The sequence below is a fragment of the Litoribacter populi genome (genome assembly GCF_007483685.1).
Taxonomy (GTDB): domain Bacteria; phylum Bacteroidota; class Bacteroidia; order Cytophagales; family Cyclobacteriaceae; genus Litoribacter; species Litoribacter populi.
Genome location: NZ_VMKN01000001.1, coordinates 1,707,079 through 1,764,749, shown reverse-complemented (window position 1 = coordinate 1,764,749; position 57,671 = coordinate 1,707,079). Strand labels below are relative to the sequence as shown.

Below are 57,671 nucleotides of genomic sequence, written 5' to 3'. Positions count from 1 at the left end.
CGGCAGCGCAAAATGGAGAATTGCTGTTTTGTAAAAAAATAGAAAGCGATAAAGAAAGTCCAGAAGAGAAACGGGAGGATTATGCAGCTATTTTGATAAAAAAGTTTGCTGAATATTTAAAGCAAAAAGAAGAGACCGGATAAATACGGTCTCTTCTTTATTATTTCTGGTCGGGAAATTCTATGAAAAAAGTAGTTCCCTTTTCAAGCTGACTTTCAACCCAAATTGTGCCGCCAATTGCGTCTACTTGGGTTTTGGTTAGAAACAGGCCAAAGCCTTTTGATTTCGGATGCTTTATATTTTGTTTTATTTCAAATATTGAATCCCCAGATTCCTCCACATCCATTCCAACACCATTATCAGTAATAGTGAGTAGCGTACTGCTATTCACATACTCAGCACCAATTTTAATTTGAAGTTCCCTTTCGGGTGAATGATACTTGAAAGCGTTGCTTGTTATATTTTCTATAATACTACAAAAATATTTAGGTGGGCATTTTATGAATTTGATATTCTTAAGGTCTAGCTCGACCTTTGGTTTATATAGAGCAAGCTCACTTTCAAATTTTTCAAAAATTCTTTCAATACAAGCTTCCAGATTATTTTCCTTGGCCTCCATTTCAAGGTTTTGGCTTACCCTCAACCCTTCAATTAAATACTCAAAAGTCTCTTGAAGATGAGTGATTTCAGGCCGAAGTTTTGGGATTAGGCTTTTTCTTATGTTTTCTCCTGAAGCTTTTTCAAGATCTTCAGTTAGTGCATCAAGGTTATGAAGTGGCTCTTTTAAATTTTTCAAGACCAAATCGCAAAAACTTAATAGTTGCTTATTTTGATCCTTAAGTGTTTTATTACTTTGTTGGATTTTCTCTTCCGCCTTTTTTCTCTGGGTTATATCCAAGACAATGGCTAAAAACGCCTTATTATCTCCATGTCCCATGAGTTGTAAGTGAATCTCTACAGGATAAAGGCTGCCATCTTTTCTTAAATGAACTGTTTCAAACAAAACCTTTTCTTGCGTGCCATCTAGCAATGGTTTCACCAACGCCTGGAATTGCTCTTCTGTAAATTCAGGTTTTATATCCAGTGGAGTCATTTGCTTAACTTCACTTACTTGATAACCGCTATTATTAAGGGCGCCGTCGTTAATATAAAGAAACTTTAAAGTTTCTGCATCAAACAAGTAAATTTCATTCACACTATGCTGAATGACATTCAACAACTTCACCTCTTGGCTTTGAACATGCTTGGTATCAGTTACATCGTTAAGAACACCGAATACAATTAAAGGCTTTCCAACATTGTCATAAGCAATTTTGATTTCCAAGAAAAGGGTTTTGATGCTTCCATTTTTCAGTTTAACCTTATGCATCAAAGCATCATCTTTTCCTTCTTGCGAAGCAAAATTGAGAGCATTTCTGACTCTTTCCCTATCTTCCTCTACCACTAAATTTAAATAGGGTTCAAAGCCCTGCCCTTTTTTTCCTTCTACTTTAAAAATATCATTAAGTTCTTCTGACCAACTGAGCTTTTTGAAAATTAAATCGTAATGCCAGGTCCCCCACTCCTTAGCCAAGGGATCCTGAGTAAGTGCAGATAAAGCCTGGTTTCGGGTGTGTTCCTTGGCTCTTAGCGATAAGTTCTCAAACATTGACTGTGACATACTCTTGGGATTTTGGATCTTCAAGAAAAATCAAAATTTCTCTGCATCCTTAAAATAATATAATCTGACCAATAAAATAACAAGTATTTAGTATAACGCACATAACGCTGAAAAGATTTTCAAAAACCAAATTGACTAAAATAATGCCAAAATGTTTAACCAAAACTAAACTTCATTAATCAAAACAGCATAAACTCATGTAATTTATACCAAATTTACCCCTTGAGTAAAATTAGAGTTCTTCAGACAAAGGCCTTTAAGAAACTCTCTTACTTGAAAGTGATTTTGAAGATTATATTTGGCTCGGGTATATGTATAGCCAACACGTACTGTCACCGCATTAGGGGAAAGTTTTCGGAAAGTCTCCTCATCTGTCCAATTGTCCCCTATTACCAAAACAAAATCATAGGGTTGGTTTTCAAGAAATTCTAAGCATGCTTTACTTTTACTGATGTCTGGTTTTTTAATTTCCAGTGCCCTGTTTCCCTCCAGAACCTGAAGTTGGTGTCCTCTGGCTACATATTTCAAATGACTGAATAGTTCTCTTTTCCTCAGATTCCCCAAACCACTTTCAACTTTCCGATAATGCCAAACCAAGGAATGCTCCTTTTCCTCAACAAATGTTCCTGGTGTGCGTTCAACAAACTCATCCATTTCCTTTCGAAAAGCCGCCTTCCAGTCATTGACAAGCTCTACTTTGGTGACCCAATTTTTAGTGTCACGGTATCTCCAATACACCCCATGTTCAGCCATAATATGCACGGGGGTACCGTCCAGCCATTTTTCCAACGTAGATTTATCTCTTCCACTGACGATAACTATTTCTGCATTTTTCCCCAACTCTTTCAATATATTGATTACCTGCTTATCCGGCAAAGCCTCTTCAGGTTGGTCTTTATAGTCAATCAAAGCTCCATCATAATCAAGGAAAATTACGGGCTTCTCAGCACCCTCAAAATCTTGCTTTAATTGGCTGATTTCTTTACTTCCTAGAGCCCTTGATTTTAATTTTTGCTGTTTATGAACTACCTTATCCAGCGACGATAAAAAAATCTTACTCCAATGGAAGACATCATATTTCTTAACCGTCCTCTGCATAATTTTCATTTTTTTCTGCTGTAATTGGAGGGGACAATTAAGTGCAGAGTAAATGGCTTTTTCCATCATTTTAATATTGTTGGGATTTACTATAATGGCTTCCTGTAATTCCTTGCTTGCCCCAGCCATTTCTGAAAGAACCAACACCCCATCTCCAGAAATGCGGGAGGCAATGAATTCCTTGCAGACCAAATTCATCCCATCCCGTAAAGGTGTCACTAATGCCACCGAGGAAACCCTATAATAGGCAACCAATTCAGTAAAAGACAACCTTCGATAAAAATAATGGATGGGCATCCAATCCAAGGAGGAATACTTGCTATTTATTCTCCCTACGAGAGTATCTATCTTCTCCTTGAGTTCCTGATACTCGGGCACAGCTGTCCTTGAAGGCATTACGATCATGACCATGGATACCTTTTCGAGATATTCCGGATGATTGTCAATCAAAAGATCGAAGGCCTTTAGCCGTTGTAGGAGCCCTTTGCTATAATCCAACCGGTCGCTGGTCAGGACAAGCTTTTGACTTCCCAATTCCTTTTTATATTGATCGACCAACTCGCAAACTTCACTACTATTGGCTGCTTCTTGGAATTTATCATAATTGACTCCTAATGGAAATGAGTCTACATTGACTAAGTGGTTGGGGGTATGAATAAAGCCCGCTTCGTGGCTATAGCCTAGAATTCTGCCTACCGAACTTAGAAAATGTCTCATGTCATCGTAAGTGTTAAAGCCAACAAGGTCAGCCCCACACATACCCTTTAAAATCTCATCTCTCCAAGGCAACACTCTAAATATTTCGTAGGAAGGGAAAGGTATGTGTTGGAAAAAACCAATTTTTAAGTCAGGAAGTTGGTCTTTAAGCATTTGAGGCAGCAATAATAAATGGTAGTCATGGATCCATACCGTATCCCCAGGTTGAGCCTTTTTGAGGATAGCTTGGCAATATCTATCGTTTACCATCTTATATACTTCCCAAAGTTCATCATCGAAAGCTATATATTGAGTAAAATAATGATAGGTAGGCCACAAAGTCTCATTGCAAAAGCCATTATAAAACTGTTCGGCTTCGTTCTGGTCTAAAAAGACCGGCACCATCCCCTTTTCCTTAAGAGACACTATCATTTCCGCCCTTCCCTCAGCTTCTGGCACGGAAAAACCCGGCCAACCAAACCAAAGAAATTCCTCTTTATTAAAATCAAATTGATTTAAAAGTCCGGAGGCATATTCCCCTGCCGAAATCTGCAATAGACCCTTGTCTCCTCTTCCAGTTGAGTTAATTGGCAACCTATTAGAAACAATTATCATTTTACCCATTTCATTTTTTTCTTTAGGCCAATAAAAATAATTGGCTATCAAAACTACTTCTGTTTAGCCAATGGTCATTATATGGCAGTATTCGAGCCAATCTGAGGGATTTACTAAAAAGATCCAGTTAAAGCTAAACTGATAAATACACCCTTACTCATAAGAAAACCAATCAAATGATAGCGTGGTTTAATCGACTCGATATGTAAACAAATTGCAACAATAAAATAGAGGCAACATTCTGAATATTGCTCCGAATGCTACCCCTATTTGCAGTTTACTCTATTTTGGTGTTAGTTATTGGTGGAATGGGCTGTACTTCTACTTTCACTGATGGGAGTGGATTCATCGATGGACCAGCCACTACCTCTCCTTTGGCATTAAACCTACTTCCATGACAGCCGCAATCCCATGTTTGCCCTTGGTCATTCCATTTCACCAGGCATTTCATATGTGGACATATCGGTACCACACCGTGGAGATCTCCGTTGTCATCTAAGCTTACCCCTACCGTCTGCTCATCCATTTTTACTATAATTCCCTTTCCTTTCTGAAGGGTTTTGATCTTCTCCTTCTTGAGTTTGATCCTATCTCCAATGAGATGTTTCATATTATTTAGGTTTTCCCTCAATATGAATGGTATGGCATTGAATTCTACACGAGACGGGCTGAAGACTTTTTCTAAAGGATGTCTACCCTCAGAGATCAGAGAGGAAATCATCATAGCGGAAATGGTACCGAACGTAAGCCCATCACCTGAAAATCCACAGGCTATAAAGTTGTTTTTCCCGAATGGGGTTTTACCAATAAATGGAAGTTCATTGGAGGGTTCAAAAAACATTGACGTCCATTCATGATGGATTTTTTCAATTCCAAACTTCTCCTCAGCATAGGCCCGAAGTTTAAGCATTTTTTGTTGCTGCTGATTTTTCTTCCCAGATTTATTATCCGCTCCTCCAAGCATATAGCAATCTTCTCCATTAACCTCACATGGTCTGATGTAATGATAAGGTGAGTCAAAATCGTAAAACATTCCTTTCTGCACCGGAAGCTTAGGCTTAAAAACCATAACATATGAATTATGGGGGACCATCTCCATTTGAACAGGATTTAGGCCCAAGGGGGTGTGGGTAGCCTGAACTAGATGATCTGCTACTACAAAATGGCCATTAACCTTAACATGCCACTTGTCCTTCACATGAGTAAAATCAGTCACCGGTGAATATTCACAGATTCTCCCACCGGCCTCAGTCAGCGCTTTAGACAGCCCGTGCAGGTAACCCAAAGCATCCATCATCCCTTGGTTGTGTATACTAAAACTGGTTAGTTCACCTTCAATCTTCCATTCGTGCTCATGAGATATTCCCACTCCGAGCTTTTCGAAAGCATCACGCTCTTTAAAAAATTCATCCATTTGCTTTGCCTTATCTGCAAAATAGGTAACCGGCAAGTTTTTATATTTAGCCTCCTCAATTTGATAACTATTAATCAGGTTTTCGATCAACTTACGAGCCTTTACCGTAGCCATGAATATTTCTTTGGAGGTTTCCTCCCCATAAAATCGAATAAGACGGTGATAATAAAAGTCAATCGCTGAAGTAATGTGCCCCGTAGTATGGCCGGTGGTGCCTGAACCGATTTTGCCACGCTCAAGCAAGATCACATCAAAGCCTTTCTGCTTTAAAAGCAATGCAGTAGTCAAACCCGTTATCCCCCCTCCTATCACACAGACTTGGGTTTCCACACCATTATCTAAAATTGAATAACTCGGGTATTCATTTTCCTCCCACAATGACTTATTTATATCTTTCATTTGATTGCTTTTTAGTTCTATCCATTTCTGGGTTACCATTATAATAGCCAAAGTCTATACCCTAAGCGTGATTGAGCAAAAAATACCAGAAATAAAAGCCGAAGTTGCCCTTGCATTTACAGAATTGTAGGGAGAAAGACACAATTGTCAAGAAAATATTTCGACAGGTGTCCCAATTTGTTTACCGATCACCCCAAAATGTCAATAAAAATTTAGGCTTTGCCTACGCTCCATATTCCTTAATCCTCACACGAATTTGAGGCTATGCTGTAACAAGATGTTACTTTTCAGTATCTACTTTAAAAGAACAAAATTAAATGTGAAGATTTTGAATGTAAATGTTCCTGAAGGTAAATTAATGGTACCTTTTTAGGGGGATAACTAACTGAACCAACGTAGCTATCATGATTTTCTCTGACCACCCTTCCCCTAAAAAACTCCAAGATCACCAAAATCAAGCACTCGCCAAACTCTTCTTAGATGATCTAAAGAGCATTTACGGCACTGAAAAAGAAATGATAGACATTTTAGGGCTGTTTCTTAGAAAAGAGTATTCCAAAGAGTTTGCTAAAACTATCAGCTTCTATGCTTCCATCAGCAACAACCATCTTGAAAATCTGGAGACCTTGTTTTTACTTGTCGATAATCCCATCCAGTCTCTTCACGGACCATTGTTGATGGGCATTACTAAGGAAGCCAAGGAAATATCCGACAACCAGCAGCCTTCCTCACTTATTCTGGATTTAAAGATTTATAAATTATTAAGCCATTATAATCACTATAAAATAGCCTGCTACAGCCAACTTTTGACCGTAGGGAGTAAAATGGGGCTTACTGATGTCATAGCTATATTGAATGAAAACTTGGACTCTGAGCGCAAAATGTCCCAAAAAATTCAAACAAGTGAAAGCCTTCTGACCTTTTAATCTCAGAACCTAACATTTTTTTTAAATGGAACATGTTGATGTTGAAATGTGGGACTGGCACCGCATATGGATAGGTGATGTGCCTACTTTATTTCTGGTAGAAGTACTGATTCGCTCTATCATCATCTTTGCCATCCTCCTTTTCACCCTTCGGCTGATGGGTAAGAGAATGGGAGGTCAATTAAGCTTATCCGAAATGGCTGTAATGGTCACGCTAGGAGCTTTAGTTGCTGTACCTATGCAAATATATGACAGGGGGCTTCTTATGGGCTTGACCGCCTTGATCATAGCATACCTATTTCAAAGGGGCTTCAATTATCTGGGAGTAAAATACAGCTGGTTTGAAGACTTGACACAAGGAAAATTGTCCATTTTGGTGAAGGACGGACAAATTGTGGAAAATGAATTGTTTAAGGCTAGAATAAGCAAAAACCAACTCTTCGCCATGTTGAGAAACGAGCAAATTACTCACCTTTCGGAAGTCAAACGTCTGTATTTGGAAGCAAGTGGAGTAATATCCATCTATATAACTGAAAGTGCAGCTAAGGAAAATAACATACTTCCAATGAAAGATAAAAAAATTCAAAGGGAAGTAAAATTTGACACGCTATGATATTATTGGAGATCGGCCTTTCTGATTATCATCGCTTTATTTTTGGTGAGGTGCCAGAAGCATTCCTTTTGGAAGTGGTGCTGAGGACTGTTTTTGTATATGCCTTATTAATGGTTTCTATGAGGCTAATGGGAAAAAGAATGACTTCTCAAATCAGTCGATTAGAAATGGCTTCCATGGTAGCATTGGCCGCGGCTATCGGGGTGCCCGTTTTGGCACCAGAACAGGGGCTTTTGGATGCACTGATTATAGCTACTATCGTTGTGTTTTCCCAACGGGTAGTTTCTTGGGTAAATGCAAAAAATGAAAACTTTGAAAGGAAAGTCCAAGGAGATGTAGCTACCATTATTGAAGACGGAATCCTTGACATCAAAACAATGGAAAAAACATTAATTTCCACTGAAAGACTTAAAGCCCAGCTGAGATCAGAAAAACTGGTTCACAGTGGCCAGGTCAAAAGATTATATTTTGAAAGTAATGGATCCTTTTCATTAGTGGAAGAAAAAGACCCAAAGCCTGGTCTGCTTATATTGCCAGCCATTGATCAGGATTTCATCGAGGAGGTTTCGGAAGAAGTTCAAACAGTTATTTGTGCCAAGTGTGCAAAAGAAGCAAACACACGGCATGATTTTGTGTGTGATAACTGTGGTAACAAGAGCACCGCCAGAGCGGTAAAAACCAAATCTTCATAATCTTCACCTATAACTCAAACCAACCTAATCATGGATAAAATACTTTTAGCAGGTGCATCAGGTACTCTCGGAATGGAAGTTCTGAAAATACTTTCTCAAAATGGACATCAAGTAAGAGCAATGATTCATGAGGATAAGCATATCGAGGAAATCAGACGCTTTACCGATGATATTGTGGTTTTTGATGTCCAAAATCCTATCCATGAAATTGGAGTTTTCGAAAATATTAACATCTTAATTTCCTCTATAGGAAAAAGTGTTAGCATTTTTAGAAGTACCGACGGCACCTATGATAGCATAGATTTTCATGGAAACAAAAACTTATTTGAGCAGGCAAGCAATGCTGGAGTGAAAAGAGGAATTTTTGTATCTATTATGGGAGCCTCTGAAGAAAATTCTCTTGAGTTGGCGCAAGTACATTACAAAGCTGAAAAAGCATTGGCTGATAATTTCAAAAACTATACAATCATCCGGCCCGCAGGTTTTTTTGGAGGCTTACATGATCTAATTAAAATGGGTAAAGCCGGCGTGATCCCAGTCATAGGAGATGGAATGCCCAAAACCAACTCTATTTACCAAGGAGACTTAGCCAAACTTATATTCGAAAATCTTAACTCTGGCCCTGAAATCATGGAAGTGGGCGGGCCCAAAATCCATACTCGATTGGAAATGGCTGAGATGATACAACGAAAAACAGGCGGTGAAATACTTAAAGTTCCAAATGCGGCAGCGAAAGGTTCCATCCTTCCCCTGTCAGTATTCAAACCCGAATTGTTTCATAATATGGATTACTTCCGGTTTGTTTCTTCCAAAGACATGATCGGTGAAAAGCATGGCACATTGAGTTTTGAAGAATATCTCGACCAACTTGATCTATCCCAAATCTAAACCCTTTCTACCACTCAGGGTTAGAATAAAAAGATTTTTCGTGCTTTTCACTTAGTATTAGGATATGGATAAAAATTGGTATAAAGAAGCCATCATTTATGGAGTAGATGTCAAGCTTTTTCAAGATTCAAACAATGACGGTTTCGGAGATTTCCAAGGTCTTACCCAACGACTAGATTATTTAGTCGATTTAGGTATCAATTGTCTTTGGGTGATGCCATTCTATCCTTCCCCATTAAGAGACTATGGATATGATGTAAAGGATTTCCTAAATATTGATTCACGGTTGGGAAATATGGATGATTTTCTCAATTTCATTGATGCCTGTCAGGAGAAAAACATTAGAGTTATAATCGATCTTGTTATTAACCATACTTCTGTCGAACACCCTTGGTTTATCCAATCCAAGTCATATCGCAACTCCCCGTATCGTGATTATTATGTATGGAGGGATGAAAAGCCTGAAGAAGACGATCAAAAAATTATGTTTGAAGGAGTAGAAGACAGCGTATGGGAATATGCTGCCGAAACAAACTCCTATTATTTACATAGTTACTATAAGGAGCAAGCCGACCTCAATTTCTCCAACCCAAAAGTAAAAAAGGAAATATTCAAGGTTATTAAATTTTGGCTTCAATTAGGTGTTTCAGGTTTTCGGATAGATGCCGCCCATACCTTGATAGACACCAATTCAATTAGTAATTACAATAATATTTTCAAAGAAATCAGGGAGTACAGTGAAGGTATTAATCCTGAGGCCATATTATTGGGCGAGGCAGATGTTTCTTCTGACCAGATCAAAGAGTTTTTTGGTAAAGGAGATAGAATACACATGCTTTTCAACTTCTTTACCAACCAATACCTATTTCTGGCCTTGGCTCAGGAAAAAGGCAGTGCTCTGGCCAAAGGGCTTGATGCTAGCGATTATTCCTGCGGGCATTCACTCAATTTTGTACGCCATCATGATGAATTGAATATCCTTCAGCTTTCTGATAAAGACCGAAAAGAGGTACTTCATAAATTTGCACCAGAACCAAACATGAGGGTTTTCAATGAAGGGGGAATCAAAAGAGAATTGGTTTCCATGATGGAAAATGATATCAATAGAATCAAATTGGTGTATGTGTCAATCTTCGGCATCCCTGGATCTCCAATGCTACACTTTGGTGAAGAATTGGGTATGGGTGAGGATCTCAACCGGAACCTTCGCGCTGCAGTGCGCATACCGATGCAATGGAATTCTAGTCTGCATGGCGGATTTTCTCAAGCTCCAATGGAGAAAATCTGTTATCCACCTTTATCGCAAGGGCCATACAGTTATAAAAACATAAACGTTGAGCTTCATCAAAAAGATAAAGGCTCAATCTATCACTTTATCGTCAATCTTATAAAACTAAGAAAAGATTGCATTGAAATTGGTTATGGGAAATGGGAACGACTCAAACTTTCCGATGAGCTTCTATCGATAATCTATGCCCATGATGGGAAAAGATTATTGGTTGTCCTTAATTTTTCTTCAAAAAAGCAAAAAGTAAGGTTGCCAGATGATTTGCAAAATGTTGAAACGATGGATGAATTGGCAGACAAGGATTATAAGGCTCCAGCTACTTTAATTGAAGTTAATGGTTATGGATATAGATGGATTAGGATAAATGTCCATAAAAAAGTGATTTGATATGGAGATAGGTTACCATGTTTCTCATGAACAATTTAGCCCTTCTGAATTATTGAAATTGGTTCAGTTGGCTGAAAAAAAAGGCTTTCAGTTTGCTCTTTCCAGTGATCATTTCTATCCTTGGAGCGAGGACCAGGGGCAATCTGGCTATGCCTGGAGTTGGCTGGGGGCCGCGCTGGCAAAAACTTATTTGCCAATGGGTGTTGTCAACTGTCCCCACATGCGATAAAATCCTGCCATTATAGCTCAAGCATCAGCTACCTTAATGGACATGTTTCCCGACCGTTTTTGGATCTGTGTGGGAAGTGGCCAAATGTTAAATGAAGGCATTGTCGGAAAAAAGTGGCCGACCAAGGATAACCGGAATGAGGCTTTGAAGGATGCAGTTCATATCATGCGGGAATTGTGGAGGGGAAAAATGGTCAATTATGACAAGCATTTCACCGTACAAAATGCCAAGCTTTATACACTCCCACCAAAACCTCCTGTAGTTGTGTGAGCCGCTCTCACCCCCAAAACCGCCAATTTTTTATCCGGCTGGGCAGATGGTATAATCACAGTAAACAAACCGCTTGACGAAATGCAAGTATTTGTTGAAAATTGGAAAAAGGCTGGAGGAGAAAATAAACCTATGATTCTCAAATTACAGGTTTCATACCACCCAGAAAAGGATAAAGCGAAGGAACTGGCTTTTGACCAATGGAAAACAAATATTTTTGAAAGTGATCTCTTGGCTGAATTAGGAAATCCAAAACAGTTTGAACAAGCCGCAGCATATGTCAGACCGGAGGACCTCGCTGACCATGTTTATATGGGCAGCGACCCTGATCTTTTCATTGAAACCATCAGATCATATCAAAAATTGGGTTTCTCGAAAATATCAATTCACAATGTCAATCGTAATCAAAAAGAATTTATTGACTTCTTTGGCCAATACATTTTACCTAAAGTAAAAAAAACACCCTCCTGAATATCATGAGGGTGTTTTTTTTACTTTAAGCGGGCACTTTGTCTTTGCTAGACCTACCCCAATGTCTTTGCATCGCTAGAGCCTTAAAATAGTCATTGAAGAAATTATCTGACAAGTCACTTCCGCTCACAACTCCTTTGTCCGACCAATTACCATCGCCATTTTCTTGTACTAATTTCCGGATGGAAGTATTATCCAGAAATTCCTTAGCATCCCCAATCAATCCAATTGGTTTGCAGTGCCTGTAGCATTCGTTGACAAAATGGATAGAGTCACCATTGTCGGCCATGGCTTCTATGCTTTCCTTTCCATCAACAACAAAAATGCTATCATATAACACAGAAGCTGTTGTAATATAGGATTTATCTACTTTCATTTCATCTCCGAAAATTCCGAATTGAGAGGATACAACCTCGGCATCCGCATTATTTTCTTTAAGCCACTCTTTAAGTTTAGTGACCGTAGATAAATTTGCCCCTTTTTCGGCCAGTATTCCCACCTTCATCCCTTTAATGGAATCAGCTTTTTTGACTTTTTCCATACTTAGGGAAGGTGAATCATCTATATTCACTTTATCCTTCCACACGTTTTCTTGGAAAGATTTGACTTCCTGCTGAATTTTATCGATCTCTGATTGGTCAAGTGGCTTTACACCTATTCCTTCTGCTACTTTCCTTGCCATGTCCTCATCGATATGGTAGAATTGTCTTACTACGCGCTCCCTAATAGCCATTTCTTTAACTTTTCCGAGCTCAAACCATGCGGCTTCTATGATATGCTTCTTTTCAATTTCGGTCATGCTTCGGTAGAAAAGCGTAGCTTGAGAATAAAAATCCTTAAACCCCTCACTTCTGCCACGGATTTTCTTTCCTGAGACATTTTCTGGATAATGTACATATCCCATTTCATCTTCTGGGGCCATTTGCGGTTTACCTTCGGCCCTAGAGTTTGGAAAGTAATTAACATTGCCTCTATGATTATTGTGATGCCGCATGAAGCCATCCTGTTGGTTGTTTTCCACTTTGGCGTGGGGCTTATTGATAGGCAGCTCGGCAAAATTTGGTCCACCCAATCGAGTCAACTGGGTATCCAAATAAGAAAACAGCCTACCTTGCAAAAGTGGATCATTAGTCAAATCAATACCTGATACCAAGTGTCCAGGGTGAAACGCCACCTGCTCCGTCTCCGTAAAAAAGTCCTCGGGATTCCTATCCAGCACCATCTTCCCTACTCTCTTAAGTGGCACGAGTTCTTCCGGCCATATTTTGGTAGCGTCTAGGATATCAAAAGCAAACTTATGCTCATCCTCTTCCGGAAGCATTTGAACACAAAGCTCAAATTCTGGATAATTTCCCATTTCGATTGAATCCCAAAGATCCCTTCTATTGAAATCTGGATCCTTGCCAGCCGTCTTTTGGGCCTCATCCCAAACTAGTGATGCCATGTCAGTCAATGGCTTCCAATGCAGCTTTATGAAGTGACTTTTACCTTCTTTGTTTACAAACCTGAAGGTATGAACGCCAAATCCTTCCATTTTGGAATAACTTCGAGGCACCCCACGATCGGATAACACCCACATGATCATGTGCATGGATTCAGGCATTAGAGACACAAAATCCCAAAAGGAGTCATGAGCTGCTGCAGCCTGTGGCATTTCGTTGTGTGGTTCTGGCTTAATAGAATGGACCAAATCAGGAAATTTTATCGCATCTTGAATAAAAAATACCGGCATATTATTGCCTACTAGGTCATAATTACCTTCTTCAGTATAAAACTTGGTAGCAAAACCCCTCACATCTCTTACGGTATCAGCTGATCCTCTAAAACCAACTACCGTGGAAAATCTCACAAACACGGAAGTTTTCTTGGATGGATCTTGAAGAAATTTAGCTTTAGTATACGGCGCCATGCTTTCATAAACTTGAAAATACCCATGCGCTGCCGACCCTCTGGCATGTACCACCCTTTCTGGTATACGCTCATGATCAAAATGCATCATCTTTTCTCGGAAATGATGGTCATCCATAATGGTAGGACCACGTTCTCCTACCTTCAAACTATCATCGGTATGGCTGACTTTTACCCCTTGATTGGTGGTCATGAAATCATGCTCTTTGTCAGGTTGGTTTTTGGGATTATTCTCCATGAAACTGAAATATTTAGTGGTTAAAACTTATATAAGTTCAAAGGGTATTCCATTTGAATTCAAATTGAGTTGAACCCTCAACTTCACTCAAAAAACCTATTCAAAAAGCCCTTTTAAACCTTTAAATACTATTTCTCTATTCGGAATTTAGTTGACAGATTCACCCTTGATGACTAGCTCAGGAAACACAATGCCCCTTTTTGGTAATGGTGTGTATTTATTCATAAGGGGTTCTGAAAATTCTAATTGAATGGTATGATTTAGGCAGTATTTGCAACAACTCCCTTTTTTTACCTATTTTTTTCCTGAAACTATGCTACTGCCTGACATTGATTACAATGAAATTTTACGTGAATCCTTCCCGTTTTTCCTGATTTTCAATCATGAAACAGAAGAGATAGAAACCAATAAAAACACCCAAAAACTCTTCCAAGGTGCTCGAAACACTAATATTTCAACATTACCAAGCTTTTTTAAAACCCTAATAAGGAATATCCTGGACTCTAATGATGGTAGCACAGAAGCAGAAATTAAGGTGGATGAAAAGACTCAAACTGCTGTAAATCCTCAAGATGGAATTATTAACATCACCCTCAACGAAAAGGATACGAAGTTATAGAAATGATAGTAGAGGGTAACGGGCCCGGTATTGCCGACAAGTATAAACCAATGTTGTTCAAGCTGTACTTTACCACCAAACAAAATGGGTTAGGAATTGGCTTAGCTACGGCAAAAAAAATCTTTGATGCACAGGGAATAAAGGTGAAGGTGGAGAGCGAAGAAAAAAAAGGGATGCAAATTTTTCATCCGCATCCCCCTATAAATAATTAATCTATATCATCCAATCGTTCATCCTTATCTGCCGGTACTTTTTTAATGAAGTCGATATGGTATTGCTGTTCCTCATCAGAATAGGTCCCATAGGCGTCTAAAAGATAACCGTGCTTTCCATCTTTGGCTTGAATCGCATATAATATAGCCATGTCTGCAGGATCAGATTCCCCCTCAAAACGATAAACCTTCACAATTTTCAAATCCTCGGCTGAATAAGTTTTATTTCCCTCATCAAGGACAGCTCCTTTATCTTTTTTTGTTCTAAACTCAGCCCCATATCCTTTCTCTTCAAGCCTTTTCATAACTTGGGAAAGTGGGGTCATATACGTGGAGTCGCTCATAGTTCTTTCTGGTTAAAATGAAAAATCAATCTACCCTAAACAGTTCAAAAATTGAGCCACCAGCTATTCCCTTATTCTTTAAGCATTTTTTCGGGTATGGAGGTATTTGCTTTTACTCCAAGTTGCTTTAACTTCTCCACTTGGCCGATAAGGTTCCCTTTACCAGTTTTCAATTGCTTCATAGCATTATCATACGATGTTTGGGATTTTTCCAAGTGGTTACCAATTTCCTCCAAGCTACCGATGAAATTGACAAACTTGTCATAAAGTTTCCCTCCGCGCTCGGCAATATCCAAAGCGTTTTGGCTTTGGTCGGTGCGAATCCACAAGTCTTTGATCATCTTCAAGGCAGCTATCAAATTACTGCTGCTGATAAGCAAAATACGTTTTTTATACGCATACTCCCAAAGTTGGGAGTCCGCTTGGACAGCGGAAATGTAGGCCGCCTCCAATGGTACAAACATGATCACAAAATCCAACACTTTGGCATAGCCGTCATATTGCTTTGCAGATAATTGATCTATATGAGTCCGGATAGACTTTAAGTGCGAAAGCAAGGCTGATTTCCTCACTTCATCCTCTTCAGCATTGAAATATTGCTCATAAGCCACCAGGGAGACCTTGGAGTCAATGATTATTTTGCGGTCATCAGGATACGTGATAGTCACATCAGGCTGCATTCTTTTCCCATTGGGCCCTAAAAGATACTCGCCGCTTTCATCTCTGAGAAATTCCTGAACCACATAATGTCTGTTTTTCTCCAAACCGGAGTTTTGCAAAATAGTCTCCAAGATAGCTTCACCCCAGTTGCCCTGGGTTTTGGTATTGCCTTTTAAGGCGGCGGTTAGATTTTTGGCTTCCTCGCCGATTCGGTAATTTAAAGCCATCAGATCTTTGACCTGTTTTTCCAAACTGAACCTTTCCTTCGATTCCTTGTCATAGGTCTCCTCCACTTTTTTCTTAAATTCACCTAGCTCCTGATTCAAAGGTTTTAATATCTGCTCAATATTTTCCTTATTTTGCTTGCTAAACCGTTGTGATTTATCCTCCAGTATTTTTCCAGCCAGCAGCTCAAATTGTTGTGTAAATTTTTGGCCCAAATTCTCCAAATCAGCGGTTTGGGCTATCAGTTTTTCTTCCAAATTAATAACCCTTTCCTTAGAGGCTACCAACCTCTCTTTGGTATCAGAATATTCAAACTGCAGGCTTTCCATTTTTCGACTTAACCCCTTTTCACGCTCCAAGGAATCCTCCAGCCTACCAATTGCAAGTTTATAATCACTTTCCAGATTTGACTTTTCCGAAACGAATTTTTCCAAGCCGGCAATAATTTCCTTATCCTCACAAACTTTTTCTTCCAATACACGCCTTTGTTCTTCCAATACAGCCTGACTACCTTTAATCTTAAAAATCAAAAGCAGACAAAAAACCACAACGCCCAAAGCCAGTAGGAGTCCAATAATCAACATACTTTCCATTTTTCCTTATTTTATCCAAAAGTAAAAAATTCATTTTGGCTTAATGGTTTCTTAGACATTATTTGACACAAAAAATTTGTGAGCAAAATGGATTCTCTCTATTTTTCATAAAAAAAAACCATGAACGTTTATTTCCCTCTTTTTCTGTCCTTGCTTTGCTTTTCTTTATTTTCCTGTCAACAGGCTTCCCCTGAAAGTTTTCATGACAATAATGTCATTGCTCATCGGGGTGCCTGGAAAAAGGCGGGTCACCCACAAAATAGCATAGCCTCACTCCGAGAGGCGATAAGACTGGGTTGCGAGGGTTCAGAGTTTGATGTTTGGATGACAGCAGACAGTATATTAGTTGTCAATCATGATGCTGACTTTATGGGCTTGCCAATAGAAACTTCCACCTTGGAGCAACTATACGAAAAAGAACTTTCTAATGGGGAGAAAATACCAACCGCGGCAGAATATTTAAAGGAGGGTATTAAGCAGAAAAAAACCAAGTTGATTTATGAGGCCAAACCTTCGGAATTGGGAAGAGAACGAAATTTCCTAATCGCCCAAAAAAGTGTTGAGCTAGTCAAAAGTTTGAAGGCTTCAGAATGGGTCGATTACATTTCTTTCGACAAAGATATCTGCAGAAAAATCATGGAACTGGATCCGGATGCCCAGGTTGCCTATTTGAACGGTGAAAAATCACCAGAGCAGTTAGCCGAAAACGGTTATTTTGGGTTTGATTATCACATATCGATAGTTAAGAAAAACTCTCACTGGATTACTGAAGCCCATCAACTTGGGTTAACAGTTAATGCTTGGACAGTAAATGATTCTGATGACATGAAATGGCTGCTGGATCACGGTACAGATTTCATCACTACGGATGAACCGGAAATGCTACTTGAAATAGTACAAAATCGAAATTGATAACATTTACTTATTAAAAGTTTATGGAATGAGATTTCGAGAAGTAATCCAACAGGAAACACGTCAAAGCGTTGACAAATATTGAATTTATTTCACTTTACACACAAATTTTATGGTTTTAACAATTTATCGGGGTTAATTTTAGATTAATAAAGATCTTTTTCATTACTTGCAGACGTTCAACAAGAAAACAGCTAATTAAGCTGCCCTTATATTGCACTATTCTACTAAACGCCGCTAATGATATGACTATAGATCCCTTTCTTGAGTTTTTATATAGCCCTAGAGCAATATCTCCAATTTTATCTATCCAAGAGGAGCTCAGCGTAAACAAAATCAACCCAGAAACCACTTCATTATTTAACCCTTTCAATTTTGATTCATCATCTGAATTGATGTATATTTTCACGGTGATAATTGTAGTACTTGGAATTCTTTTCTATAAATTCAGATTCGCCAGCAAGCATGAAAAACATCCCTATGAAGTCTATCAAGAGGCTGAATTTAGAGCGAAGGTATTAATACAAAAAGGAGATTATAACCAAGCGGTTCAACAGTATAAAGCTGCTCTTCAAGAAATTCAGTTTGATGAAAATCAGGAAAACTTTGAAAGTCCCAAGAAGCAAACAGCATGGATTCTGGGCCAAAAAATAGAAGAGCTAAGCCAGCAGGAAAGCTCCTCTTTCTAATTTTGAGCAAGCAAACCTTACCATTTTTTCGAATTTTCAAACATATTAGCATCCCATTTTATCCCCATAGGAGAAGTCAGCAACGAGTCTTATATTTGGTTTTCTTTAAAAACCCGTATTCGACTTATGATAAACCTCAAATTAAGCTTAACCTTATTTGCATGCTTACTATCTTTGGCTGTTTTTGCCCAGGAAGATAAGGAAAATGGCAAATGGGATGTCTCCGAACCTAAGGGAGATTGGAATTTTAAAACTCATTCTTTCACCACCGATGAAGGCACATGGATTAATATCGATGTAAGCCCTGACGGCAAAACAATAGTTTTTGACCTTCTTGGTGATATTTATTCCATGCCTGTCGATGGCGGCAAGGCAACTCCAATACGTACAGGATTGCCCTTTGAAGTTCAGCCTAGATTCAGCCCCGATGGCAACTGGATTTCCTTCACCAGCGACGCGGGCGGAGGCGACAATGTCTGGGTGATGAAACCAGATGGCAGTGAAGCCCGTCAGGTTACCAAAGAAACTTTCCGCCTTCTTAACAATGCTACATGGATGCCTGATGGCAATTTCCTAATCGCCCGTAAGCATTTCACCTCCGGCCGTTCTTTAGGCGCTGGGGAAATGTGGCAATTCCACATCACAGGCGGAAATGGCATTCAGCTCACCGAACGCAGAAACGACCAGCAAGACACAAACGAACCAAGTGTTTCTCTTGACGGAAAATACATGTATTATAGTGAGGACATGGCACCAGGTGGAGCATTTGAATACAATAGGGACCCCAACAAGCAAATCTACGTTATCAAAAGATATGACTTCTCTACGGGGGAAATAACCACTATAACTGGAGGACCAGGAGGGGCTGCAAGACCTCAAGTTTCAAGAGATGGAAAAAAGCTGGCCTTTGTAAAAAGAGTAAGAACCAAATCAGTTCTTTACATCCATGACTTGGAAACAGGTGAGGAATGGCCGGTTTATGATGGGTTGAATCAAGATCAACAGACAGCATGGGCAATTTTCGGCGTCTATCCAGGTTTCAGCTGGATGCCAAATAATGAAGAAATTGTCTTCTGGGCAAATGGGAAGATTAATAAGGTTTCCATTAAAACTGCAGAAGTAGCAGAGATTCCGTTCTCGGTGGATGCTGAAATCCAGATTGCTGAAAGAGTCCATAAGAAAAATCCTATTCCGGATGATACCTTTGACTCAAAAGTGATCCGAAACGCAGTAACTTCCCCAGACGGAAAAACATTAGCCTTTAATGCACTTGGTTACATCTACACTAAAAACCTACCAAATGGCAACCCAAAACGCCTGACCTCAGGTGAGCATTTTGAATCCGAGCCTGCTTTTTCAGCTGATGGAAAAACTATCGTATTTGTGACTTGGGACGATGAGGAAATGGGCGCAATCCATAAGGTTCCAGCGTCAGGAGGAAAAACCACTAAATTAACCAAAGAAAAAGGTATCTACAGAAGACCATCCTTTTCTCCTGATGGAAAGAGAATTGCCTTCCGAAGAGAGTCCGGTAACATGGACCAAGGGAGAACATTTTCGAAGAACCCTGGCATCTACACCATGTCCTTTGAAGGAGAAGACATCAAATTAATCACTAAAGATGGCGATTACCCCATTTTCAACAAAGAAGGGGACCGAATTTTCATACAGACAGGAGGGACATTCTTTGGCAGCCTTACCAAAGAATTAAAAAGTTTGGATCTCAACGGCCAAGATGAAAGGACACATATCAAATCCAAATATGCAAATCGTCTTGTCCCAAGCCCAGACAACAAGTGGGTTGCTTTTACCCATCTTCACAAGGCTTTTGTGGCACCTTTGGTAATGACTGGACGCGAATTTGACTTGGATGATAAATCCACTTCTATTCCTGTTTCTCAGCTTTCGAGGGATGCTGGAGTGAACCTCCATTGGTCTAAAGATAGCGATGTGATTTATTGGATGATGGGTGACACTTATTATTCAAACAAATTGGCTGACAAATTCACTTTCTTACCAGATTCTCCGGAAGAGCCAGTGAAACCTACAGACGAAGGTGTTAAAATTACATTGACCGCAAAAGTGGACAGGCCGGAAGGTATAATTGCTTTCACCAATGCACGAATCATTACCATGGAAGGTGATGAAGTGATTGAAAAGGGCACCATAATCATCAGCCAAAACAAAATCAGCGCTATTGGTAAATCTGATGAAATTGAAGTGCCTGGGAATGCTAAAGTTTATGAAATGCAAGGAAAAACCATCATGCCTGGCATAGTGGATGCTCATGCGCATATTGGTGCTTTCCGAGAAGGCTTGAATGTAAAGCAAAACTGGCAGTTTTATGCTAACCTAGCCTTTGGTGTCACTACTGCTCACGACCCTTCTGCTAATACAGAAACTGTATTTACTTTGGCAGAGATGGTAAGAGCTGGTGAAGTAGTGGGACCAAGGATTTACAGTACAGGTTTCATCTTGTATGGTGCTGATGGTGATTTCAAAGCTGTAATCAACAATATCGATGACGCCCGATCTTCTATTAGAAGAACGAAGGCCTTTGGTGCCCAATCTGTTAAAAGTTATAACCAGCCTCGCCGAGAGCAGCGTCAGCAAATCATGCAGGCAGCCAGAGAGGAAGGAATCAACGTCGTACCAGAAGGTGGGTCCACTTTCTTCCACAACATGAGCATGATAATGGATGGGCATACGGGTATTGAACACAATATACCAATAACGCCAGTTTACAAAGATGTAATCGAACTTTGGAGTAATTCTGAGGTAGGCTACACCCCTACCCTCATCGTCAATTATGGCGGCTTGAATTCTGAATATTATTGGTATCAGCACACCAATGTCTGGGAAAATGAAAAATTAATGAAATTTACCCCGAGAGCAGTCATTGATTCCAGGTCTAGATTTCGTATTATGGCTCCTGAGGAGGAATACGAAGCAGGACACATCATGACTTCTAAAGCGGTGAATGAATTATCTAAAAATGGCGTAAAGATTAACTTAGGGGGTCATGGGCAACTTCAAGGACTGGGCGCTCACTGGGAGCTTTGGTCATTGCAGCAGGGTGGCATGAGCAATCATGAGGCATTAAAAGCTGCCACAATCAATGGAGCTGAATACATTGGTGCAGGAGAGGATTTAGGGTCTTTGAAGGTAGGAAAATTAGCCGACCTTATCATAATGGACAAAAATCCATTGGAAGATATTAGAAACTCAGAAACAATCCGATACACCATGATCAACGGTAGACTTTATGACACTGAAACCATGAACGAAATTGGAAATAGAACTAAGGAAAGAGGTTCTTTCTATTGGGAAAATAACCTATTTAATGAAGCCTTTGAGTGGCACGATGAATCCAATAGTTTTATGAGAGATGGTTGCGGTTGCAGCTTAGGACACTCACACAATTAATAAATAAAAGTAAAGCCCTGAGAGGAAAGTCCCAGGGCTTTGCTTTTGATTATTAGTCAAGTACATACCTCATTGTAGTTACAAAATGTAACATTTCTTACCCATAATTTTACTAAACTAAATTACCGATTGGCTCTTCCAGGCAAGTAAATCTGGAAACCCAAACCTACGGCCAAACCTGTTACAGATGCTCCGGTATTAATATTTGCTCTGGAGTAGGTATAACCAAAGGTACCTTCTATGGCCACATTATTACTGATAAAATGCGCGTACCCAAGTCGAAGGCCAGCTAAAAAAGAAGCATCACTAGCCTCTGTACTACCCGCAAGACCTGCTTCTGCTTCTCCAAAAAAGCGGCTAGTTGCTGTTGCTCCCTCCGGGAAATAGTATCTCACAAATGGCGTAACACCATAACTCCAGATATTATCAAAATCAGGAATCGTTTGTAAACCCACTGTAACGCCTAAACCAACAGCCAAATCATCAAATATGAAGTAACCGGCACGGGGATTTAAAACCACTCCAAATGACTCCGTGGTAAAATTATATCCTAAGGAGCCGATACTTCCTCCAACAATCCAATTCCCCGCTTGAACAGGTGAGCTACCTACATTAGCTGAGGTCGGGGGTGGTGACTGACGGGGATCTACTTGAGCCATCGAAAAGCTCAGACAAAATACAAAAGCGACGAGAGTAAATATTCCTTTTTTCATGGCAAAACAATTTTTAGTTAAAAATATGACCTTAATAAAATCAACTAAAGTAATGCCATAAGTTAGTTACCTCAAAAGTTGATCTACCAAATGCCAGTTCTGGGTTTCTAACACTTCATCAATAAGTTTATCCCATTCAGCCTGGGCTTGCTTATTTCGACCATGTGCAGTGGCCTCATCATAGGCAGCCTGAAGCCGGTTCATCTCCCGAAAAGCCTCTAAGTACTCAAAATTGATTTCGCTATCGTAATCCTCGGGATCCAAATCCATGGTAAGTAACATTTGCCTAAATCTTTCTCCGACAATTTTCACTAAATCAAAATGCCTTTGCTCATGGTTCAGCCCATAAGTGTTCTTGGAATCACCCGCCACCCAAGAAGCATTTTTAAGCATAAAAACCTTTAACCTCATATTAAGTATTAATTTTCCATCGACCACCTCACTGTCACCATCAATGCTAAATGAAGGAAAAATAGAAGCAGCAAACCTACTCCCCGAATTTGGTCTATCCTTAAAATCATCCCAAGTAAGCGGTCTTTCAGCATGATAAAATACCGTATCTCCTACCTCCACTTCTTCATAATTTTCAATGGAAATTAGCAGTTCTGTAGAAAAGCTGGGATTAATCTGCATCTCGTCTTCCATCCATTCGTGAAAATGCCTCAAACCCGCTGCTAATGCTTTCCCCAAGGCTGAACCAATGAGGTCGGTTCGATGGGTTGACCTTTTATAGGTTACCCCACCTTGATAGTCCAACAAATGAGAAAATGAATCATTCTTGAGCTGTTCAAAGGCATAGGAAAGGTTAATTCTACCTTCAACCACGTTGGATGAGAGGACTTTTTCTTCCACACTAAGCTCCATCACTCTTCCATATACGACGTTATTCTGACCGGACTTTTGCGGAGAGGGTGTTATCCGGCTCATAATTTCACCAATTTCACTTTCCAAGTGCCCCGACCGAACCTGGGTATTTGTCACAAATACCCCACCTAGCGCTTCTTGGGATCTTTCATCTGTAAATCCTTCAAATACATAACCACGCGGTTGCCATTCTATCACGGGAGTTTCTATAGGGATTACTGTATACTGCTGAGCCTGCAAATCAGGAATTATAAAAAAAATAAGGATAGCAGTAAAAAGTTTAGCAATAGGAAATAGGGCTTTTAGTTTTTGCTTCTTCACAGGTAGAAAACTTCCGAACTCAAATTTTGGTTCGGAAGTTTTCTTACAATACTTGTCCAAGCACTGTAATCGGTCGGCTTATGGATTCCAGCACCTTTCCGTCAGTCAACTCATAGATGATTTTGAAACGATGCGTGGAAGTTAACTCTGGCGCATCCTTCAATGTAAACAGAAAAGTGGAAAAATCGCGAAGCTTCAAGTCTGCTAGCTCCTCAACCTCTAGTTTAATACATTCTGCTGGATATTTTGGACCAACCTTTTTTTCAATTGAGAAAAATCTCTTCAAATCTTCCCCTGGCTGAATATCGTGAAATGTATTGTCGCTAAATATTTGAATATCTTGGATTCTCTGAGTAAAACTGTCTGGCATATCCATATCCATCCGGCTTACACCAAAAAATTTAAAAACATCAGGTTGGGACAGCATTTTACCCTGATGAACAATTTCTATGAAAAACTCATCAAAGGAAACTGTTGGAGAAGATTGCGGATAGCTCACGTAATTAAAATAATCTTTACCGCTGCCCAAAAACACGTTAACTTGTTCATAAAGTCCAGAAAAAACCAATTCTTTTTTCCCAGAATAGACTTTATTCACAGTGATAAAAACCGCAAGGAGCGCAAAAATAAAGAAGAGAGATGTAAAAGCTTTTTTCATACAAATAAAATTAGCAGTCTACTCCCTATACGTATTTTAAATACTTTTGTCTCAGATAATACTGAAATTAATCATTTATTAATATAGCACTCACGCATAATGTCCAAAGATGCAAACGTCAACTAATTAAAGCAAGGCTGAAATTCTTATTCCAAACCTATATCAAACATATCTGTAAAAACCAGTTTGGCATCTTTTACTTCACCACTGGCACTTACAAGTCCTTTAAGTTTTCTGGTTTTGCCTTTCTCAAGCAAGTCTTGGACCTGACCATTCGTGAGCTTTTTCCCATAAACCATAAAAGGCAGTTTAAACCCGCAATCCTTGAAATTCCCACAGCCATAGGCCGTTTTTCCTGTCAGTAATTTATGGCTTTTGCATTTAGGGCAATCCAGATCCTCTGGTGAGACCTTTTCCTTCACTTGTTTCTTAGCTTTGGGCTTGACTGGATCGGGAGCCTTTTCCACTACTTCAATCCTTCTAAATTGTGAATTTTTCACCTCAAAAGTTAAATCCACCACCATCTTGACCAGCTCCTCCTTAAATACCGCTGGGTCATATTCGCCCTTCTCGATCTGCCTCAGCTTTCTTTCCCACACCCCAGTTAATTCCGGACTTTTCAACAAATCATTTTCTATACAGTCTATGAGGTCTATTCCCGTCTGTGTTGGATAAATGTTCTTTTTCCGCTTTTCAATGTATTTGCGCTTGAATAAAGTTTCGATAATATTGGCACGGGTGGATGGGCGGCCGATACCATTTTCCTTTAGGAGCTCCCTCATCTCCTCGTTATCCACTTGCTTCCCGGCCGTTTCCATTGCCCGCAATAATGTAGCTTCAGTGTAAGCCTTCGGGGGAGTAGTTTTGCCTTGATGAACCTTGGGATCGTGAGGACCTTTTTCGCCTACCTCAAATTCAGGCATAAGCTTCTCCTCATCCTTATCTTTTTCCTTCTTTGCATCATTGGCATAAACAAGCTTCCAGCCCGGCTCGAGAATCTGCTTCCCTGTCGCTTTGAATTCAACCTGGCCCACCATTCCCAAAACAGTGGTATTGGCAACTTTACATTCTGGATAAAATACCGCTATAAACCGTTTGGCGATCAAGTCATAGACACGTTTCTCCTCGGCTGCATATATCCCCGTAGGCAACACCTCTGTGGGAATAATGGCGTGGTGGTCGGTAACCTTTTTGTCATCAAAAACTGATTTGCTCATCGGAATAGGCTGGGCCAAAATCGGCGTTATGAGCCTTTCATAAAATTTCATACTGCTCAAAATCCCTGGGATTTTGGGATGTAAATCTTCAGATAGGTATGTGGTATCCACCCTTGGGTAGGTAACATATTTCTTTTCGTAAAGACTCTGAACATATTTTAAAGTGTCCTCAGCCGAATATCCGTATTTCTTATTGGCCTCCACTTGCAGAGCTGTCAAGTCAAAAAGTCTTGGATTCCCTTCTTTCCCCTCTTTTCTCTCAAAAGATGTGATTTCAAAGTCGTTTTGCTTGAGATAATCCAACCCCTTATTGGCCTTCTCTTCCGTTTTTATCCGCTCGATGTTGGCAGTGAATTCCGTTTCGCGATAGAGGGTTTTGAGTTCCCAATAAACCTCCATGTTGAAGGCATCGATTTCTTTCTGCCTTTGCACCAGCATAGCCAAAGTAGGTGTCTGCACCCTCCCTATCGACAAGACGGTCTTTTGCTGTGCAAATTTCTTGGTAAAGAGTCTGGTGGCATTCATGCCTAAAAGCCAATCACCAATTGCACGGGCACTTCCGGCGGCGTAGAGTAGATTGTATTTTTCCCCTTCCTTGAGTTTTTCAAAACCTTCCCGAATGGCATTTTCTGTCAAAGAAGAAATCCAAAGCCTTTTCACTGGAACCTTGCATTTGGCTTTGAGCAATACCCATCGCTGTATCAATTCTCCTTCCTGTCCCGCATCCCCGCAGTTGATGACTTCTTCACAAGAGGATACAAGTTTTTCAATGATCCCAAATTGCCTCTTTACGCCCTCGTTGTCAATCAGTTTAATTCCGAATTGAGGCGGGATCATGGGTAAATCCTCTAATCGCCAATACTTCCACTGGGTGGTGTAATCGTGAGGTTCCTTGAGCGTGCAAAAATGGCCAAACGTCCAGGTGACTTGGTATCCATTGCCTTCATAATAGCCGTCCTTCTTCACTTTGGCGCCTATTACGGTTGCGATATCCTTGGCTACACTCGGTTTCTCAGCAATGCAAACTTTCATTTTTGGGGAAGGGAATCAGATTTTAACAATTAGCAAATACGGTGTTTTAAGCTAATTTTCCAAAACAGTTTGACGACATAGCTGGAGGGTGACTACCTTATTTTTCCCATCATGGAAAAGTCAACAGACCAGCGTCCGCCCCCTTTAATTACCAAAAATATGCTACCCAATAGCATGGCCCAATCTGTACGGCTTCCATGCATCATTTCCCAAAACCCCTCCTGGGCCAGCACTTCGGATTTGGTCGTGGCTATGGCTACCAGCATAATGATCAAAGTAGGTATTGCTGCAAACCTCGTGAGCAAGCCTATCAAAATTAATAGACCACATGCAATTTCGAAAAAACCCACAAATCCCCCCAAAAACTCAGGGTTGGGCATGCCAATTTTCTCAAACCTTCCGGCTCCACGGACAGCGGGAAACAGGAACTTCTGTATACCTTCCGATAGGAAAACTGCACCTACCATTAAACGTATCAATATTATACTTTTATCGGCTGGTGTTCTGATAATTGAATTAAACATTATCGAATTTTTAATTAAAATAAAGGGAATAGGCTCTGTTAATTTTAGAATCAAGCTCTTTCATAGATATAAGGCCGTTTGACCGGAAAACCTCTTTTCCTTTCATGATGAAAAGAATACCCGGCACACTCAGCATCCTTAATTGCGCACATAGCATGGGGCTTTCTGAAGTCCCCACGTAATATACAGTTACTTTTGGATACTTTGCAGCCATTAAATCTCTCACTTTCGGTTTCAAACTAGAACAAACAGAACAAGTATCACCCGAAAAATAAAATAGCACAGCTTCATGCGTTTTTACCAAAGTTTCAAAATTTTCTAGATCCATGTCTTAACTTATTTTTTGTATTTAAATGGTTATAAGTAAAATCACTTACGCAAAACAACGAAAACCAATAAAAGGCATAGGATTTGAAATCATTTATTTCAACTGCCAAATCTACAAATACTCAAGCGGAAAGTTTAATCACCCTAAACTATGCTGAGTAGGCCACCGGCCCTGGGTCGGTGGCTTTATTATTTTATCTCCTCAAAAACTTCCTTCCGGATACTCATCAACAAGGTAATACATAATCCCATCACCGCAATGATAGTAAAGGAGACCCTTAGATTGAACAACTCCCCTATAAATCCTATGAGTGGCGGCCCGAGAAGAAAGCCGAAAAAGCTGATGGTAGCCACCAGCGAGAGAGCAACTCCGGGGGAAAAAACCTTCGACCTTCCCGCAATACTATATGAAAGCGGAATGACCGCAGCCGTTCCAAAACCAACCAAAATAAAACCCATTACTCCAGTGACAACATAAGGAAAGATTACGGCCAATAATAGTCCAACTCCTATCATCACCCCACTGATTCTCAAAGTCAAAATCTTCCCAATTCTGTTGATGATCGCATCAGACATAAAGCGACCTGAGGCCATTGCCGCCATGAAAGCCACATATCCCGTGGCCACGTAACTAGGATGTATTTCCACAACCTTTTTGAAATAAACGCCACTCCAGTCAAACATGCAACCCTCACACATCATCCCAAAAAAACCAACCAAGCCAACGCGCAAAAGCAGTTTATCAGGTTTTCTCAAAACCATCCCTGAACCTCCTCTGGCCTTTCTTTCTTTAATGATGTAACCTTGAGAAGTTAGGACAATACCCAAAACAATGGCTGCAACGATTAAAAAGTGCTGAAAAGCCGGCAGTCCAAAATATATAGTCAAGCCCCCAATTCCTGCACCAGTAAATCCTGCCAAACTCCACAGACCATGAAATGATCCCAAAATGTTCCTTTTGTAAATATCCTCAATCTCTATCGCATGGGTATTAAGGGCTATATTCATGATGTTTCCCAGCATACCAAAGACCACCACAATCCACGAAAGAGAATAAAGGGAGTCGCTCAAACCTATAAAGACAAGAAATAATCCATAACATAGGCCCGATGACAACAATACTACCCTGCTACCAAACCTGTGAACAACGTATCCTGCAAGGGGCAGTGCAATCAAAGACCCGAAAGGCATCCCCAAAAGCAATGCTCCAAGTTCTCCCTCAGACAAGGAAAACTTGAGCTGAATTTCAGGGATTCTCGTAGCCCAGGAGGCAAAGCATAATCCGGAAAGAAAAAACAAACTGCTCAAGGCAATTCTTCTCTTTTTGACAAAATCCATAAGGCTAGGTTTCGATAGACAGCTAAATTATGAATAATCTCAACCTTATTGGATAAAATTACCTACATAAATCTCGCATTGGGCTTAATCACTTCTTGGACTTCCTCAAACTTAGGCTCTCTGATAACTGTGATACCTTCCATGTCAGAACTCCAATTAATCAACCCTTTCTTAGAGAAAGCTTCCAGCCAATCCTCCATCACCCACTTCCCCCATTTTTTATGAAAAATCTCGGCATTTCTGACTATCGCCTGAAAATAGTGGTAAGGAGGTGAGTATACTGGATGCTGCTGATGAAAAACCCTGGCTGGAGATTGATAAAAACTAATATTATTTTCCGCCAACTTCCATCCAAAATCCGTATCCTCAGCTCCATATCCCTTATAACTTTCATCAAACCCATCTATTTCAAAAAATGTCTTTTTGTCTATTAGAAAACATAAGGACCAGAATAAATTGTAGTCTAGGATTTGAATGACCTCTTTGTCAAAAGGTCTATGTGGATGGGGTATGGAATAATTAAGCAATTCATCCTCCACCACATCACATTCCCTATCCAGATAATATGGGGTCCCCATCACACAACCCGAACTGACAACTTGATCTTTTAACACCGATCGAAAAAAATCTTTCCCGGGAATGCAGTCCACGTCTAAAAATATAAGTTTCTCATATTGGGCAAATCTAGCTCCGGCATTTCGAGCTTCAGCGATTGGCAATAATGTTGAACTTGTTTGTATGTTTTGAAAAAATATAGGAAGGTCAGGAAAATCGGTCAAATCGACCTGGCTCTCATTGATTCCCACTAGCATGATTTCAGTTGGTTTTAAACTGGACTGTCTCACTCCTTTCAATAATTTTCTTAGGTGATTTGTCCTGCCACTGAAAATGATGATAAGGCTAAATTTCATTAATAATCTTTTTTGAGGTTTGTGTATTCCGTTCACGAAGATTTTGTACGATATTTCTTGGGTGATAAGCCTGCTTGTCCAGCCAATTGAGTAATTGGGCAGGTGCCTGAGGGTTTAAAAATTCAGGATTAATTGTACCTTTTTGAAGAATTTCTTGGTCTGTCATACCATACGCATCCATTAGGTTGACAGAGAGGTCATATTGGACAAGAAATTTCATCATATTGTATTGCTCATCAAATGGCCTCTCCTCTGCAATAGAAAGAAAAGGTTTTCTGCTTCCCAAAATTTCCGAAACCGTATTAAGCCCACAATTCCCAATGATTAAATCGGAATCCTTCAGCACTTGTTGAAAACCCTCCACATAATCGACTAACCGTATATTATCATCATGTTGCCCATTCGGCAAACCTAAACCATATATGTCAATTCTACTGTCTTTAAATCTTTCAAATATTTTTGGAAGGTTTGCTTTGAGGTTTTCATTTCCACCTTTCCCGCTAATTACCGCGACGGTATTTATTTCCTTGGAAAATGCAGTCGTTGACCTTTCATCTGAACCAAATCGATCAAAAAAGCCTAAATAAATGGTTTTTTCTTTAATCCATGTGGGAATTTCATTTGAGTCTACTTCCTTTGGATAATAGGCTAGTAAAAAGGTAGCTCCTTGAAATGCTTGCAAATGCCCGGAATCATTTCTATTTCCGGGCAACCTCACATAAGCATAGGGCACACTTGCCGCCCTGCATAAAGCGGCCATCTCAACACTTAAATCCACGATCATCAATTTCACCCCCTCATCCAAAACGGTCTGAAGCAATTTTGCACTTCTTTGCTGAATTGAAAGTTGCCCCACAGGTGAATAATGTAAGTAATCAGGCACTGGAATAATATCTTGGCTAGTTTCCGTGCCATCCGGATCTTCCTGTGGCAGATGGTAAACTTTCACACCTGGATCAAACTTAAAGTATCCACTGGTAAAAATGGGGATCTTATAGCCTGAAGCCTTTGCAAAAATCTGGGCATAGTTGGAATGCCCATTTCCATGCTGATGTGCGTAGTATCCGAGCATATCAATTATGTATTAAGCTTGAACTAATAGTCAAACTGTTGTATAAGTCCAAGTATCCCTGCATCATCTTTTCCACCCCGCAAAATTCCTCAGCTCTTTTTCTACAAGTAATTCGATCAAGCAGAGACGCCTCCTCTATAGCATTAGCATATAATTCAATATCAAATGGCTTTACAATCCTTCCGGTTTTTTCAGTCAATATCTCCTTTGCCGCACCTTTATCAAACGAGACCACAGGCGTACCACAAGCCAAAGATTCCGCAATGGAAAGCCCGTAGGGTTCATCCCATGTGCTTGTAAAGAGCATCACCTCTGCCATTCCCAACACTTTATTAACCTCATCTTGATTCAAATGTCCCAAATAGACACATTGGTCGTCATCGATTAAGTTTTCGACCTTATTGTGGAAGTATGCCAAATTACTCAAGGGTCCTGCAAGCAATATCTTTTTACCCAATAATCGAGCAGCCTCAATAGCCAAATGGGTTCCTTTTTCAGGACAAACCCTCCCATACCAAAAAACATAATCTCCAAGATTACTATCTACCAGATTCCATTTCCCTAAGTCAATCCCATTGTAAACCACTCTACATTTAACAAACTCAGCATAGGTCTCGGCCAGTTTGTGACTCACAGCAGTGAAATGTTGGTTTCTGGTTTGGATAGTCTTCAAGGCAAAGTTCAATTCAGTGAAAACTGGAGTATGAAATGAAGTAATAAACGGGACTTCACTTTCCTCTCCTAAAATAATCGGGAGATAGTGAAGGGAATGATTATGAATCAAGTCATATTTTCCATTTTTTATTTTTGAACATACCTTGGCATAAAATGCCGACATGGTCTGCTCAAAAAGTCCCATAGAGTCTGGTTGAAATTCCTCTTCAAAAAAAGGAAAATTGCAATCACCTAACGAAACTAATGGTAAGGAACTGTCGGAATCCGGATGAGCATAAAGGTCAACCTGATGTCCGATTTTTTGTAGGTTGACTACCAACTGATAGGTAATCATTTCCAGGCCTCCCGCATAAGGTTCTTTAATGGGGAAATTGGCGTGAGCGATTATAGCTATCTTCATGTCTTGATTGTTTTAAAGTTGATGGCTTCCAAAGGTTTATTATTGATTTGATATTCCAACAACATCGCTCCCGTCAGATGCATAACAGAAAGCACCAAAAAGAAAACAGCAATTGCAGGATGTTGTTGAGCAAAGAAAAACAGACAAGACAAAAAATACATGAGGCACATATCCACAGGAAGAAAAGGTCTAACCTCGGACCTTTTAAATTTATTAGTTCGGGTAAAAGGTTTTTCGCTTCCTAATACTGCCTCCCACCAGCTAAATGCATGAACCTTGTGAAAGGTAATATGCGTCAAAAAGATTTCCAATAGGCCCTAGGCTCAAAATCACTGGATATTGCCATAAGAATAAATTTTCCTAAGTAGAATACCACAAGATTGCATACGCTCAATAAATAGAAAAGATCAAAGCTGTATCCTTGGAAAAAGAAGCTACTTACCATTGAGGCAAATAAAATCAATAAAGGTAAACCCGTCAAATTAATCCATGCGGAAAGCTGAATGATAATTGATAGCTTGATTCTGAATGGGGCCTCCAATTTGAATATTTTAGTCAAACATTGGGCGTTGCCATAAGACCATCTTTCCCGCTGTTTCCAAATATCAGGCATAGAACTAGGCATTAAGCCTTCACCCAAAATCACGGGTGAAAAAACAGTTTTCAAATTATGTTGCCGAATCTTGAGCCCCATTTCTGCATCCTCGGTGATCGAATGAGACTGCCAGCCACCAACCTTCAGCAAGGCTTTCTTACAGTAAAGTGAAAGTGTTCCAGTAGGCAATGTACTGCTGCCATGGTTGCTTCCAGATGCAAAAATCTTGAAGTAATGTCTGTATTCTTCCTCCAAACCAGGAATCCGCATACCATTATAATATTGCTGAGGAAACTGTACCATGGCCGCTTTTTCTGCCTCAGCAAAACCAACAGCCTTTTTCAGTGAATTGGCTTTTAATAAATAATCTGCGTCGACTACAAAAAAGTATTTAGCTCGAGATGAGGATAGGGAAATACATTTATCAAGCGCCCCTGCCTTATATCCTTTCATTTTTTCAATATGCTCAAACTTTACTCTCGAGTAATTTCTACAAAAACTTTCTACTGGCTTCCAAATCTGCTTATCTTGGGTATTGTTATCCAACACAATAATTTCATAATTAATATAGTCAATATTGAGGCAAGATTTTATGGTGGCGATCACCATCTCTGCTGGTTCGTTACAGGTAGGAATGTGAATAGAAACAAACGGTTGTTCTTTTACCGGTGCAAATTTCAATTTTCTATAAGGCCTATAAGCCCACCAAATCTGCAAGAATGCCTGAATCGATATGAGAAGTAAACTACCACCCAATAAAAAAATTAAAAGAAAGGGTCAATAGTGGGCTAAAATCCCGCAAGCCAATAATATCGCCAAAACAATCCTGTACTTTTTCAAAGTATATCCAAATCTTTGCATCGACTATTAGTTGGTGGTGAATATCAAATGCGAAAAAAACGGCACTTTTCTACTGAAATGTGCCTTTCATTAGGAATTGAACCCCTTTCATCATCCTTTGTTTATAAATATAATATGAATTTTACAACCAATTATTAAAGATGACAGCATTTAAACACAGGGCCTTATTTTACTCATATTTTTCTATCAAATAGAAGCATTTGATGTCATTTTTTTAAGAAAAACTCTATAGACAAGACCACTTCAGAAAATATAAATAAAAACTATTTAAATTCTTTCATTTAATAGGATCATCGCTTATCTTTATAATAGTCTTTAATCAGTACTTATTTTTTGATCTTATTCCACAGAAAAAAATGCCTCTAGAAATAGAGGCATTTTTATTAAAATACTTTTAAAATGCTCCCAAACTGGGAATTTGTTGATTGATAGATCATTCTTTTAATGCTTCTTCATTGATCTCTTTTTCGGCAAGATCAGAAAGTAGAGCATCTGTTTTTTTCTCTTCCTCCAGGGTCTTTTCCAATAATTTGACGACCTCCTTCATGGCCATTTTGTTAGCCAGTGCAATCAGACTGCCATAAGAAGCGATTTCATAATGCTCGATTTTTTGAGATGCAATGATAATGCCTGCATCACGGACCATAGTATCAGCCTTAGTATCGGAGACAATCTCATTGCCCTCCTCGATCAGTCCTTCCATAGCCTCACATTTTTTAGCTCGTGCAGCCATTTCTATCTGGGAAAACACCTGCTCCAATCTTTCAATTTGACCCTGCGTTTCTTTTGCGTGCTTTTCAATAGCAGAGGCAAGTTTACTGGATGTGGCGGCTTTTTTCATTTTTTCCAAAGCTGGCACCAGGTTTTTCTCAGCCCAATATATATCTTTTAACTGCTCTTGGAAGAGCTTAAAGAATCTGGAGTCTTTGCCATTGTTCGATGTTGATTGCTTGTTAGCCATGATAATTAGGATTTAGTGGTAAGTTATTCATTTTCAGTAAACAAGCTTTCAATAAATATTCCCACTTCTTCTTTTATCATTACCTGCTCTTCAAATAAGTAACAATTACTGGCAAACCTTCAACCCGACATGAAACTAGCTATTCACACCTATTCATGATGTGATTTTTTTAATCAAAATGTTACAACCCACTACAATACTGTGGTCTAATAAAGTCTTGATTTTTTATGTACCCAATACTTCCAGAAATTTTCTCGGTATACTCACCATTACATTTTGGTGAATGGTGGGAATTCTAATAATAAAATAATCTTTATTACCTCTCTGTACACATTCCCCCTCAAATCCTTGCATGGGTCCACCCAAAATCTTAACCTTCTCCCCTGTCTCAATTTCGGAAGAGTCTACTTCTACAGCCACTCCGGTCTCAAGCAACCGTTTTATTGCATCAATCTCTTGATCCCTAACTGTTGCATGATTGCCAGCAAAGTGGACAAATTTCACCGCCCCTTGCACTTGAAGCGATTCCCACAACTTATCCCTAGTGGTCTTTACAAAAATATAACCATTAAAAAGGGCGCGTTGAACTTTCTTCTTCCTGTCACTCCATTGCCTGATTTCCTCGATCATAGGTAAAAAAACCTCCAACCCGTTTTCTTCAAGCCTTTGGGTAACTTTTTTTTCCGCTCTAGGAGCCGTGTACATCACGTACCATTTCTTGTCTTCAGCCATTTGTTGCTTCTACGTTAAAAAAACAAACTTACCAATTAATCCCCTCAACCCAAGCATTCATTCAACTAAACCTTTTAATCAAAATAAAATCACAAGAAACCTGTGAATATCAATAGAAAATTTATTAAATTACTTTACATTTTTAGATTTTGACTATGCACTATATTTTTTACAAAAGAATGACCGATTTTGTTTTGGCATTAATAGCCCTTCTCATGGTTTCGCCGGTTTTTATTCCCTGCCTAATCATCAACACATTTATCCATAAAGGAACCCCATTTTTTTTCCAGATACGGATAGGCCAGCATGAAACCCCTTTCTACATTATCAAATTAAAAACTCTAATTGACGCCCATCACCCCAATCAAACCGATTTGGAAAGATTAGAACTATTTGGTTATTGGCTTCGCAAAACTTCCCTTGATGAGATACCACAGCTTTTCTTGGTTTTGCAAGGTAAAATGAGTCTGGTCGGCCCCCGACCCCTTCTTATGGAATACCTCCCACTTTACAACCCACAACAACGCCGCAGGCACTTAGTCAAGCCAGGTATCACCGGTTGGGCACAAGTCAATGGAAGAAACGATATTGACTGGACTACCAAGTTTCAACTTGACAATTATTATATAGACCACAAATCTTATGCATTTGATATAAAAATTTTAATCCTAACAGCTTGGAAAGTTATTACAGCCCATGGAGTGGAAGGAAAAGAAAAGCTGTTTATGGAAAAGTTTACCGGATCTACACTACCCCAACCACCACACCAAGAATCCAAACGCTTATGAACCCTCAACGCATTTCACTTTCCCCACCTCACCTTACGGGAGAGGAACAAGCATATATCTCACAGGCTTTTGAAAGCAACTGGATTACTTCTATGGGCGCCAATGTGGATGGTTTTGAAAACGAAATTATCAAATCAACCGAATGCGGATATGCAGTCGCTTTAAATTCAGGCACTTCAGCCATCCATATCGCCTTGCGAATCTTGGGAATATCCACTGGTGACTTTGTACTTTGCCCAACTTTAACATTTACCGCTACTGCGGCTCCTATCGTCTATCAAGGAGCTATCCCAGTTTTCATAGACTCCGAAAATGAAACCTTCAACATGGACCCGTACATTTGTGAGGAAACCATAAAGAAGATGAAAGCCCAAAATAAAAAACCAAAGGCTATGTTAGTGGTGCACCTTTACGGCATGCCAGCAAAAATGGCCGAGCTATTACATATAAGTGAGCTATACGACATTCCCTTGATCGAAGACGCCGCTGAAGCACTCGGAGCGACTTATGAAGGAAAAGCATGTGGGACATTTGGAGAGATGGGTATCTACTCCTTTAATGGCAATAAAATCATCACAACTGGTGGAGGGGGAGCCCTTATTACAGCAAACCCCATCTTTGTACAAAGAGCTCGATATCTTTCCAACCATGCCAGAGAACTCCTCCCACATTACCACCATCAAGAAGTGGGGTATAATTACCGATTGAGCAATGTAAGTGCTGGAATAGGAAGGGGACAACTTACAGTCCTTCAAAATAGAATTGAGGCTAGAAGACGAAACTTTAAGATTTACAAACAATTTTTTGATGAAATGGAGGGCGTCCATATGCAAGCAGCTCCAAATGCAAAATTCAAATCTAACAGATGGCTTTCAGCGATTTTGCTAAACCCAGAATATTACAAAAAAACTGACAAATACCTGATCATGGATACTTTAGAGGCAAGAAATATTGAAACCAGGCCCTTGTGGAAACCGCTTCACCTCCAACCTGCTTATAAACATTATCCTTATGAAGGAACTCAAGTAGCTGAAAAATTATTCCAGCAAGGTGTCTGTATGCCTAGTGGCAGTAATATGCAGATAAGAGATTTTGAACGGATCTTTGAAGTTTTTGAAACAATCAAAAAAGTTTTATTGGGTGTGTAGCTCAACACTTTAAAAACTGACCTAAGTCATATTATTAAAGACTTGATTTTTAGATATTTGAATAACCAAATTAATTATTCAAACCCTAACTTCCACGGTCATGAAAAGGATTGTAGTTCCCATCGATTTCTCCCAGTATGCTGAAAATGCATTTAAAACTGCTGTAAAAATAGCCTCCAAAGGAGATGCAAGTATTACCTGTGTAAATGTGGTTTATTCCGAGCTGGAATGGGACCGCATGTCACAAGGCGATAGAGGCAAACACCCTGAATTATTGGATTTAGCAGCCGAAGCTGAAGATAAGCTCAAGGCCTTTGTCCAGGAGCATAAAGCTCAAGACATCCCTGTTGAAGCAATCACTCTGGTAGGCCTTCCTGCTGAAAGAATTGTCGAGCTTGCCAAAAAGCAGGCCGCAGACCTTATCGTAATCGGCGCTTATGGAAAAGGCCATGAGTCGGGCAAATATATTGGTGGCACCATTCAGCGGGTCCTTCGACATGCCCACTGTCCCTGTCCTCGCTGTGAAAAAAGTGATGAACTTAAGTGACTTCAAAAAATTCACATTTGCCAGCTTATTCACCGAAGAAAGTAGACCCGCATTTGTCAAGATGCAACCCATTCTTCAAACCATGGGTTCGTCCGTTCACTGCCTTTACGTAAATACCCCTGGCAAATTCATACCCAATCAGAAAATGGAGCAACAAATGTTTCAGTTCATTAATGGAAATGCGGGAGTGCCTATACATCGTCATGTCTACAACCATGCAGAAGTTGAAAACGGAATCCTAGATTTCAGTAACTCCAACAACGTCGGCTGGATAGGAATAGCAAGCAACAACAGAAAATCCTCCGCTGCATATAATATTGGGGTCACAGAAACGATTTTATTCAAATCAGATACCCCTGTGTTCAGTGTTAAGCTTTCATAACTAGATTGGAATGAATTGGCAAACCATCTAATGTAGAGGCCTTAAATGAAAAAACCGGCTCAAGGCCGGTTTTTTTTATCTTTCAGTATAATGCTTATCGTAGTATTGCTGATAATTTCCCGATGTGACATTTGTCAGCCACTCCTCATTATCAATGTACCAGTCAATGGTTTTCTCAATACCTTCCTCAAACTGTAAGGATGGTTCCCAACCAAGTTCCTGCTGGATTTTGGTCGCATCGATGGCATAGCGAAGATCGTGTCCAGCCCTGTCGGTCACATAAGTGATCAACTTTTCAGAAGTTCCTTCTTCTCTACCCAACTTTTTGTCCATTTTGGCGCAAAGTGTCTTTACGATATCAATGTTTTTCCACTCATTAAATCCGCCAATGTTATAAGTTTCATTCGCTCTTCCTTTATGGAAAACCTCATCAATAGCAGCAGCATGATCCTCCACGTACAACCAATCCCTTACATTCTCACCCTTTCCATAAATAGGCAAAGGCTTGTTGTTACGGATATTGTTGATGCAGAGCGGGATCAGTTTTTCTGGAAACTGGTTAGGTCCGTAGTTGTTGGAACAGTTGCTGATTACCGTTTTTAGTTTGTATGTATTGGCATATGCTCTTACGAAGTGGTCGGAAGAAGCTTTGGATGCTGAATATGGAGATTGCGGATCATAAGGCGTGGTTTCCAAGAAGAAACTGTCATCATGAAGCGATCCATAAACCTCATCGGTAGAAACATGGTAGAAAAGATGGTTATCATAATCCTTCCAATACGTCTTTGCTGCGTTCAAAAGGTTAACCGTACCGATTACATTGGTTTTCACAAATGCCAGAGGATCTGTAATAGACCTGTCCACATGGGATTCAGCTGCCAAATGTATTACATCAGTAATTTGGTAATCGCGGAAGACACGCTCCAAGTTCTCCTCATCCAGGATATCGACTTTGGCAAATTGGTAATTTGGTGCACCCTCTATTTCCTTAAGGTTCTCCAAATTTCCAGCATAGGTTAAGGAATCAAGGTTGATTATCCTGTATTCGGGATATTTATTTACAAACCTTTTTACCACATGGCAACCGATAAAACCGGCACCACCGGTAATTAGAATAGATTTTTTCATCTTAGTTTATTTATTGTAATATTCCCTGTACCATTCAATAAAGGCATCGATTCCTTTTTGAATAGGGGTATTTGGCTTGTAGTCACAGTCTCGGATAAGGTCTTCCACATCCGCATGGGAAGCCGGCACATCACCCGGCTGCAAAGGAAGTAAATTTTTCTTGGCCTCTTTACCCAGTGTCACTTCTATGGCTTTGATGAAATCCATCAATAGTACTGGACTGGAATTACCAATGTTGTATACTCTATAAGGAGCGTAGGATGTGCCTGGATCCGGTTCATCACCAGTCCATTCCTCATTTTTTGCTGCTGGGCGATCCGCCACCCTGACCACACCTTCCACAATATCATCAATGTAGGTGAAATCCCTTTTCATTTTCCCCTCATTGAACACACTGATTGCCTCATCTTTAAGAATCGCTTCTGTAAAAAGAAAAAGGGCCATATCAGGTCTTCCCCACGGTCCGTAAACAGTAAAGAACCTCAAACCGGTGGTTGGAATATTGAAAAGATGGCTATAAGTATGCGCCATTAACTCATTTGATTTTTTGGAAGTGGCATATAAAGATACCGGGTGATCTACATTATGGTGGATGGAGAATGGCATCTTGGTGTTGGCTCCATAAACTGAGCTTGAGGAAGCATAGACCAAATGCTTGACAGGATACTTCCGGCAAGCCTCCAGAATGTTCAGAAAACCGATTATATTGGCATCTATATAGGCATCCGGATTGGTCAAGGAATAACGAACCCCTGCCTGGGCGGCCAAATTGATTACCACATCAAATTTCTCCTTTTCAAAAAGATCCATCATTTGCTCCTTATCCTCCAAATTCATCCTTACGAATGAGTAATTAGGATATTTGCTTGAGCCAACCTTTTTATGCCACTCAATAGTCTCACGGTCAATCCCCGTATTCGCCAAACGGGAATACTTCAGGTTTACATCGTAATAATCGTTGATATTATCGAGTCCAATGACCTCATCCCCTCTGTCTAAAATCTTCTTTGCAAGGTGGAATCCAATAAAACCGGCTGTCCCGGTAATTAAAAATTTCATAAGGTTTTTATATATTACTTAGTCACAAAATAGGTTTCCTGTCCAAAGAAACCCGTACTTGTAAATTGTTGTTTTCAGCGCGTTAAATTAATATTTTAAATTACCATTTACTAATAGGGAACTTCAATTGGGGCATATTTTTGACTACCCCGAAAAAATATCTAGGCGTTTTTCCGCTGAACACTTCAACAAAAACACAGCCAATATCGGCCAATCTTTTACTAATGGTTTGCCTACTGCTATTATTTTGGCTTATTTTAGGCAAAAAATTTAGACCCTCTATGAAAATATCATTATCAGCATTTCTTTTTTGCTTAGTGAGCTTTGCAGCATTTGCCCAGCCTGATCGCTGGCAGCAGGCGGTAAATTACGAAATGGAAGTGGATATGGACGTGCAGAAAAACCAATATACTGGCACCCAGAAACTCACTTATACCAACAATTCTCCCGACACCCTTCACAGGGTATTTTACCACCTCTATTACAATGCCTTCCAACCAAACAGCATGATGGATGTGCGTAGCAGAACCATAGCTGACCCAGACAGAAGAGTTGGTGACAGAATTAATAATCTTAAGTCAGATGAGATCGGCTATTTGAAAGTAAACAGCCTGACTTTGGATGGTAAACAGGTGGAATATGAGCATGTAGGGACTATCCTAGAGGTGGACTTGAGCGAGCCCATTTTGCCAAACAGCACCGTGACCCTCGATATGAAATTTGAAGGCCAAGTGCCGTTGCAAATCAGAAGAGCCGGTCGCGACAACGAGGAAGGCGTTCGCTATAGTATGTCTCAATGGTATCCTAAATTGGCAAATTATGACTATCAAGGATGGCATTCCAACCCTTACATAGGAAGAGAATTCTATGGCAATTGGGGTGACTTTGATGTGAAAATTACAATCGACAAAAGCTATGTACTTGGAGGAACAGGGTATGTCCAAAATCCAAATGAGGTAGGGCATGGCTATGAAGAAAAAGGCCAAAAGGTGAAATCCAATAGAGGTAAAACTTTGACTTGGCATTTTCATGCTCCAAAAGTCCATGACTTCATGTGGGCTGCTGACCCAAATTATACCCATGACAAAATCGAAATGGATAATGGTGTGACCGTGCACCACCTTTATATCAAAAATGAAGAAACGGAAGAGAACTGGGAAAAACTTAAAGAATACACGCCAGCGGCCATAGAATTTATGAGCGAAAACTTCGGCGAGTATCCTTACAAGCAATATTCTGTCATCCAAGGCGGTGATGGTGGTATGGAATACCCGATGTCAACCTTGATCACTGGCCATAGAAGTCTGGGAAGCCTGGTGGGGGTAATGATTCATGAGTTGGCGCACAGCTGGTTCCATGGCGTATTAGCCTCCAATGAGGCCCTACACCCTTGGATGGATGAAGGTTTCACTTCTTATGCATCAAACCTGGCCATGAATGAGCTCTTTGCAGAAACACCAAGCGATAATCCTCATAGAGGTTCTTATAGAGGCTATTTCAGATTGGTGCAGTCCGGTCTGGAAGAACCACTTTCCACCCATGCTGATCATTACCACACCAATGCTGCTTATGGAGCTGCCTCCTATAACAAAGGTGCTGTTTTCATGGAACAGTTGGGTTATATTATAGGTAAGGAAAACCGTGACAAAGGGATGTTGAAATACTGGGACACTTGGCAATTTAAGCACCCAAACCCTAATGATGTCATTCGCGTGATGGAAAAACAGAGCGGTTTGGAATTGGATTGGTATAAGGAGTACTGGGTTTACACCACCAAAACTATCGATTATGCTGTAAACGGTGTGGAAGATTACAATAGCGGCAAGAGCAAAATCACCTTGGAGCGAAAAGGCCAGATGCCAATGCCGATCGATTTGGTAGTAACCTACCAGGACGGTTCTCAGGAATTGGTTTATCTACCATTGGTAATCATGAGGGGCGAAAAACCTGAAGAGGAAGGCATGCCTACACGCATAAAAACACAAAGATGGCCTTGGACTAACCCTAGCATCGAAGTGACGCTGGACAGACCAAAATCAGACATCAAATCCGTGGAAATTGACCCTTCAGGAAGAATGGCCGATGTAGATAGAGAAAACAACAAGCTTGAACTCTAATTTTAGGAACATCCAAAACACCTTCTAGTAGAAAGGAGCCTGATCAATTTTCAGGCTCCTTTTTTTTAGCCTTTTTATGGTTATATTCCAACACTTTGGTCTCTCCTTTTTTCAGCGAAATCTTTTGCCTAACTAACATGATATGAATCTGGCCACCCCAGCCACCGCGATTGCGGATTTCAAACTCGCCTTGAGTGATTGTAATCTCCAACCAATGTTTCCGGTAACGGATCCTAAATTGAATTTTCCCTACATTTTCCGGTAACCTGGGATTGAAAAACAAACAGTCCTCTCTGAAATCCATTCCCGTATAGCAGCGCTGAATCAGATCCAATGATCCTGCCATGGCTCCCAAGTGGATTCCCTCTGAGGTGGTCCCACCCTGCACATCCTTGAAATCACTCATCAATGCCTTTTTGAAGTTTTTCCAACTTTCCTTTCTGCGTGATCTAGCGTACACCCAGCTATGCACCACCTTACTTAGGGTAGAACCATGGGCTGTAATTTCTTGATAATAAGATATAGTTTCCGGAATCTGAATTTTTGGATTAAAATCATAACCCATACGGCTAAACATATCACAAAGCTCATCGGATGAGAAAAGAAAGAAAAGCATTAATACATCGGCCTGCTTTACTGCCCTATACTTATTGACATCATCCCCTTCCTTCTCCATAATCCTGTCCAACCTAAGTACTTCCCCATACTCTGCGTGATACTTTTCCCAATCTACTTCCTCAAGTTGGTCGAAACCTTCAAACTGTTCGATCACCTTATTTTCTCCCACAAATGGAACAAACATCTTATGGGTAATTTCATCCCATTTTTTTAATTGAGATTTGTCTATTTCCAATTGCTCCAACAAAACCTTGGCAATCTCTTTATCCAGTTTTTTCACTGCTTTCAAAGCATGAATAAGGCAGAAAACAGCCATTATATTAGTATAGGCATTGTTTTTTAAACCTGGCTGATCGGAACCTGGATAGTGGGTGTGATATTCGTCAGGACCGACAATATCCAAAATTTCGTACCTTCCTTTTTCCTCATTAAACGTCACCATGCTTGCCCAAAACTTTGCTATTTCGAGTAACATCTCAGCACCGTAAAAGGACAGAAATTCCAGATCGCCTGTAATTTCGAAGTAATGCCAAACATTGTACGCTATAGTGGCATTGACATGCCTTTGCAGATAGGTGTGGTCAGGTACCCATCGACCTGATGCCGGATTGAGGTGAATTACCTGGCTCTCCTCTCTACCATTGCTTCCACTTTGCCAAGGGAACATCGCTCCTTGATATCCTGCTTCATGTGCAGCATATCTCGCCTCATTGAGTCGTCTGTATCTATACATGAGCAGTGAGCGGGAAATCTCAGGCCGAGTGATATTGAAGAATGGAAAAACAAATATCTCATCCCAAAAAATATGTCCCCTGTAAGCCTCCCCATGTAACCCTCTTGCGGGTACACCGGCATCTATCCCAATCGTATTGTACGAGTAGGTCTGAAAAATATGGAAAATATGGAGTCTTAGAACCAACTGATCCTCTCCATTGTCAGCCTCAAGTTTGACGTCGCATTCCTTCCATATTCCCTTCCAATCTGCAATGTGTTTTTCAAGCAAATCATCAAAGCTTACAGTTCGGGAAACCAATGTTTTGGACTCCAAAAGTGGCTCTGTAATGGCGTTATCTCTAGAGGTAAAAATCGAAACGATTTTCTCAATTACTATTGGCTTTCCTTCAGAGCCGACAATTTCAAAGTCTTCCCCAATGTATTCCTGCTCTTTTTCCCTGAATAATGGTTTCTTCGATTTCCCATCAAACAAAGTTCTGGCTGTTTGAGCCATTACGATTTCGGATTGATTGGACCTAACTTTCAGGTAAATCCCACTCTCCTCCATTGTACCCAGATCAAGCACCTCAAGGTGTTTGCTGTTCAGTTCCTTGTACCTTTCCACTCCATGATTGATCACAGAGCCATCCAAACCGCTGTGAACAATTATATTTCCAGACCAATTAATCGGGGTGAGTTCCCATTTGATGGCTGCCAGGTTTTTATTGTGCATGCACACAATCCTACGGGTGACTAATTGAGTGGATCTGCCTTTATGGTCTTTAAAACGAATTTTTCGGGTTAGGGTGCCTTTCTGCAGATCCAATTCCTGCCTATACCCAATGATGTCTACATCTTCCAACTGTATCCAATCTCCATCCTCATGCTTGAACTTCAGCACCGTCCAATCCGGCCAGTTTACCAGATCCTCATTTTCTATCCATTTGCCCGCTATTTCTGTTTTCAGACGGTTGAATCCACAAGCCAGATAGGTCCCGGGGTAATGGAACCGCCCGGCTTTAGACATCTCGGCGGCGCCCCTGGTGGTAAAGTAGCCGTTTCCGAGTGCACACAATGCTTCCCTTAGGGTTTCTTCCTTGGGTTCATACGATTTGTAGACTACTTTCCAGGTATCCTCAACCATTCTTTAACTGGATTAATTGCCGCAAAAATTTTTCAACCTCTTCCACAGATCCCAAGGAGTAATTCGCATAGGATTTCTTGCCATGATCACCAACAAGTACTCCTATCCCGTTTACCATTTCGTGGAAGGCATCCTCATCAGTAAGATCATCCCCAATGAATAGCGGAAACATCTCTCCCACATCTTTAGAAACCTTCTCCATCAAGAAACCTACTGCCTTGCCTTTATGCCAATCGATGTTGGGTTTGATTTCAACTACTTTCTTACCCTCTCCCATTTTCAACCGGGGGAAGTCTTCCACACATTGCTTAACTATTTTAAAAAACTCGGACTCTTTTTCTTTCTCCACTTGCCTAAAATGTACGGCTAATGTGAACTTTTTCCTTTCAAACCTCACTCCCTTTATGTCCTTCAATTCTGATTTCAATTTGGGTTCCAAATCATCAAAAGCTGGCAACACCTCCTGCGCTTCATCATTTTCTTCATGAAAGTTTCCTGGCCCGGAGATTTCATATCCATGGCTTCCCGCATAAAAAATATTCTGTATACCGGCCTTCTTCTTTACATCATCCAACCCCCGACCACTGATAATCGCCACCTGATACATCTCAGCAAGTTCTTCTACCGTTTGTTTCATTTCGGTAGAAATTTCTGCATCCTCATGGTTTTCAACTATTGGAGACAAGGTACCGTCAAAGTCTAAAAATATGAGCGGTTTTTTACTTTCAAATGCTTGCTTGAAATCTTCAATTTTCTCTAATGCGGAAGGTAATTCCTTGGGTGCTTTCATAAATATTATTTCAATTTGACTTGTGTTAAATTTTCTACAGCCACATCGGCCCCGTTATCCAAAAGTTCAATTTTACTGGCTCCATTCACAATTCCGACCACTAAGCCAAAGCCTCCAACTTTTCCGGCCTGCACTCCAGCAATGGCATCCTCCACAATCATACTATCCTTAGGGCTCACTTCCAATTCTCTAGCAGCCTCCAAAAAAATATCTGGCTCAGGCTTTCCTTTGATGTTTCTTTCCTGGGAAACTACACCATCCACACGGACTTCAAAGAGGTCTTCAATTCCTGTAACCTCCAATATCTGCTTACAGTTTTTGCTGGAGGAAATGACTGCTGTTTTTATCCCTTCTGATTTCCATTTCTTGATTTGCTCGATGTTCTTTTCGAATACCTCCACGCCTTCTTCCTCAATAACCTTCAAAAAGAACTCATTCTTCTTATTCCCTAGCCCACTTATGGTCAGTTCGCTGGGTTTATCAGAATCATTTCCTTCGGAAAGTTCGATATTTCTGGATCGGAGAAAATTGCGGATGCCATCATAGCGGGGGATGCCATCTATATATTTGGGATAATCTTGCTCAATTGAAAAATCCTCAAAGGGTTGCTCCCCTTCACTTTTCCTCCTCTCATTATAAGCATCAAACAACTGCTTCCAGGCCTTGGCATGCTGCGCCGCCGTCCTCGTCAGCACCCCATCCAGATCAAAAATGGCCGCAATGATTTTTTTCTTCATTAGGTTTATGCTTTGCCATATTTGCCCCAATATTTATACCATGAATTATTGAAGTAAGTTCGATGTATTAGGCAACGAATGGGTACAAAGTACGAAGTACAAGGTACACCGCAGGACAAAGCGTATTCCGGAGCATTTTGTAGGCTTTTTTGATATTTACCGTTCCTATTCTGGTCGCCCTCCCTCAGAGCTTCGCTCTTCGGATGGGGTGTAAGTGGAATGAGAATACCTTCTTGAAACATCTTTTAATTTAGTCCTCTTTGTGGCCCAATATTTCCACGCAGTAGTCCTGGTAAAACCTTGTCCGCGAAGTCGCCTTCGTGAAACTTCTTTAAAACTTCGTGTCCTCGTGGCCCATTTTTTTAAGCATAAAAAAAATCTCCGGAGCAGTACCCCGGAGATTTGAACATTTAAAAAACCACCAACCTTTATTTTAACCTATACTTTGGAAAGCTTGCGTGCTTTCATATTTAACTTATCGGCCAGCAAGTACATCACTGGTACAATTACTAACGTAAGGAAGGTAGCAAAGGTTAACCCAAATATGACCGTCCAAGCCATTGGACCCCAGAAATCAGCGTTGTCCCCACCTATATAAAACTCTGGGTCAAACGTGGTAAGCAATGAACCAAAGTTGATATTCATCCCCAAAGCCAATGGTATCAGTCCAAGGACTGTAGTCACTGCTGTCAGCAACACCGGTCTCAACCTGGTTTTTCCACCTATTACAATCGAACTCAAAATCTCATTATAAGGTAAGAATTCATCTTCTTCAAGTCCTAACTCCTCACGCTTTCTCTCCCTGACCAAGTTGGTATAATCTATCAATACAATAGCATTGTTCACCACCACCCCAGCAAGGGATATAATTCCGATACCGGTCATGATGATTACAAAGTCCATATTGAAGATAACTAATCCCAGAAACACACCTATCGTACTCAATACCACAGAGGCCATGATTATAAATGGAGTAGTAACGGAGTTGAATTGAGCTACAATAATTAAGAAAATAAGTGAAACGGAAATCATCAAAGCTCTTGTAAGGAATTCAGCTGATTTCTCTTGCTCCTCCTGCTCCCCGGTAAATCTCACCGAAATGCCCTCAGGTATCTCATAATCTCTCAACATGGTCTTAATCCTATCATTGATCTCTGTTGGATTGTACCCTTCATTCACATTTGAATACAAGGTAATTACCCTGTCAAGATCTTTTCTCTTCACTGATCCATAGGTTGAACTATACTCGATCTCGGCAACTGAGGCAATGGGAATCTCACTCTGATTACCAAACTTGTCTCTGAAATTGATCTTTTTGTTCATCAAAGAATTGATATCATACCTAAACTCATCCGCCAATCGGAGCTGAATAGGGTAATCATCCTCCCCTTCCTTGTATTTGGAAACTTCCAGGCCAAACAAAGCCGTTCTCAGCTCATTGGCAATCTGGGAAGTGGAAAGACCAAACCTTCTAGCACGCTCACGATTAATATTTACCACAAGTTCCGGATTACCCAGTTCCAAGTCAGTTTTCAATTCCTCAATCCCTTCAATATTGCCATCAGCGATAAATTCCCTCATGGAATTCACAAAGGTGATCAAGTCATCTAAATTTTCACCGCTGGTTTCAATGTTGATTGGCCTACCTACTGGCGGACCATTTCTCTGCTTGTCCACCGTAATCTGTACACCCGGATAGCCTTCGGCCAAATCCCTGATTTCCTCCATGATGGTATTGGTGTTGACCCCGTTTCGGAACTGATACTCCACAAAACCGATCGTAATTTTAGCCTTATGAGGGGTACTGGCCATGCTCGGACCCTGGTCGTCACCTGCACCTTCCCCTACTTGGGTGATCACAGATTCAATGATTTCTTCATAATTGGAAAAGATATCAGCCAGATCATCTTCCATCCTACTAGCAAATTCGTTAGTCGCTTCGATATCAGTTCCTATCGGGTTTTCAATAAAGATATTAACCAAGCTTGGCTGGTTGTCAGGGAAGAACAGCACCTTAGGCGCACGGATTGCCAATAGGACTAATGAAAGAAATAATAACATCACCGTTCCAAAGAAGAACAGGTATGGTTTTTTACCTCCAAGAGCATAAACCAACGTCCTTTCATACATATCTTCAAGTTTTACCAAAAATACTGTCTGGAACCATTTGATGGCCTTCCTCATCACAAAGATGTTGAAGATGGTCAGCAGCGCAGCGAGCAATAACAAGCTTCCCGTGGCCAACCATCCGATCATGTAAGAAATGATCGCAAGCGTGAAGAGGATCAAAGCGATGACCAGCGGCCTTTTCTTTGGCCTGATGTCGTTCACATTCTGCAATTTCATAAACAGGGCCGTCAACACCGGGTTGATCACCAAGGCTACAAAAAGTGAGGATGCTAATACGATGATCAGGGTGATGGGAAGGTATTTCATAAACTCCCCAATAATATCATCCCAGAAAGCCAATGGCAGGAAAGCCGCTAATGTAGTAGCCGTCGAAGTAATGATAGGCCATGCTACTTCGCCAACCCCCTCTTTTGCAGCACGAACGGGACTTTTCCCCTCCTGCATCAATCTATAAACATTCTCTACTACCACAATCCCATTATCCACCAACATCCCAAGTGCCAAGATCAAGGAGAACAACACCATCAGGTTGAGGGTGACTCCAAGGCTATTAAGTACAAGGAAGGAAATAAACATGGACAAAGGAATGGCAATACCCACAAATAGTGCATTCCTAAATCCTAGGAAAAACATCAATACCAACACCACAAGGATAACACCTGAAATAATACTGTTTTCCAAGTTGTCAACCTGGGACCTAGTGTCCTTAGACTGATCATTGGTAATAGAAATCTCCAAATCTTCAGGAAAACGGTTGGCCTGTGCTCTTTCAATTATTTCTTTGATTTTGTCAGAGGCATCCAGCAAGTTTTGCCCGCTACGTTTCACCACGTTTACCGTGACCACAGGCATCTTATTGGAACGGGCGTAACTCTCCCTTTCCTTAAAAGTGTCATTCACCGCTGCTACATCCCGCAAATAAACTATTTTGTTGTTTTCTGTTTTAACAATGATGTCCAATAACTCGTATGGATCCTTAAATTCACCAGTGATCCTTAAAGACCTCCTAAACTCACCACTTAAGATATTACCCCCTGAGATCGTCACGTTTTCACCCTGAACTGCATCAGATATGTCTGTGAAACTTACCCCAAGGGCTTCCATTTTATAGATATCGGCATCGATACGGATTTCCCTTTCCACAATACCACGAAGCTCAGCTTTGGAAATTTCCGGAAGCTTTTCAATTTCATCTTCCAAGTATTCCCCAAATTTCTTCAACTCCTCCTCGGTATAATTGCCCGAGATGTTGACATTCATGATGGGAAAATCGGAAGTATTGATCTCGATCACATCAGGATCTCTGTCAAGATCTGTGGGAAGTTCGCTTTTGGACTTGTCCACTGCATCCTTCACATCCTGAAGTGCCTTAGAAATATCTACGTTAGGATTGAATTCTACCACAATGGAAGAAAAATCCTGAATTGAAGTCGAGGATATATCCTTGACGTTATTGATAGACTTTAGCTCCTTTTCGATGGGCCTGGTGATCAGGTTCTCCATATCTACCGGCGAGTTGCCCGGATAGACAGTACCCACATAAACTGTGGGAATTACGATCTCTGGAAAACTTTCCTTGGGCATGGTACGATAGGCATACATACCCAAAAATGCTATAATCAAAGTTAGGATAACCACACTGGTCCGGTTGTCCACTGACAATGTGGAAAGGCCAAACTCCCGGATTACACCTTTTTTGTTTTCTTCCTGTTTCGACATATTAGGCTGAAATATTCACTTTAAAATTGTCCCCAACTTCACGGAAACCTTTGTCTACCAAGGTTTCTTCCCCCGTAAGGCCATCAAGAACTTCTGTTCTCTCACTGAAGGTCATACCTCTTTGGATGTATTGTTTTCTGGCAACACTGTTTTCCACCACATATACATATTCTCCTTTGTTATCCTGTAAGATAAGGTGGGTAGGTACTGTAATAGCCGTAGAGCTTTCATAATCCATGATTTTTAAAGTGGAAAGCATATTCGGCTTCACATTTTCCAATCTTGGCAAAAAGACCTCAACCTTAAATGTTCTGTTATTAGGATTAATAACCGAGCCTACCGCAGTCACCTTAGTCTTGAAGTTCTTTCTTAGAGAAGGAAAATTAACTTCCACAGAATCTCCTTGGCTCAAAATGCCAACATATCGCTCAGACACGTCACCTTCAATAAACAGATCACTCTCACCAATGAAATTGACAATCGGCGATCCAGGCTGCACAAGCTCACCGGTTCTCACCATTACTTCCTCCACAGTGCCGTCAAATGGAGCCACAATTGTAGCCCTGTCTTCTTGAAGCCGAATGCTTTCCAGGTTTTTCTCCAAGCTTTCTTTTCTGTTCTTGGCTTCTAGATACTGCATTTCAGTACCTATCTGCTGGTCCCAAAGACGCTTTTGCTTTTCATAAACTGTCCTTGCCAACTCCAATTGGGTTTCTATTTCAGCCACATTCCTTCTGGCGGATTCATCGTCGATTCTGGCGATAACCTGGCCTTTGCGTACCCTCATCCCTTCTATTGCTGGGACTTCTTGGATGCGGCCACCTACTTCGGCAGATATGTTAACATTTTTCTTGGACATAACGGACCCCGTCACCTCCACAAAATGCTGAAAAGTACCTACCTCTGGCTCTACAGTGGTGATTAGAACCGATTTTCGCTCAGATCGCGCAAAGCTGGGATCCAAGGCTGCGATTTCCCTTTCCAGTTCATCGATTTTCAACTTCAACTCACCGGCTTCTTTCTTGTAATTTTCAAGCTCCTGCTTTTTCTCGTCCACCTCAGAGTTACCCCCATTTTGGTCACAGCTAAAAGCCAATAGGCCAAGCATTACAATAAAATATTTTGAATATGTCTTCATAATTAAAATAGTGTTCACAGTTTATTTAAGGATTCCAAGGGCTTTTTCCAGATCGACTTTGGCAATCACCGCATCATACAGCGCAGAATAATAATTGGTTTCGGCTTCTTTTAAGGCCGCATCGGCTTCCACTACTTCTAAATTGGAACCTACCCCCTCCTGAAATTTGATCCTGGCAATGTTAAATACTTCTTCTGCCAGTTCGCGGTTTTCCTTCTGCACCTCTAAGGTATTTAGACTGTTTATCAGATTAGCTCTAGACTGAAACCTTTCCAATTCTATATTATCACGAGTAAAATCTCTTTGATTTTCTAATTGCCTGACCTGGATTCTATTCTGCTGAATTCTTGAAGCCTTCAAAAGCCCATCAAATACCGGTATTTGTAATGTAACTCCTAATATTGACCCAGGAAACCAATTGTTCCTAGTAAGGTCAGCTACACTTCCTCCGAATGTATTGCGTTGATACGTGTAATTGGCATCAAGACGGGGTAAATACTGCGCCTTGTTATTTCTCAAGTCTAAGTTGGCCAGTTTCAAAGTAGTTTCTACCTGATCTATTTCTATGCGCCTTTGTCCCTGCTCCTGCAGCAAAACTTCTATTTCAAAATCATCCTCCAACACTGATATTTTATCCTCTAAAATTAGATCGGTGTTCATGGGCATACCCATCTGTAATTTTAGCAATTGCTTACTGACATCAGTGGCTGTTCTTGCCCGGTCCAGTTCGGTTTTAAGGTTATTTAATTGCACTTTAATCCTAGACACATCAATCCTTTCTGCAAATCCTTCTTCAAAAAGAACAGTTGTTTCTTTTAATAAGGCCTCTATCCTGATTTTATTGGCATTAATAAGCTCTTCCCGCTCCTCGTTCACCAACACTGAATAATAAGCTTTCTTGACACTTTCTACTACATCGATCTCAGTTTTAACCCTATCAAAATCAGACAACTCCCTGAAAGTTTTGGCTGCCTGTAATCCTACAAAATAAGATCCGCTAAATATCATTTGGGTAACAGTCCCCGTCAGATTTGCCGTATAGGCAGGTGAAAACTGTATCGGTATAAATTCACCTGGAGGCGCCTCAGGATTGAATGCATTTGCAGGCAAAGGGGTTATTGGTATAATCATGTTATGAATTGCTCCTCCATTAATGTTAATTTGAGGTAGCCCTTCTGACCTGGTTTCACTAATAGTTGCTTTGGCTGCCGCATTATCTAGAAGAGCGTTTTTCACCTCCACATTGTTTTCAAGAGCAAAGCGAATACTCTCCTCCAAACTAAACTCAAACCTGTCCTGACCAAAGCTGTTAAACTGGATCAAGAGGGCTGATATTCCTAAAAAGATATATTTTAAAATTCTCTTCATAATTCTAAATCCTGATGTTTCATTTTTTCCTGATAGATTTTGATCCCTTTTTGGGTGAGTATCCCGTATAGAAAAAGGTCAAACAATTGCATCTGTACGTCAAGCATGTTGAATTTGTCCGGCGGGAAGATCTGCGGGTCGAAAGAAATGCCGATTTGCTCCATCCTGAGCTGGCCCAGAATCTCGCTGTCGATCTCCTTCCTGAATAGGCCTTCTTCCTTCCCATTTTCCAGCAATTTGACAATACTGCTCAGCGCATGCTCCTCTTTAAACTTCTCAAACTGCTGCCAACAGCGTGGATAATATCGCTGTATCTCGTTGAGCACCATGGGATGCATATTGGTAAAAGTATCCCGAATGAATTTGCTTAATTTGATAAGGTGGCTGATCACCCCTCCCGGTTGCCCAAAAAAACCTTCCACTATTTCAGCGTCCCGGTCCAGTTCAGCAGTAAATACATCATACACCAACTGCTCCTTGTCACCAAATTCCTGATAAATGGTCTTCTTAGAAACTCCAGCGGCCCGAGCAATATCGTCCATGGTGACGCTCCGCACCCCAAACTTCGCAATCCGCTCCGTGGTCACTTCTATTATTTTCTCTCTAGTCTCCAATTGCAGCTTTATTTTAAACTGCAAAACTCAGGAAACTTTTGAAGAGTTCAAAGTTTCCTGAGTTTTTTAATTGGTTAAATTTTTATTACGTCAGCGTTACTTAGTACAAGCTTTTCCTAAAAATCCACTTTACCCCTATTCTCCTTTTTCTGAGAATGCTGCTTCTTGGCCTCTAGCCTTCTCTTCACCGCTCCTTTGGATGGCCGGGTGGCTTTTCGAATTTTCTTTTTCGCCAATCCTTCCCTGAGCGTTTCGTAAAACTTCGAGATAACAATCTTCTTATTCTTCAACTGGGAGCGGGACTCCTGGCTGTTAATGATCAGTTCCCCATCCTTGGTTAGCGAAAGCCTTTTCTGTAATCGGGCTTTTTCCTCCTCATTGAGCAAAATGGATTGAAGTACATTAAAACGGAGCGTGACGCGGGACTCGACCTTGTTGACATGCTGCCCACCGGGACCGCTGCTTTTGGAGGTCTGAAATTCCAGTTCGGATTCTAGTCCGCGATATTGGATAGGAGTAGGCATGATGAGAAAAAATTTGGGCAAATATCGCCATTAATTATTAAATTGACCATTTGTCGTGCAAATGTCGGGTTAATTCCGCTATAAATTCTCCTTAAATTTCTCTCTTTTTCTCCAACTTGCCATGGACATCAAAAACTATTTTAAAATGAAACAGCCACAGCTAGGACAACAAATCCAAGAATGGAGAAAAGCTAAGGGTTTGACACAAGAAGAACTTGTCGAAAAATGCTCACTCAATGTGCGTACCCTCCAAAGGATTGAAGCCGGAGAAGTTTCTCCCCGCCCCTTTACCTTAAAAGCTATAATGGAAGCATTGGAGATACGACAGGAAGAAATCCCGAACTCTAAGCTTACAGCAAAAATATCACTTGACCCCAAATGGTTTCAACTGGCATTTTTTGCCGGAATGATTTACCTTATCACCACGATGGTCGAATTCATGTTGGATTTTACTTTTTATGGTGGGGAAAGTGTAAACGGATTTCTTTACTCCACCATTAAATTTATCGTATTAATTGGCTTCTCTATCTTTATGTATGGGTTCTTCCAGATGGGTATAAAATTTGGAAACCTGCTTTTGCAAATTTCAGCTGTGCTACTTGCCTTTGGAGTGCTCATATTTACTGTTGTGGATTTTTACAAGTTTTTTATCCTCGGGGAAGCTATGCCCGAATATTTACCAATAGAAGCCATCGTCTTCGGAGCTTTATATGTGCTGTTTGGTCTTGGATTTATCAATGAAAGAAAACAGTCAGGAACGCTGTTTCTGAGCACTGGTATTCTAGGCGTTTTAATTGGCGTGGGCTTTCTTTCGGTTATTTTTGCCCTGCCGTCGCTTTTCGTTTTGATCGTATTTGAAATTCTTTGCCTGATCATTCTATATCAAGCAGGTTTTTCCACTGAGGAACAAATGACACCGCCAAGCACCACCCCATCAACCAGCCCTAGATAAAGGCTGGTTTTTTTCTGCACAATTCTTCCTTATCAATATTTAATTTTTTACGCTCCAATTGATTACCTTTGCTCCTTCTTAAAAACCCATCCAATTAAACCAGGATATGATTCTTTTTTTCCAATCCCAAGATTCCAAAATCTACGCGCTGGAAGCCCAGCAACAATTATCCACACCTGATTACGACAAGCTAAGATGGCTCTTCGGTGAAGCCAAACACATAGATGATCTTAAAATCGTTGGTGTTTTTGCTGGTCCCCGCAAGGAAATGATCACCCCATGGGCCACCAATGCGGTGGAAATCACCAAAAACATGGGCATCGATGGGATAATTAGAATCGAGGAATTTAATCCTTTGGATGAAAACGGAAAAATCGACCCCATGCTTCAGTCCAAATATGACGGGTTGGGTCAGGATATTTTCACTATAGATATAAAGCCGGAGCCGGTAAAGTCTGTTGAGGACATAGCAGCCTACAACAAATCGGAAGGTCTGGCACTGAGTGAGGAAGAAGTGGATTATTTGAATGGGGTAAGCAAAGATCTTGGGCGACCACTTACCGATAGCGAGGTTTTTGGATTCAGCCAGGTCAACTCTGAGCATTGCCGTCACAAAATCTTCAATGGCACCTTCGTAATTGATGGTCAGGAAAAGCCACATACACTTTTTCAGTTGATCAAAAAAACCTCTCAGGAGCATCCAAACCGGATCGTATCCGCATATAAGGATAACGTGGCTTTTGTAAAAGGCCCAAAAGCCCAGCAATTTGCCCCCACCAATCAGGAAACTGCCGACTTTTTCAATACAGAGAACATTGATACAGTAATTTCCCTAAAAGCTGAAACCCATAATTTTCCCACCACCGTGGAGCCCTTTAACGGAGCAGCAACAGGAACTGGCGGTGAAATCAGGGACAGAATGGCTGGCGGTACCGCGTCAATTCCATTGGCGGGCACAGCTGTTTACATGACTTCTTACCCCCGAACCGCCGAAGGAAGAAGTTGGGAAAAAAATCTACCGGAAAGAAAATGGCTTTACCAAACGCCAATGGATATCCTGATCAAAGCTTCAAACGGTGCCAGTGATTTTGGAAACAAGTTTGGCCAACCCTTGATCAGCGGTAGTGTGCTTACGTTTGAGCATGAAGAAGGCGACATGCATTTTGGCTTTGACAAAGTGATCATGTTGGCAGGCGGGGTGGGCTTTACCCGTGCCCCTTACAGTTTAAAAAACACCCCAATCAAAGGTGACAAGGTAGTCATCATGGGCGGGGATAATTATAGAATCGGGATGGGCGGCAGCGCTGTTTCTTCCGTAGCCACGGGAGAATTCAGCAACTCCATAGAGCTTAATGCCGTGCAACGCTCTAATCCTGAGATGCAGAAAAGGGTCATGAACGTGATCCGCGCCATGGCCGAAAACCCCAACAATCCAATCGTATCCATCCACGACCACGGCGCAGGAGGCCATTTGAATTGCCTTTCTGAGTTAGTGGAAGAAACCGGTGGTACAATCGATATCGAGAAACTTCCAGTAGGAGACCCTACCCTTTCCGCCAAGGAGATTATTGGAAATGAATCCCAAGAAAGAATGGGCTTGGTAATCCATGAAAAAGACGTGGAGACCTTGAAGAATATTTCAGAGAGGGAAAGAGCACCTTTCTATGTAGTTGGTGAAACTACCGGTGATATGCACTTCAAGTTTGAGCATTCCAAAACCGGAGAAAAACCCGTTGACTGGAATTTGGGCCACATGTTTGGCAGCTCGCCAAAAACTATCCTGGAAGACAAATCCACGACCTTCACTTTTGGCGAGGTTTCTTACCAGACCAGTCATTTGACCGAATATTTGGAAGCCGTGCTTCAATTAGAAGCCGTAGCTTGCAAAGACTGGCTCACCAATAAAGTAGACCGCTCTGTAACCGGCCGGGTTGCCAAGCAGCAGACCACCGGCCCTATCCAGCTTCCTCTGAACAACGTGGCTGTGATGGCTATTGATTTCACCGGAAATAAGGGTATAGCCACCACAATCGGACATGCTCCAGTGGCAGCCTTGGCAGATCCTGAAGCTGGTTCAAGACTCGCCATCGCCGAAGCATTAACTAACTTGGTGTGGGCCCCTATTGAAGAAGGACTCAGCGGCGTTTCCCTGAGCGCTAACTGGATGTGGCCTGCCAAAAACCAAGGCGAAAATGACCGCCTTTACAGAGCAGTGGAAGCTGTCAGTAATTTTGCGCTCGAGCTTGGAGTGAACATCCCTACCGGAAAAGACTCCCTTTCCATGACGCAGAAATACCCTGACGGCAAAGTGGTATATTCTCCAGGTACTGTCATCATCAGTTCAATCGGAGAATGCTCAAACATCAAAAAAATCGTATCCCCTGATCTGCAGCCGGTGAAAGGATCGAGGGTTTTATACATAGATTTCAGCCAGGATGATTTTAAGTTAGGCGGAAGTAGTTTTGCCCAAACACTCAATCAGGTTGGAAATGAAGTCCCTACCGTTAAGGACAGTACTTATTTTGCAAAAGCCTTCATGACTGTACAAAAACTCATCGATAAAGGTGAAGTTTTAGCCGGACACGACATTTCATCGGGCGGGATTCTTACTGCTTTGCTCGAAATGACCTTCCCTACCAATCAGTGTGGCTTGAATGTCAAATTGGAAAGATTAGCAGAAAGAGACCTTATAAAGGCCTTGTTTGCTGAAAATCCGGGTGTGCTTATCCAAGTAAACAACATGGAAAAGGTAAGGGCGGTATTGGACAATTATAGTGTCAAGTACCTATCGCTTGCCGATGTCACATTAGATCAAAAAGTACATTTAAATGGGATTGATATTGACCTTGATGTTAAGACCTATCGTGACATCTGGTATAAGTCTTCCTATCTATTAGACAAGCAGCAAAGTGGGAAAGAGCTTGCCAAGCAGCGATTTGACAATTATAAAAATCAGCCATTAAGCTATCAATTTGCCAATGACTGGAACGGAAAGATGGATTCATTCCAATTGGATCAGTTCCGAGAGTCAAAATCCGGCAAGAAAGCTGCCATCATCCGTGAAAAAGGTGTAAACGGCGACCGTGAAATGGCTTATGCGCTTTGGTTGGCAGGTTTTGACGTAAAAGACGTCCACATGACCGACCTGATCGCTGGAAGAGAAAACCTTGAAGATGTCAACATGATCGTGTTCGTCGGTGGATTTTCCAATTCCGATGTATTGGGTTCTGCCAAAGGCTGGGCTGGCGCCTTCCTTTACAACGAAAAGGCAAAAGCAGCATTGGATAACTTCTATTCAAGAAAAGACACCCTTAGCCTTGGCGTCTGCAACGGTTGCCAGTTGATGGTTGAGCTTGGCTTGATCACGTCTGAGCACGAAAA

The 57,671-nt window shown here is 40.8% G+C and carries 50 protein-coding genes (2 of these 50 only partly in view); 21 read left to right on the top strand and 29 right to left on the bottom strand.

Annotated features, from left to right (window positions below; all coding sequences use genetic code 11):
* Positions 1-143 carry the final stretch of a CinA family protein gene (locus FPL27_RS07690; protein WP_143960535.1) on the top strand. Its footprint begins 385 nt before the window's first position, so only the last 143 of its 528 coding nucleotides appear in the window; the start codon falls outside the window, past its left edge; it ends in the stop codon at positions 141-143.
* A 17-nt stretch (positions 144-160) separates the two neighbouring features.
* On the opposite strand, the gene FPL27_RS07685 is transcribed toward FPL27_RS07690, so the two are convergent.
* The 3 genes from FPL27_RS07685 to FPL27_RS07675 form a co-directional block, all read right to left on the bottom strand.
* Complete coding sequence (locus tag FPL27_RS07685; RefSeq protein ID WP_185974324.1) at positions 161-1,573, bottom strand: PAS domain-containing sensor histidine kinase; 1,413 nt, start codon at positions 1,571-1,573, stop codon at positions 161-163.
* Positions 1,574-1,864: 291 nt separating this feature from the next.
* Positions 1,865-4,078, bottom strand: a complete 2,214-nt coding sequence (locus FPL27_RS07680) for a bifunctional alpha,alpha-trehalose-phosphate synthase (UDP-forming)/trehalose-phosphatase (RefSeq protein WP_143960533.1) — start codon at positions 4,076-4,078, stop codon at positions 1,865-1,867.
* Positions 4,079-4,346: 268 nt separating this feature from the next.
* Complete coding sequence (locus FPL27_RS07675; RefSeq protein WP_185974323.1) at positions 4,347-5,882, bottom strand: FAD-dependent oxidoreductase; 1,536 nt, start codon at positions 5,880-5,882, stop codon at positions 4,347-4,349.
* Positions 5,883-6,286: 404 nt separating this feature from the next.
* Between FPL27_RS07675 and FPL27_RS07670 the strand changes: the two genes are divergently transcribed.
* From FPL27_RS07670 to FPL27_RS20285, 8 genes are all read left to right on the top strand, one after another.
* Complete coding sequence (locus tag FPL27_RS07670; RefSeq protein ID WP_143960531.1) at positions 6,287-6,808, top strand: YciE/YciF ferroxidase family protein; 522 nt, start codon at positions 6,287-6,289, stop codon at positions 6,806-6,808.
* Positions 6,809-6,833: 25 nt separating this feature from the next.
* A complete protein-coding gene (locus FPL27_RS07665) occupies positions 6,834-7,421 on the top strand; it encodes a DUF421 domain-containing protein (protein ID WP_143960530.1) in 588 nt (195 codons plus the stop codon).
* Positions 7,418-8,113, top strand: coding sequence for a DUF421 domain-containing protein (locus tag FPL27_RS07660; RefSeq protein WP_143960529.1), 696 nt, complete (start codon positions 7,418-7,420; stop codon positions 8,111-8,113). The genes FPL27_RS07665 and FPL27_RS07660 overlap by 4 nt, the downstream gene beginning before the upstream one ends.
* Before the next feature lie 30 nt (positions 8,114-8,143).
* Entirely contained in the window at positions 8,144-9,001 is an 858-nt protein-coding gene (locus FPL27_RS07655) for an NAD(P)H-binding protein (RefSeq protein ID WP_143960528.1), read from the top strand.
* 64 nt (positions 9,002-9,065) lie between these two features.
* Positions 9,066-10,676, top strand: coding sequence for an alpha-amylase family glycosyl hydrolase (locus FPL27_RS07650; protein ID WP_143960527.1), 1,611 nt, complete (start codon positions 9,066-9,068; stop codon positions 10,674-10,676).
* A 1-nt stretch (position 10,677) separates the two neighbouring features.
* Complete coding sequence (locus FPL27_RS20025; RefSeq protein ID WP_235893393.1) at positions 10,678-10,905, top strand: LLM class oxidoreductase; 228 nt, start codon at positions 10,678-10,680, stop codon at positions 10,903-10,905.
* A 9-nt stretch (positions 10,906-10,914) separates the two neighbouring features.
* Positions 10,915-11,175 carry an LLM class flavin-dependent oxidoreductase gene (locus tag FPL27_RS20290; protein ID WP_394348519.1) on the top strand — a complete coding sequence of 87 codons (261 nt, stop codon included), beginning with the start codon at positions 10,915-10,917 and terminating at the stop codon, positions 11,173-11,175.
* An 81-nt stretch (positions 11,176-11,256) separates the two neighbouring features.
* Positions 11,257-11,646 carry a hypothetical protein gene (locus FPL27_RS20285; RefSeq protein ID WP_235893391.1) on the top strand — a complete coding sequence of 130 codons (390 nt, stop codon included), beginning with the start codon at positions 11,257-11,259 and terminating at the stop codon, positions 11,644-11,646.
* 25 nt (positions 11,647-11,671) lie between these two features.
* On the opposite strand, the gene FPL27_RS07640 is transcribed toward FPL27_RS20285, so the two are convergent.
* Positions 11,672-13,792: a catalase gene (locus FPL27_RS07640; RefSeq protein WP_143960526.1), complete on the bottom strand. Its 2,121-nt coding sequence runs from the start codon at positions 13,790-13,792 to the stop codon at positions 11,672-11,674.
* Positions 13,793-14,063: 271 nt separating this feature from the next.
* Between FPL27_RS07640 and FPL27_RS07635 the strand changes: the two genes are divergently transcribed.
* Both FPL27_RS07635 and FPL27_RS20280 read left to right on the top strand, forming a co-directional pair.
* Positions 14,064-14,411: a hypothetical protein gene (locus FPL27_RS07635; RefSeq protein ID WP_143960525.1), complete on the top strand. Its 348-nt coding sequence runs from the start codon at positions 14,064-14,066 to the stop codon at positions 14,409-14,411.
* A 2-nt stretch (positions 14,412-14,413) separates the two neighbouring features.
* A complete protein-coding gene (locus FPL27_RS20280; RefSeq protein WP_143960524.1) occupies positions 14,414-14,623 on the top strand; it encodes a sensor histidine kinase in 210 nt (69 codons plus the stop codon).
* Here FPL27_RS20280 and FPL27_RS07625 read toward each other — a convergent pair.
* Positions 14,620-14,967, bottom strand: coding sequence for a hypothetical protein (locus tag FPL27_RS07625; RefSeq protein WP_143960523.1), 348 nt, complete (start codon positions 14,965-14,967; stop codon positions 14,620-14,622). The two genes, FPL27_RS20280 and FPL27_RS07625, sit on opposite strands and share 4 nt — an antisense overlap.
* 71 nt (positions 14,968-15,038) lie before the next feature.
* Positions 15,039-16,445, bottom strand: a complete 1,407-nt coding sequence (rmuC, locus tag FPL27_RS07620; RefSeq protein WP_235893390.1) for a DNA recombination protein RmuC — start codon at positions 16,443-16,445, stop codon at positions 15,039-15,041.
* 120 nt (positions 16,446-16,565) lie between these two features.
* Between rmuC and FPL27_RS07615 the strand changes: the two genes are divergently transcribed.
* The 3 genes from FPL27_RS07615 (at position 16,566) to FPL27_RS07605 (ending at position 21,472) form a co-directional block, all read left to right on the top strand.
* Positions 16,566-17,357, top strand: a complete 792-nt coding sequence (locus FPL27_RS07615; RefSeq protein ID WP_143960522.1) for a glycerophosphodiester phosphodiesterase — start codon at positions 16,566-16,568, stop codon at positions 17,355-17,357.
* 245 nt (positions 17,358-17,602) lie between these two features.
* Complete coding sequence (locus tag FPL27_RS07610) at positions 17,603-18,046, top strand: hypothetical protein (RefSeq protein ID WP_143960521.1); 444 nt, start codon at positions 17,603-17,605, stop codon at positions 18,044-18,046.
* 126 nt (positions 18,047-18,172) lie between these two features.
* Positions 18,173-21,472: an amidohydrolase family protein gene (locus FPL27_RS07605; protein WP_143960520.1), complete on the top strand. Its 3,300-nt coding sequence runs from the start codon at positions 18,173-18,175 to the stop codon at positions 21,470-21,472.
* A 122-nt stretch (positions 21,473-21,594) separates the two neighbouring features.
* Here the strand turns inward: FPL27_RS07605 and FPL27_RS07600 are convergent, their stop codons facing one another.
* From FPL27_RS07600 to FPL27_RS07540, 13 genes are all read right to left on the bottom strand, one after another.
* The gene (locus FPL27_RS07600) at positions 21,595-22,185 is read right to left on the bottom strand and encodes a hypothetical protein (protein ID WP_143960519.1); all 591 of its coding nucleotides are present in this window, start codon (positions 22,183-22,185) and stop codon (positions 21,595-21,597) included.
* 66 nt (positions 22,186-22,251) lie between these two features.
* On the bottom strand, positions 22,252-23,370 hold the full coding sequence (locus tag FPL27_RS07595; protein ID WP_143960518.1) for a hypothetical protein: 1,119 nt from the start codon (positions 23,368-23,370) through the stop codon (positions 22,252-22,254).
* A 43-nt stretch (positions 23,371-23,413) separates the two neighbouring features.
* Positions 23,414-24,028: a hypothetical protein gene (locus FPL27_RS07590; protein ID WP_143960517.1), complete on the bottom strand. Its 615-nt coding sequence runs from the start codon at positions 24,026-24,028 to the stop codon at positions 23,414-23,416.
* 146 nt (positions 24,029-24,174) lie between these two features.
* Complete coding sequence (locus FPL27_RS07585) at positions 24,175-26,277, bottom strand: type IA DNA topoisomerase (RefSeq protein ID WP_143960516.1); 2,103 nt, start codon at positions 26,275-26,277, stop codon at positions 24,175-24,177.
* 92 nt (positions 26,278-26,369) lie between these two features.
* A complete protein-coding gene (locus FPL27_RS07580; RefSeq protein WP_143960515.1) occupies positions 26,370-26,801 on the bottom strand; it encodes a DoxX family protein in 432 nt (143 codons plus the stop codon).
* A gap of 10 nt (positions 26,802-26,811) precedes the next feature.
* The gene (locus FPL27_RS07575; RefSeq protein WP_143960514.1) at positions 26,812-27,129 is read right to left on the bottom strand and encodes a thioredoxin family protein; all 318 of its coding nucleotides are present in this window, start codon (positions 27,127-27,129) and stop codon (positions 26,812-26,814) included.
* A 188-nt stretch (positions 27,130-27,317) separates the two neighbouring features.
* The gene (locus FPL27_RS07570) at positions 27,318-28,466 is read right to left on the bottom strand and encodes an MFS transporter (RefSeq protein ID WP_143960513.1); all 1,149 of its coding nucleotides are present in this window, start codon (positions 28,464-28,466) and stop codon (positions 27,318-27,320) included.
* Positions 28,467-28,528: 62 nt separating this feature from the next.
* Positions 28,529-29,377, bottom strand: coding sequence for a glycosyltransferase family 2 protein (locus FPL27_RS07565; RefSeq protein WP_143960512.1), 849 nt, complete (start codon positions 29,375-29,377; stop codon positions 28,529-28,531).
* The gene (locus tag FPL27_RS07560) at positions 29,367-30,449 is read right to left on the bottom strand and encodes a glycosyltransferase (RefSeq protein WP_143960511.1); all 1,083 of its coding nucleotides are present in this window, start codon (positions 30,447-30,449) and stop codon (positions 29,367-29,369) included. Before FPL27_RS07560 ends, FPL27_RS07565 begins: the two co-directional genes overlap by 11 nt.
* Before the next feature lies 1 nt (position 30,450).
* The gene (locus FPL27_RS07555) at positions 30,451-31,524 is read right to left on the bottom strand and encodes a glycosyltransferase (RefSeq protein WP_143960510.1); all 1,074 of its coding nucleotides are present in this window, start codon (positions 31,522-31,524) and stop codon (positions 30,451-30,453) included.
* A 295-nt stretch (positions 31,525-31,819) separates the two neighbouring features.
* Positions 31,820-32,875 (bottom strand): glycosyltransferase family 2 protein, encoded by a 1,056-nt coding sequence (locus FPL27_RS07550; protein WP_185974322.1) that lies wholly within the window; start codon positions 32,873-32,875, stop codon positions 31,820-31,822.
* A 538-nt stretch (positions 32,876-33,413) separates the two neighbouring features.
* Complete coding sequence (locus tag FPL27_RS07545) at positions 33,414-33,941, bottom strand: YciE/YciF ferroxidase family protein (protein WP_143960508.1); 528 nt, start codon at positions 33,939-33,941, stop codon at positions 33,414-33,416.
* Between the two features lie 225 nt (positions 33,942-34,166).
* Positions 34,167-34,673 carry a UpxY family transcription antiterminator gene (locus tag FPL27_RS07540; RefSeq protein WP_143960507.1) on the bottom strand — a complete coding sequence of 169 codons (507 nt, stop codon included), beginning with the start codon at positions 34,671-34,673 and terminating at the stop codon, positions 34,167-34,169.
* Positions 34,674-34,828: 155 nt separating this feature from the next.
* On the opposite strand from FPL27_RS07540, the gene FPL27_RS07535 reads away from it, so the two are divergent.
* The 4 genes from FPL27_RS07535 to FPL27_RS20005 all read left to right on the top strand — a co-directional run bounded on the left by FPL27_RS07535 (position 34,829) and on the right by FPL27_RS20005 (position 37,538).
* Positions 34,829-35,461 carry a sugar transferase gene (locus FPL27_RS07535; protein WP_143960506.1) on the top strand — a complete coding sequence of 211 codons (633 nt, stop codon included), beginning with the start codon at positions 34,829-34,831 and terminating at the stop codon, positions 35,459-35,461.
* A complete protein-coding gene (locus FPL27_RS07530) occupies positions 35,458-36,609 on the top strand; it encodes a DegT/DnrJ/EryC1/StrS family aminotransferase (protein ID WP_143960505.1) in 1,152 nt (383 codons plus the stop codon). Before FPL27_RS07535 ends, FPL27_RS07530 begins: the two co-directional genes overlap by 4 nt.
* 100 nt (positions 36,610-36,709) lie before the next feature.
* Complete coding sequence (locus FPL27_RS20010) at positions 36,710-37,156, top strand: universal stress protein (protein ID WP_235893389.1); 447 nt, start codon at positions 36,710-36,712, stop codon at positions 37,154-37,156.
* A complete protein-coding gene (locus FPL27_RS20005; RefSeq protein WP_235893388.1) occupies positions 37,140-37,538 on the top strand; it encodes a hypothetical protein in 399 nt (132 codons plus the stop codon). The genes FPL27_RS20010 and FPL27_RS20005 overlap by 17 nt, the downstream gene beginning before the upstream one ends.
* A 75-nt stretch (positions 37,539-37,613) precedes the next feature.
* Here FPL27_RS20005 and rfbB read toward each other — a convergent pair whose 3' ends face one another.
* Both rfbB and FPL27_RS07515 read right to left on the bottom strand, forming a co-directional pair.
* Positions 37,614-38,666: a dTDP-glucose 4,6-dehydratase gene (gene rfbB / locus FPL27_RS07520; RefSeq protein ID WP_143960504.1), complete on the bottom strand. Its 1,053-nt coding sequence runs from the start codon at positions 38,664-38,666 to the stop codon at positions 37,614-37,616.
* Between the two features lie 6 nt (positions 38,667-38,672).
* Positions 38,673-39,725 (bottom strand): NAD-dependent epimerase, encoded by a 1,053-nt coding sequence (locus FPL27_RS07515; RefSeq protein ID WP_143960503.1) that lies wholly within the window; start codon positions 39,723-39,725, stop codon positions 38,673-38,675.
* 281 nt (positions 39,726-40,006) lie between these two features.
* Here FPL27_RS07515 and FPL27_RS07510 point away from each other — a divergent pair, with 281 nt between their 5' ends.
* On the top strand, positions 40,007-41,842 hold the full coding sequence (locus FPL27_RS07510; RefSeq protein ID WP_185974321.1) for a M1 family metallopeptidase: 1,836 nt from the start codon (positions 40,007-40,009) through the stop codon (positions 41,840-41,842).
* Between the two features lie 43 nt (positions 41,843-41,885).
* Here the strand turns inward: FPL27_RS07510 and FPL27_RS07505 are convergent, their stop codons facing one another.
* The 8 genes from FPL27_RS07505 to arfB form a co-directional block, all read right to left on the bottom strand.
* Positions 41,886-44,318, bottom strand: coding sequence for a glycoside hydrolase family 65 protein (locus FPL27_RS07505; RefSeq protein WP_143960502.1), 2,433 nt, complete (start codon positions 44,316-44,318; stop codon positions 41,886-41,888).
* Complete coding sequence (otsB, locus tag FPL27_RS07500; RefSeq protein WP_143960501.1) at positions 44,311-45,108, bottom strand: trehalose-phosphatase; 798 nt, start codon at positions 45,106-45,108, stop codon at positions 44,311-44,313. Before otsB ends, FPL27_RS07505 begins: the two co-directional genes overlap by 8 nt.
* Positions 45,109-45,113: 5 nt before the next feature.
* Positions 45,114-45,845, bottom strand: coding sequence for an HAD family hydrolase (locus FPL27_RS07495; RefSeq protein ID WP_143960500.1), 732 nt, complete (start codon positions 45,843-45,845; stop codon positions 45,114-45,116).
* Between the two features lie 438 nt (positions 45,846-46,283).
* A complete protein-coding gene (locus tag FPL27_RS07490; RefSeq protein WP_143960499.1) occupies positions 46,284-49,694 on the bottom strand; it encodes an efflux RND transporter permease subunit in 3,411 nt (1,136 codons plus the stop codon).
* Between the two features lies 1 nt (position 49,695).
* The gene (locus tag FPL27_RS07485) at positions 49,696-50,832 is read right to left on the bottom strand and encodes an efflux RND transporter periplasmic adaptor subunit (protein WP_143960498.1); all 1,137 of its coding nucleotides are present in this window, start codon (positions 50,830-50,832) and stop codon (positions 49,696-49,698) included.
* Positions 50,833-50,853: 21 nt separating this feature from the next.
* Complete coding sequence (locus FPL27_RS07480) at positions 50,854-52,200, bottom strand: TolC family protein (RefSeq protein WP_143960497.1); 1,347 nt, start codon at positions 52,198-52,200, stop codon at positions 50,854-50,856.
* A complete protein-coding gene (locus FPL27_RS07475; protein ID WP_262712079.1) occupies positions 52,197-52,838 on the bottom strand; it encodes a TetR/AcrR family transcriptional regulator in 642 nt (213 codons plus the stop codon). Before FPL27_RS07475 ends, FPL27_RS07480 begins: the two co-directional genes overlap by 4 nt.
* Before the next feature lie 92 nt (positions 52,839-52,930).
* Entirely contained in the window at positions 52,931-53,338 is a 408-nt protein-coding gene (arfB, locus tag FPL27_RS07470) for an alternative ribosome rescue aminoacyl-tRNA hydrolase ArfB (RefSeq protein WP_143960496.1), read from the bottom strand.
* 145 nt (positions 53,339-53,483) lie between these two features.
* On the opposite strand from arfB, the gene FPL27_RS07465 reads away from it, so the two are divergent.
* Together FPL27_RS07465 and purL are read left to right on the top strand one after the other, a co-directional pair.
* Entirely contained in the window at positions 53,484-54,290 is an 807-nt protein-coding gene (locus tag FPL27_RS07465) for a helix-turn-helix domain-containing protein (protein ID WP_143960495.1), read from the top strand.
* Positions 54,291-54,396: 106 nt separating this feature from the next.
* A protein-coding gene (gene purL, locus FPL27_RS07460; protein WP_143960494.1) for a phosphoribosylformylglycinamidine synthase crosses the window boundary here: on the top strand, positions 54,397-57,671 show its 5' portion. It continues 412 nt past the right edge of the window; 3,275 of the gene's 3,687 nt are visible here — the first part of the coding sequence; its start codon is at positions 54,397-54,399; the stop codon falls past the right edge of the window.

Excerpts from the sequence above, each read along its gene's own strand:
- FPL27_RS07495 (WP_143960500.1), bottom strand. The coding sequence starts at position 45,845 with ATGAAGAAAAAAATCATTGCGGCCATTTTTGATCTGGATGGGGTGCTG.
- arfB (WP_143960496.1), bottom strand. The coding sequence starts at position 53,338 with ATGCCTACTCCTATCCAATATCGCGGACTAGAATCCGAACTGGAATTT.
- FPL27_RS07480 (WP_143960497.1), bottom strand. The coding sequence starts at position 52,200 with ATGAAGAGAATTTTAAAATATATCTTTTTAGGAATATCAGCCCTCTTG.
- FPL27_RS07615 (WP_143960522.1), top strand. The coding sequence starts at position 16,566 with ATGAACGTTTATTTCCCTCTTTTTCTGTCCTTGCTTTGCTTTTCTTTA.
- FPL27_RS07490 (WP_143960499.1), bottom strand. The coding sequence starts at position 49,694 with ATGTCGAAACAGGAAGAAAACAAAAAAGGTGTAATCCGGGAGTTTGGC.
- FPL27_RS07660 (WP_143960529.1), top strand. The coding sequence starts at position 7,418 with ATGATATTATTGGAGATCGGCCTTTCTGATTATCATCGCTTTATTTTT.
- FPL27_RS07585 (WP_143960516.1), bottom strand. The coding sequence starts at position 26,277 with ATGAAAGTTTGCATTGCTGAGAAACCGAGTGTAGCCAAGGATATCGCA.
- FPL27_RS07575 (WP_143960514.1), bottom strand. The coding sequence starts at position 27,129 with ATGGATCTAGAAAATTTTGAAACTTTGGTAAAAACGCATGAAGCTGTG.
- otsB (WP_143960501.1), bottom strand. The coding sequence starts at position 45,108 with ATGAAAGCACCCAAGGAATTACCTTCCGCATTAGAGAAAATTGAAGAT.
- FPL27_RS07535 (WP_143960506.1), top strand. The coding sequence starts at position 34,829 with ATGCACTATATTTTTTACAAAAGAATGACCGATTTTGTTTTGGCATTA.
- rmuC (WP_235893390.1), bottom strand. The coding sequence starts at position 16,445 with ATGGAAAGTATGTTGATTATTGGACTCCTACTGGCTTTGGGCGTTGTG.
- FPL27_RS20010 (WP_235893389.1), top strand. The coding sequence starts at position 36,710 with ATGAAAAGGATTGTAGTTCCCATCGATTTCTCCCAGTATGCTGAAAAT.
- FPL27_RS07650 (WP_143960527.1), top strand. The coding sequence starts at position 9,066 with ATGGATAAAAATTGGTATAAAGAAGCCATCATTTATGGAGTAGATGTC.
- FPL27_RS20025 (WP_235893393.1), top strand. The coding sequence starts at position 10,678 with ATGGAGATAGGTTACCATGTTTCTCATGAACAATTTAGCCCTTCTGAA.
- FPL27_RS07640 (WP_143960526.1), bottom strand. The coding sequence starts at position 13,792 with ATGGAGAATAATCCCAAAAACCAACCTGACAAAGAGCATGATTTCATG.
- FPL27_RS07560 (WP_143960511.1), bottom strand. The coding sequence starts at position 30,449 with ATGCTCGGATACTACGCACATCAGCATGGAAATGGGCATTCCAACTAT.
- FPL27_RS07510 (WP_185974321.1), top strand. The coding sequence starts at position 40,007 with ATGAAAATATCATTATCAGCATTTCTTTTTTGCTTAGTGAGCTTTGCA.
- FPL27_RS07580 (WP_143960515.1), bottom strand. The coding sequence starts at position 26,801 with ATGTTTAATTCAATTATCAGAACACCAGCCGATAAAAGTATAATATTG.
- FPL27_RS07665 (WP_143960530.1), top strand. The coding sequence starts at position 6,834 with ATGGAACATGTTGATGTTGAAATGTGGGACTGGCACCGCATATGGATA.
- FPL27_RS07655 (WP_143960528.1), top strand. The coding sequence starts at position 8,144 with ATGGATAAAATACTTTTAGCAGGTGCATCAGGTACTCTCGGAATGGAA.
- FPL27_RS07590 (WP_143960517.1), bottom strand. The coding sequence starts at position 24,028 with ATGAAAAAAGCTTTTACATCTCTCTTCTTTATTTTTGCGCTCCTTGCG.
- FPL27_RS07675 (WP_185974323.1), bottom strand. The coding sequence starts at position 5,882 with ATGAAAGATATAAATAAGTCATTGTGGGAGGAAAATGAATACCCGAGT.
- FPL27_RS07545 (WP_143960508.1), bottom strand. The coding sequence starts at position 33,941 with ATGGCTAACAAGCAATCAACATCGAACAATGGCAAAGACTCCAGATTC.
- FPL27_RS07505 (WP_143960502.1), bottom strand. The coding sequence starts at position 44,318 with ATGGTTGAGGATACCTGGAAAGTAGTCTACAAATCGTATGAACCCAAG.
- FPL27_RS07605 (WP_143960520.1), top strand. The coding sequence starts at position 18,173 with ATGATAAACCTCAAATTAAGCTTAACCTTATTTGCATGCTTACTATCT.
- FPL27_RS07600 (WP_143960519.1), bottom strand. The coding sequence starts at position 22,185 with ATGAAAAAAGGAATATTTACTCTCGTCGCTTTTGTATTTTGTCTGAGC.
- FPL27_RS07625 (WP_143960523.1), bottom strand. The coding sequence starts at position 14,967 with ATGAGCGACTCCACGTATATGACCCCACTTTCCCAAGTTATGAAAAGG.
- rfbB (WP_143960504.1), bottom strand. The coding sequence starts at position 38,666 with ATGAAAAAATCTATTCTAATTACCGGTGGTGCCGGTTTTATCGGTTGC.
- FPL27_RS07530 (WP_143960505.1), top strand. The coding sequence starts at position 35,458 with ATGAACCCTCAACGCATTTCACTTTCCCCACCTCACCTTACGGGAGAG.
- FPL27_RS07485 (WP_143960498.1), bottom strand. The coding sequence starts at position 50,832 with ATGAAGACATATTCAAAATATTTTATTGTAATGCTTGGCCTATTGGCT.
- FPL27_RS07610 (WP_143960521.1), top strand. The coding sequence starts at position 17,603 with ATGACTATAGATCCCTTTCTTGAGTTTTTATATAGCCCTAGAGCAATA.
- FPL27_RS20280 (WP_143960524.1), top strand. The coding sequence starts at position 14,414 with ATGATAGTAGAGGGTAACGGGCCCGGTATTGCCGACAAGTATAAACCA.
- FPL27_RS07680 (WP_143960533.1), bottom strand. The coding sequence starts at position 4,078 with ATGGGTAAAATGATAATTGTTTCTAATAGGTTGCCAATTAACTCAACT.
- FPL27_RS20285 (WP_235893391.1), top strand. The coding sequence starts at position 11,257 with ATGCAAGTATTTGTTGAAAATTGGAAAAAGGCTGGAGGAGAAAATAAA.
- FPL27_RS07565 (WP_143960512.1), bottom strand. The coding sequence starts at position 29,377 with ATGAAATTTAGCCTTATCATCATTTTCAGTGGCAGGACAAATCACCTA.
- FPL27_RS07570 (WP_143960513.1), bottom strand. The coding sequence starts at position 28,466 with ATGGATTTTGTCAAAAAGAGAAGAATTGCCTTGAGCAGTTTGTTTTTT.
- FPL27_RS07670 (WP_143960531.1), top strand. The coding sequence starts at position 6,287 with ATGATTTTCTCTGACCACCCTTCCCCTAAAAAACTCCAAGATCACCAA.
- FPL27_RS07465 (WP_143960495.1), top strand. The coding sequence starts at position 53,484 with ATGAAACAGCCACAGCTAGGACAACAAATCCAAGAATGGAGAAAAGCT.
- FPL27_RS07555 (WP_143960510.1), bottom strand. The coding sequence starts at position 31,524 with ATGAAGATAGCTATAATCGCTCACGCCAATTTCCCCATTAAAGAACCT.
- FPL27_RS07540 (WP_143960507.1), bottom strand. The coding sequence starts at position 34,673 with ATGGCTGAAGACAAGAAATGGTACGTGATGTACACGGCTCCTAGAGCG.
- FPL27_RS07515 (WP_143960503.1), bottom strand. The coding sequence starts at position 39,725 with ATGAAATTTTTAATTACCGGGACAGCCGGTTTTATTGGATTCCACCTT.